We start from the raw sequence: 57671 nt of genomic DNA, 5'->3' as shown, positions 1-57671 counted from the left end.
CCATCGGCAGCGCTCTACGGCTCTGCGCGGCGGTACACGACCGGCCACACGCGGCTGAGCTGCTCGCGGAGGCTGTCCGGCACCTGGAGCGGTCTCCCGCCCGCTACGAGCACGCGATCGCCCTGGTCGACCTCGGTGAGGCGCTGGGCACCGCTCCAGCCGCCCGTACCGCCCTGGCTCAGGGACTGGAGCTGGCCACCCGCTGCGACGCCGACGGCCTGGCCGCCCGGGCCGGGGACCTCCTGCGCACGGGCGCGACGGGCTGAGGTGCGCCGACGACGCCGTGGACGCCGCGCTCCGCCGATGGGGGGCGCCTCCCACCATGAAGTGACGAAGGCGTACGGCCCCTCGGCCTGCCCACCCGCCGGACCCGGCGTCATCCGACGGCCTCGGCCTCCGGAACGGGGTCGGCCATGCCAGTGTCGAGGATCGCGGGCACCAGCGGTCGGCCGGCGGGGTGCGGCGGTGGCGGATCGCGGCGTCCCGCAGGCCATCGACCCGGACGACCCCGACCGGCTCGGCCCGGCCACCGCCGCCTCCGCCGTGTTCCGGGCCGTCGCCGCCGACCAGCCGCTCCCCGCCGCCGCCACGGCGCCCCCGGACACCGGGCAGGCCGCCGGGCCGCCGTCCGGGCCGGACCCACCGACCCCGACCGAAGCCGGGAGCCGGCTGTCCGACGGTCCGACCGGCGGGGCCGTTGGCAAGGGCGGCGTCGCGGTCAGCACCGACGACACCACCCCGTTCGGGCCGCCCGCACCCGCCCATGCCCGCAACCCGCAGATCCCGGACTCAGCGCCCTGAACCCGTCAGCGGAAGTCGTCCGCGTGGTCGGCGGCCCACTCCTCGAAGGTCCGGGCCGGGCGTCCGGTGATGCGCTGCACCTCGTCGGTGCGCTGGGGGTCGGTGCCGACCGAGGCGCCGAAGTAGCCGAGGAGCTGGAGAGCGACCTCCTTGGGGAAGCTGTCGGAGGCCATCGCGTCGGCGGCCGCCTCCACCGTGATGGTCTCGAAGCGGACCTCCCGGCCGATGGCGCGGCCGATCGCGGCGGCCTGCTCGGCCACGGTCACCGCCTCGGGCCCGGTGACGTAGGGAGCGGTGCCGAGCAGTGCACCGCTTCGGTCCAGCAGGGCGCGGGCGGAGACAGCGGCGAGGTCAGCCTCGTGGACGGGGGCGGCGACCGCCTCCGGGAACGGCCCGCGCACCACGCTCTCGGCCTTGATGCCCGGGGCCCACTGCAGCGCGTTGGTGGCGTACATGCCGCCGCGGACGAAGGTCCACTCCACCCCGGATGCCTGGATCGCGCGCTCCACCGAGGCGTGCATCCGGGAGATGAAGCCCTCGTCGTCGGCGGTGGTGTCGGTCACCGACAGCGAGGAGTTGAGGACGATCCGGCGCACCCCCGCCTTGACGGCGGCATCGACGACTTGGAGCGCCGCCTGGCTGCCGCCGGCCGCGAGGTTGAGCCAGAGCGCCTCGGCGCCTGCCAGCGCCGTCTCCAGGGACGCGGGGTCGGTCAGGTCGGCCCGGACGGTCTCGGCGGCGGCGGGCAGCCCGGCGCGCTCGGGATCGCGGGTCAGGGCGCGGACGGGCGCGCCCTCGGCGAGAAGCAGGTCGACGAGGTGGCGTCCGATGTTGCCGGTCGCTGCGCTCACAACGATCACAGGGGTGTCCTCCCGATCGGGTCGAGAGCCGGGTCTTCGACGGCCGCCGTGGCTACGGTCGGCCGGGTCCGGCGCTGTCACGCGGTGGTTGACCGCGTAGGTGGACAACGGACTCGCCGACCGGTTGTTTCCGGCCATGGACGGAGAGGGGCGGTTTTCGGCCACGGCGAGGGGTGCCGCGGCGCTCTCTCCCGCGGGCGGAGACGGGGCGGGTTCAGGCGGAGTGGTGTCGGGTCGCGCCGAAGCCGGTCTCGTGGTCCCAGACGTGGGTGCAGGCCGGGCACTGCAGGTGGAGGAGGCTGCCGGTGTTGGAGAGGAGATAGCGCCAATGCTCGCCGCAGGTGAGCTGCTCCCGGCACGGAGCGCAGTCGCGGGCGTCGTCACAGCTCGGGCAGGCCACCCACGCGCGGCGTCCGATGTCGGCCTGCGGATCAATGGGCAGCACGGCCGTCCTTCGGTTGTCCGAGCGGGGTGAAGGGCCGGTCGAGTCGGCGTGGTGACGGAACATGCCTGCAGAACTTAGGCAAGCCTTACCTATCTGTCAAGCATGGCTATCGGCGGCCGGCAGTCGAACCGGGGTGTCGGAGGGCAAATCCGGAATCACCGTGCGATCGGGCTGGGTGCGAGGCCCATCGCCTCGGCGAGCAGCCGGTACGAGTCGAGCAGCGCCGCCCGGTCGTAGGCGTGGGTCGTGACCAGGAACTCGTCGGCTCCGGCGCGCGCCATCAGGGTGCCGAGGGCGACCGCGGCCTCCTGCGGCGTGCCGGCCACGTGCCCGTGGAGTGCCTGCTCGTAGGCGGCGCGCTCCCGAGGGCTCATCTCCCGGGCCAGGACCTCCGGCTCCGGGGTGAGCGGCGGGAACTCCCCGTGGGTACGGGCGTACGCGCTCGACCAGGCCTCGGAGACCAGCAGTTTCCTGGCCTCGGCGGCCGTCCCGGCGACCGCCACGTTGCCCGACAGCACGACGTACGGCTCCGCGCCCTGCGCGGACGGACGGAACCGGGTCCGGTAGCGGTCGACGGCGGCCAGCATCTCGTCCTCCCCGCGGAGCGCGCCGATGACCAGCGGAAGCCCGGCGTCGGCGGCGATGTCGGCACCGGCGCCGGTGGCCAGGACGAAGGCCGGGACCCGCAGGCCCTCGGCCGGCCGGGCGTGGACGTCGGGGTGGACGCCCTGCGATCCGTCGAAATAGCCCAGCAGCTCGGCCAGTTGGCCCGCGAAGGCGTCGGCGGCGTCCTTGCCCCGGCCCAGCGCCCGCCGGACGCCGTCGGTGAACCCCACCGAACGGCCGAGGCCCATGTCGATCCGCCCGGGGAAGAGCGAGGAGAGCACCCCGAACTGCTCGGCCACCACCATCGGTCGGTGGTTGGGGAGCATCACACCGCCGGTGCCGACCCGGATCCGGCTCGTCCGCGCCGCCACCGCGGCGGCCAGTACCGTGGGCGCGGAGCCGGCCACCCCGGGCACGCCATGGTGCTCCGACACCCAGAACCGGTGGTAGCCCAGCCGCTCCGCCAACTGTGCGAAGGCCACCGTGTCCCGCAGCGCCTGCGAAGCGTCCTGCCCCTGTCTGGTGCGGGAGCGGTCCAGCACTGAGAGTCGGGTCGCAGGCGTCGCAGTAGTCACACCGACGCCAACCTCCGTCGGCACCGGCCGCATTCCCGGCCGCCTCGGCGGCGGCCTCAGCCTCCAGCGGACGTGCCGTCACCCGGCGCGCGAGCGGGGCGGCGGGAGGCTTTCACTTCCCGGACTTCTTGGGCGTCGCCGGCTGCTGCGGTGACGCGGGCTGCTTCGGCGCCGCCGGCTGCTTCGGCGCCGCCGGCTTCTCCGGTTCCGCCTGCTCCTCCGGGTCCGCCGGCAGGACGTCGATCCGGCCCATCTGCCCGTGCGAGGAGTGCACCAGGTGGTGGCAGTGGTAGACGTACTCGCCGGAGTAGTCGCCCCAGGTCATGGCGATCCGGACGGTCTCGCCGGGGTAGATGGGGATGGTGTCCTTCAGACCCGCCTCGGCGGGGCCGGGCGGCCGGCCGTCGCGGTCCAGCAACCGGAACTGCACCAGGTGGACGTGGAACGAGTGCGGGGCGTGGAAGACCCCGGCCGGTTTGCGGTTGGGCCAGTTGTGGATCGTCCAGATCTCGCTGGTGCCGAGCGTGGTCTCGACGTCCACCCGGTCCGGGTCGTACTTGCGTCCGTTGATCCTGGTGTCGGGGAAGGTCTGCATGAAGAACTCCCGCTCCACCATGCCCTTCGGTACCGGCGGCAGGGTGGCCAGCACACCGGGAACCCGGCTCGGGTCGTCGGCCTTGCGGGTGATGTCGAAGCGCAGCACCTCCGGCCGTTCGGACTCCAGCGCGGCCGTGTTCTCCAGCACCACCGAGGAGCCGATCGCGTAGCGGGAGAAGTCGACGACGATCTCGGCCCGTTCCGCACCAGCCAGCGTCAGTTCGTCCCGCGGGACGGGAGCGGCGAGCAGGCCGCCGTCGGAGGCGATCTGGATGAAGTGGGCGCCGTCGGCGAAGCGCAGTGAGATGTGGCGGTTGGGAGCCACGTTGTAGACGCGCAGGCGGTACTTGCGGGCCGCCACCGCGAAGTGCGGCCGCTCCTTGCCGTTGACCAGCATGTGCGGGCACTCGTACGGCGAGACGTACCGCAGGGTGCCGTCGGCCTCGATCCGCGCGTCCCGGAACAGCAGCGGGATGTCGAACTCGCCGTTGGGCAGCGGCAGACTGCTCTCGTGCGGGTCGCTGAGCAGATAGGCACCGTGCAGGCCGCGGTAGACGTTCTCGGCCTCCTTGCCGTGCGCGTGGTCGTGGTACCAGAGGGAGGCGGCCACCTGGTTGTTGGGGTAGCGGTACTCGCGGGACTCCCCGGGATCGATCAGGGCCATCGGCAGGCCGTCGTACCTTGAAGGAACGTTTCCGCCGTGCAGATGGACCGAGGTGGACACGTCCAGGGCGTTGGTCTGCTGGACCACCACCTCGCGTCCCCGCAGCGCCCGGATGGTCGGGCCGGGGAAGCAGCCGCCGTAGGAGTAGACCGTGGTCTGCAGCCCCTTGACGATCTCCACCTGGGTCTCGGCCATCCGGAGCTGGTACAGCTCCGAGGACGCCGTCACCGAGGTCGGGCGAAGGACCGGAGGGATGGGCATGGCATGGGCGAACGGAGCGGAACGGGCGAGCTCCTCGTCCTCCGGCCACAGCTCGGCCGGCCCCGCCGGCGCCTCGGGCGGGGCCTCGTGCACGGGCTTCGCCTTAGGGGGGTCGATCATGCGGCCCCAGGGGAACATGGCCGCCGCGCCGCTGATGGTGGCGGCCGTCAGGATGTGGCGTCGATTCAGCATGCCCCGTGTGCCTCTCCGTCCGAGTCCCGGCGGTTGGTGAACCGCCGGGCGGGTGGCCGGTCGCGGAAGCCGAGTCAGAAAACACCCGATCGCTGACCGTGGTTCTCTTGACTCGCTCCGTCACCGCCTGTCGGCCCAGTATCAGCGGGCGCCGCAGCGCGTGCACCACGGCGACGGCGGGGGAGTGCGCCGCATCCGGAGGGAGACGGCGTGAAAGCCGGGTGAACCCGGCCGCCTCGGGCGCCGGGCGCGGCGCGAATCCGGTCACGAGGCGTCAGAACGCGATCGGGTGCCGCTGAGCCGGCCGGGTGACGCGGCGTCCGTCCGGCGCGCCGGGCGGGTTCCGGGACGGGGTGTCAAGTGTCGGCAGCCGTGACCGGCCAGCCGCGGACGGCGATGGTGATGGTCCGTTTGGCGTCCGGCCGTCGCCCGGCCACCACGTTCCAGTCGATGGTCTGCGGCTGTGCCGTGCCCCGGCCGCCGGTGTGCCCTGTCTCGTGGAGCCCTCTGCGGGGCTGCTCGCGAGCCGGTCTTCCGGCAGGGGTGCGGCTGCCCGGCGAGCTCGTCCGGCCCGGAGGATGTTGCCCTACCGATCTCGGGTTTTATAGTGAAAAATGTTGACACAAACGATAGTTGACGAGATATCAGGCGCTGGGCGGAGGTGGGCGATGGTGTCCGGGGAGAGGGGACCACCGGCCGGAGACGGAGTGCCAGGAGTGCCGCTCATCGTGCCTGTGGCTCCCCGGGACCGGCCTGCTCGGGCTCTGCCCGGGGCGTGGTCCGCCGCCCTGCGGCAGGCTCGGCCGGCGCTAGTGATGATCCGCTCTGCCGGCGCGTCCCCGGCGGAGTGCACCGCTTCGGCGGCAGGCCGCGGTATGCGGACGCGGCCCCGGGCCAGCGAGGCGGCCGCAGCGACCAGGGACATCGCGATGGCCAGCCAGAACACCACGATCAGGCCCTGGTGGAAGGGCTCGGAGATCAGCTGGGGGAAGTACTCACGGCCGGTCAGGGTCTGCGCGCCGGCCGCGGGAAGCTGTCCGAGCACCTGCGGGCCGAGCAGTTGCCGGAGCGGGGTGTAGCCGAGGGACACGGCGAAGAGGATGCCCACCGGCGGCAGCGAGGCGCTGGTACGGGCGTCCGCGGCGGGCACGCCCTTCGCGGTGAGCCCGGCGCTGAGCGTGTGCGGCAGCGACCCGGCCAGCCCCGCGGCCATCGAGATTCGGCCGTCCGCCGCGCCACCGTCCGATGCCCTGGACGGCCGGAGTGTTCGCCCTGCACTGTGGCCTGAGCCGCCGACGGTCGGTGGCGCGAACACTCTTTGGGGGTCGAATGACCGTTCATCATCTGGACTGCGCCGGTATGTGCCCGTTCGGGGGCCGGTTCCTACTGGGCACCGGCGGCCCGCTGACCGGGCGGATGGTGACCCACTGCCTGCTGGTGGAGAGCGCCGACGGCCTGGTCCTGGTCGACACGGGCTTCGGGACCGAGGACGTGGCGGACCCGGCGCGGCTGGGGAGGAGGTTCCGGCTGGTGAGCCGGCCGCGGCTCACGCTCGCCCGTACGGCCCTGCACCAGATCCGCACGCTCGGCTACCGCCCGGAGGACGTACGTCACATCGTGCTCACCCACCTGGACCTCGACCACGCGGGCGGGCTGGCGGACTTCCCGCACGCCGAGGTGCACGTACTCGCGGACGAGCTGCGGGCCGCCCGGACCCTCGCCACCCGGGGCGAACGGGACCGCTACCGTCCGGCCCAGTGGGCGCACGGCCCGAAGTGGGTCGAGCACCAGGCCGACGGCGAGTCGTGGTGCGGCTTCGAGGCGGTCGGGCCGCTGACCGGTTCGGTGCCGGAGATCCTGCTGGTACCGCTGCCGGGGCACACCAGGGGCCACTGCGGCGTCGCGGTGAAACGCGGCGGCGGCTGGCTGTTGCACTGCGGCGACAGCTACTTCTGGCACGAGGAACTCGATCCGGCCGACCCGCGCTGCCCGCCCGGGCTGGCGGCCTTCGAACGACAGGTCGCCTTCGACGACCGGGCGCGCCGCAACAACCAGGAGCGCCTGCGCGAGCTGCGCCGCACACACGGCGGCGAGATCGAGCTGTTCTGCTCCCACGACGCCGTGGAGTTCGTCCGCGCTCGCGGTACCGGTCCGGTCCGGTAGCCGGGCCGACGGCCAGATCGGGCCCTCGGCTCGCGGAGGATCCCGCGGCCGGCGTCGCGTCGTCCCGCTCCACTCAGGGCCGGGTGCCCGCTCAGGTGCGGCGCGGCGGCTGTCGCGGGGGCAGGGCTAGGGACGGGCGGCGGTCCGCTCGACGCCGGGCTCGGCGGCCGGCTGCGGCCGCGACCCGGCGCGGGCCCGGCCGGCCTCGGCGGCCAGCAGGGCGAACCACACCCCGGCGGTGACGAGGTGGATGCGCTGTGCCAGGCCGTGGCCGCCCGGGTGGCCGAGGAACGGGCCGGTCGTGGCGATCGCGGCCGCCATCGAGACGGGCAACAGCCAAGGCGCCCAGCGGCGCACCAGGGTGAGGGACGGCACCGAGTACCGGGCAGCGGCGATGAACAGCGCCATCGAGGCGAACAGGACGAGGTGGACCAGGCCGCTGGTGGTGGTGTGCCAGGGGTTTCCCTCCGGGCAGCCGTGCTCGATCGAGGGCGCGCAGCGCATCGGCAGCAGCACGTCGGCCACCGAGAACACCCCGAGCGCGGCCAGGCAGGCGCACCCGGCCGCGGCCAGCCGCCCGGGGAACAGCCCCCGGGCGAGCACCGCGCCGCCGGTGATCAGCCCCGCGCAGACCACCTCGACCAGGCTGAACAGGACCCGGTAGGGCTGGTCCGCCGCGAACAGCTCGCTGACGTAGGAGTCGCGCTGGTCCAGCCCGGTCGGCAGGAAGAACTGCAGGACCCAGTCGTTGTAGACCATCGACGCCACTGCCAGCGTCCCGGCGGCCGCGATGCGGCGCACCCCCGCCGACAGCGGTCGGGCCGGGGGCCGTGCTGCGACCGAAGCGGGCACCGCTGTCTCCCTTGACGTATCACCTGGACGGACTTCGCCGACCACCGGAGCCGGGCGGCTCACACCGGCCGGCCGCCGCTCCGCCACCGTACGGGACGGTGCGGTTCCGGTGATCCGTGCCCGCCGCCGTGTACGGGCGTGTCCCGCACCGCCATGCTTCACCCGAACCGGTGACCCGGCCAGGACCTGCGGTGTGCCTGTCGGCCGAGGTGAGCGGAGGCGGTTCCCGGCTGTGTGTGGCGCGCTCCCGGCGAAGTCAATGCCCGTCCGGGCGGTGCCCTGCGGCCGCCGGGCCGACGGCGGTCGAGGACGGGGCCGGGGAGTGGGGGAGGCGGTAGGCGCCGGCGCGCGCGGCGGCCGCGGCGGCCGCGGCCGCCTGGTCCGCGGCGGCGGGATCGATCGGCTCACCGCTGGCGAGGAGGCGGTGGTAGAGCGGGGCGGAGACGGCGCGGATGACCTCGTGGGGATCGGTGCCCTCGGGGAGTTCGCCCCGTTCGATCGCCCGGGTCACGCAGGGCGCCCATTCGGCGATCCGGGTGCGGTAGAAGCGGTGCAGGGCCTGGGCGGTGTCCGGGTCGCAGGTGGCGGCCGCGATGACGGCCTTGAACAGCGGGCCCTGGCGGGGGTCGGTGAGGGTGCGCTGGACGAGGTGGGCGTTGGCCCGCAGGTCTCCCAAGAGCGAGCCGCTCTCGGTCCGCGGCAGCGACTGCTCGGCCATGTCCACCAGCAGATCGGCGACCAGTGCGGTGGTGGTGCCCCAACGGCGGTAGACGGTGGTGCGGCCGACTTCGGCGCGGCGGGCGATGTCGCCGAGGTCCAGGTAGGCGAAGCCGTGCTCGGCGAGCGCGTCCCCGGCCGCCTGCAGTACGGCGGCGCGTACGCGCGCGGTGCGTCCACCGGGGCGGGCCCGCCCCGGCTCCTGGGCTTCGGCAGCGCCTTCTGTCGCCATAACGGGACTCCTGTTCCATTAGATGGCCAAGCCTGTTAGATTGGAGCCATCTTAACGGAACTTCAGTCCCGTTAGTGGGGCTGTGGCGGTGAGAGGACCAGCCATGGAGTACAGGCAGTTGGGGGCATCCGGTCTCAAGGTCCCCGCGTTGAGTCTCGGTACGGGCACTTTCGGCGGCCAGGGGCCGCTCTTCGGCTCCTGGGGCACCACGGACGCCAAGGAGGCACGCCGGCTGCTGGACATCAGCCTGGAGGCCGGGCTCACCATGTTCGACTCCGCTGACGTCTACTCCGACGGCGCGTCGGAGGAGGTGCTCGGCCAGGCCGTCAACGGGCGTCGGGACCAGGTGCTCATCTCGACCAAGGCGGGCCTGCCGCTGGGGGACGGGCCGGGCGAAGCGGGCACTTCCCGAGCACGCCTGATCAAGGCCGTCGAGGAGGCGCTGCGCCGGCTCGGCACGGACTACATCGATCTCTTCCAGCTGCACGCCTTCGACGCCGCGACCCCGGTCGAGGAGGTACTGGGCACGCTGGGCGATCTCGTACGGGCGGGCAAGATCCGCTACACCGGGGTGTCCAACTTCTCCGGCTGGGAGCTGATGAAGTCGCTGGCGGCGGCCGAGCGGCTGGGTACTCCCCGCTATGTCGCGCACCAGGTCTACTACTCGCTGGTCGGCCGGGACTACGAGTGGGAACTGATGCCGCTCGCGGCCGACCAGGGGGTCGGCGCCGTGGTCTGGAGCCCGCTGGGCTGGGGCCGGCTCACCGGGAGGATCCGGCGCGGCAGGCCGTTGCCGGAGGGCAGCCGGCTGCACGACACCGCCGACTACGGCCCGCCGGTCGAGGAGGAGCAGCTCCACCGTGTGGTCGACGCCCTGGAGGAGATCGCGCAGGAGACCGGCCGGGCCGTCCCGCAGATCGCGATCAACTGGCTGCTGCGGCGCCCGACGGTTTCCTCCGTCATCATCGGCGCCCGCAACGAGGAGCAGCTGCGGCAGAACCTCGGCGCCGTGGGCTGGAGCCTGACGGACGACCAGGTCGCCCGGCTGGACGCGGCGAGCAGCCGCACCGCGCCGTACCCCTACTTCCCCTACCGGCGGCAGGAAGGCTTCGCCCGGCTGAACCCGCCGATGGCCGGCTGAACCCGCCGATGGCCGGCTGAACCCGCCGGAGCGACGCCCGGGCCCCAGCGAGCCGCCGTGCGGGCGCCGGCGTCCAGCGGACCGGTCGACGTCCGCGCGGTCGGCCCGCGACGAGGGTGCTCCCCGGGCCCTGCCGGGGGAGCACCCCTGCGTGCGGCGTCACTGGAGATCCTCGAGGTCGTCCTGGTCGTAGGAGGTGTCCTCGTCGGTCGGGGCGCTGCGCCGGGATTCCTGGCGGTGCTGCCGGAGCTGGCGTTCCTGCTCCTGTACGGACTGGGTCTCCTCGGTGAGGTCGTCCATGTAGTGCGTCTCGCCGTACGGGTCGCGTTCTCTGTCGGCCATGTCTTCCCTCCTCGGTCGAGCTGGGGTCGAGCTGGGGTCGAGGGGGCGGACGTCGGGCGGACGTCCCCAGAACAGCGTGGCACTCACCCGGATGGCCCGCACATCGGTGGACGGACACCTCGGGGCACCGGCCGGACGGCAGGGTGCGGTGAAGGTCCCGCGCCGGCCCGGGAGCGGCTCACACGCCGGCGGAGTGCAGCTGGGTCTGGGCCTGGCCCAGGCCACGGGTGACCAGTGCCTCGACGGTGTCGGCGCAGCGGTCGAGGAGCGCCGGCAGTTCCGTCCGCTCGCTCTGGGAGAACTCCTTCATCACGAACGTCCCTATCGTCTGGCCCTTCGGCGGACGCCCGATGCCGAAGCGGAGCCGGGTGTAGTCGCGGGTCCCCAGGGCGTTGCCCACCGAACGCGCCCCGTTGTGCCCGCCGGGACCGCCCCCGCGCTTCAGCCGGATGACGCCGAACGGGAAGTCCAGGTCGTCCTGCACCACGACCAGCCGCTCGGTCGGAACGCCGTACGTCCGCAGCGCGGTGACGACGGGGTTGCCCGACAGGTTGATGAACCACTGAGGCTTTGCCAGGACCACGAGCCGGCCGTCGACCTCGATCTCCGCGGCGCCGTAACGGGCCTTGCGCAGCCGGAACTTGGCGCCGTAGCGCTCGGCGAGCCGGTCGACAGCCAGGAACCCGGCGTTGTGCCGGGTGCCGGTGAACCACGGCCCGGGATTGCCCAGGCCCACCACCAGCCAGCGCTCGTCAGACCTCATCGACTCAGAACCTCCGCGTATCGGTACCACGCCGGTCACGGTTCGGCCGGCGCGGACGGTATTCTGCGCCATCGGCCTGACAGACCGTCTCCCGGATGGCCCCAGGAGGGCAGGAGCAGCAGCGCCCCCGCGACGGTACGAGTTCCGCGCCCCGGGGTCCCAACTCCCGGGGAACCACCTGCCGGTCGGCCGCCGATGGCCGGAAGGACACTGACCGACGCCGGGTGCGGGGCAGCAGAATGCCCGAGTGGGCCCGGCCGAGTCCGAGCGGTGCGGGCGCAGGCCGACGGCAAGCGGGAGGTCTGGGGGCGATGGCACTCACCATCGGTGTGGACATAGGCGCCAGCAAGATCGCGGCTGGGGTGGTCGACGAGGCGGGGCGGATCCTCGGCCGGGTGAGGGTGGCCACCCCTCGGGAGCCGGACCGGGTCGAGTCCGCCGTCTGCGACGTCGTCGAGGCGGTGCGCGGTGACCATCCGGTGGCGGGCGTGGGACTGGGAGCCGCCGGATTCGTCGACGAGAAGCGCGCCACGGTGCTGTTCGCCAAGCACATCGGCTGGGAGTCCGAACCGCTCGGGGCCGTGGTCGAGAAGGTGCTCGACCTGCCGGTCACGGTGGAGAACGACGCCAACGCCGCTGCCTGGGGCGAGGCGCGGTTCGGGGCCGGACGGGGCCGTGACCCGGTGGTGTGCGTCACCGTCGGCACCGGGATCGGGGGCGGTCTGGTGGTCAACGGCGGTCTGTACCGCGGCCGTTACGGTGTCGCGGCGGAGTTCGGCCATCTGCCGGTGGTCCCCGGTGGGCTGGTCTGCGGCTGCGGCAGCCGGGGGTGTTGGGAGATGTACGGTTCGGGGACCGCGCTGGTACGGGAGGCGAGGGCCCTGGTGGCCGCCGGCACCCCGGAGGCCGCGCCGCTGCTGCGGCGGGCGGGCGGCACCGTCGACGGACTGACCGGCCCGCTGCTCACCCGGGCGGCCGGGGAGGGGGACCAGGCGGCACTCGGCCTCCTCGCCGGGCTCGGCCACTGGTTGGGGGTGGGTCTCGCCGCGCTGGCCGCCGTCCTCGATCCCGCCTGCATCGTCATCGGCGGCGGTGTGGGTGCGGCGGGCGAGCTGCTGCTCGGCCCCGTCCGGGAGTCCTTCCGCGAGCACCTCACCGGGCGCGGCCACCGGCCAGAGGCGGCCGTCCGGCCGGCGGCGCTGGGCAACGACGCCGGTCTGGTCGGGGTGGCCGACCTGGCCAGGCGGCCCCTGGGATGAGGTCCGCGCGGTCGCGCCGCGCTCGGGAGACACCGTGGTGAGGCCCGGGTGGCCGGCCGGGGAGGGGAGTGGCTGGCCGTGCTCCCGTCAGGACCCGTCGGGCGACCGGCCGGTGAACTCGTCGAGCGCCAGCACGGCCGCGCCGATCGCGCCGGCGTCGTTCCCGAAACGAGCGGGCACCATGGGCACCCCGGGACGGTCACCGGGGGAGTACAGCCAGCTGGTGAACGCGGCACGGGCCGGCCCGAGCAGGAGCTCGCCGGCCGAGATCGGGCCGCCGCCCACGACCAGTACCGACGGGTCCAGCATGTTGGCCAGCGAGGCGAGTCCGCGGCCGGTGAGCGTGCCCACCCGGGCGAGGATTTCGACGGCCTGCGAGTCGCCCTCCTCGGCCGCCCGGGTGACCGCCTCTCCCGCGCCGGCGCTCCCCCGGCCGATCAGCCTGGCCAGTGCCGAGCCGGGACGGGCCGCGGCGGCCTCGCGGCCGAGCCTGGCGATGGCGCGGCCCGACGCGGAGACTCCCCAGCACCCGTGCTCGCCGCACTCGCACCGGGGGCCCTGCGGATCGACGATGAGATGGCTGACCTCGGCCGCGTAGCCGTGGGATCCCCGCAGCAGCCGCCCTCCGACGATCATGCCGCAGCCCAGCCCGGTGCCGATCGTCACCAGCACCATGTGGTCGTGGCCGCGGCCGGCACCTAGTCGGTACTCGGCCCAGGCGGCCGCGTTCGCGTCGTTGTCGGTGCGGACCGGCAGCCCGACCGAGTCCGCGATCATCCCCCGCAGCGGGGCCCGGGCGAACTCCAGGCCGGGGGCGAAGACCAGTGCTCCGGTGCGGGCGTCGACCATGCCGGGCAGGCCGGCCCCCACCGCTACGACCCGGTCGCCGCGGACCTGCTTCACCAGGCCGGCGAGGGTGTCGACGAGGTCCTCGGCGCTACCGCGCGGAGTGTCGCAGCGGGCCCGGGCCAGTACCGTGCCGTCCCGGGCGACCCGCAGCGCCGCGATCTTGGTGGCGCCGACGTCGATGCCCACGGCCTCCGTCGGGGCGGCTCCTGCCGGTGGCGGGGTTGATGTCGTCATTGCGCCTCCGTCGTCACTGTGCCTTCGGCAGAGTCACCCGCAGGTCCGGCGGCCCGCCGGCGGTACGGACGTCGAAGCCGCTCGGCCGGCGCACCGCGGACAGGTCGCACGGCTGGTCCGAGGTGAGCACGTCATCGCCCGCCCGAACCCGGACCGGCACTCCCGAGTCGGTCCTCTCGTCCAATCCTTTCACATAGCAGGCCCGCAGCCGGCCGTGCGAGATCCGGACGACCGCGCAGCCGCCGGACACCAGGTCGGCGGTGACGGGCCGTCCACGGAACTCGGTGCGGGCCCGCCGCACCTCGTCGGACCGGTTGAACAGGAACACGAAGCAATCCTCGGGATCCGCCGCCGAACTCCGGAACTCCAGCCACCCGCCGGTCCCCGGACGTACCGTCACCTCACCCGCACGGGTCAGCCACTTTGCCACCGCCGCCCCGACGGGCCGATCGTGCGGCGCGACCACACGGACCTTCGGCGACCGTTCACCGCTCGCCGTCAACCGTCCCACCGCGTCGGCCAGTTCGGTGCATGGCGTCAACATCTCGTCCAGACGAGGGAGTTCACCCAGCAGCAGGAGGGATCCTCCGTCGTCCGCGAATCGGGCCAGCCGTCCTTGCAGCGCCCGCCCCATGAAGAAGCCGGAGGACACCACTAGCGGCCCGTCCCCGGGGCCGGGCGCCCACTCCCCGGTCAACTCGGCCAGCCGGAAGGGCAGGTTGTGCGCCAGGCAGTGGGCGACGAACGGGACCAGGGTCTCCCCGGCCGGCGCGGGCAGCGGGCGCCCGGCCCAGGTGGCGGGCCCGCCCTTCTCGGACGCCCAGGCACCGACCGCCGCGTACGGCGGGTGGAGCCCCCAGGTGATGCCCGGCTCCGGCAGGGAGCGGACCAGGGCGGCCCCCTGCCCGGCGAGGAAGTGGGTCAGCACGCGCAGCGCGGCGAAGGCCGGGCCGGGAGTGCCGTCCACCCGGATCGGTGCCGCCTCCCCGTACGGCGGGTCGAGTTGCGCCGGATCGCCGGCCGCCTGTGCCAGGTAGCCGCGGTCCACTGCGAGGTGCTCGCCCCAGCCGGCGGTGGCGCAGGCCGGATAGACGTCGATGCCGGTCGCTCCGCAGGCGACGCCGAGCAGGGCGTGGTGGATCGGGACCACCGGGAAGGCGCAGCCCGGGTCCACCCGGCCCAGCCCCCAGTTCTCCTCGATGTTCGGGCCGCGCCCCTGCTTGGCCGCCAGGACGTAGTTGACCAGGGCTTCGTCGTCCGACAGCACGTTCCCCGCCCAGCTGGTGTAGGCGCGGGGCAGCGCGGTGGGCCGCCCGGGCCGGTTCCTGGCCAGCCAGGCGTCGTACCGGCCGGTCGGGCGGGCGGGGGCGCGGTCGGCCCGGGCCGGGGGCGAGGAGGTGGTGAACACCGGGACGGCCGGCCCGAGTTCGACCGCGAGCGTCCGCATCCCCTCGGCGAGCGCCTCGGCCGACCACTCGCCCCAGCGCAGCATGGACCGCAGCCGGTCGGTGGAGAGCGGACCGTCGTCCGGTCCGGGTGCCTCGACCCCGGGCGCGAAGGCGCCGAAGCGGCGCAACCCCGCCGGTGAGTAGTCGAGGGCGTCGATCGCCAGGGCGGTCTCGCCGTAGTGCCCCTCGTTGCCGATCTGCACCGCGACCACCGGGCCCGCCGGGTGGAGGAACGGCTGCAGGACCCGCCCGACGGCGCGCAGCCAGGATCTGGCGTCGGCGAGGAAGACCGGGTCCGAAGCCGAGGGCAGGGCGAGCCGCTGGGAGAGCAGCGGCTCGCCGTCGGCCGAGAGCGCGGCCTGGCGGCCGGGGGTGGCGGTGGGGCTGAGCCGGTCGGGCAGCCCGCCGAAGGGCAGTTCGGCGTGGACGAACGGGCCCGGTTTCGGCACCGCGAGCAGCCCGGTGGCGGCGACCAGCTCCAGGAAGCCGACCAGGTCGCGGTTGCCGTCCCCGGCGAACCGGAAGTGCCGGCCGCCGCCGTCGGCGACCTCGTGGTGCCGCCAGGGCACGTAGCAGGTGACCGCCTCGATCCCGGCCGCGCGGATGGCCCGCAGCTTGGCCGCCCACCGTTCGGGAGCATCCCGGTAGTACGGGTACTCGCCGGCGATCAGGAACCGCGGACCGCCGTCGAGCCAGAGGGCCCCGCCCACCATGGCGGCCCGGGCCGCGCCCGGTTCGCCCGTCACGGCGCCATCCGCTCGTCCGAGGCCAGCAGCACCTTGAGCGCACCGTATCCGGTGGGCGGGTCGCCCGGGTCGCCCGGGTCGCCCGGGTCGCCCGGGTCGCCCGGGTCGCCCGGGTCGCCCGCCGGCTGCGGTCCGGCGGGTGCGGCGGCCAGCAGGGCCAGGGCCTCGGCGTACCGGTCCAGCGGGAGCACGTGGGTGACCAGGGAGTCGAGCGGCAGGTCGGCCGCCAGGTCGAGCGCGAGCTCGAAGTCGGCCGGCCGGTACGGTCCGGCACCCACCAACCGGATGCCCCGGGTCACCAGGTACCGCAACGGTACCTCGGCGACGGCCGTCTCCCGTTCGCCCATCACCACCACGGTGCCCGCCGCTGCCAGCGTGCTCAGGACGCCGTTCGGCAGGGTGCCGGTGGTGTCGATGACGGTGTCTGGGGCGGGAGTGCCCGGGCCGGTCTCCTCCGTGGCCAGTACCCGGACCTGGCGCGGCAGCAGGGATTCGGCCAGTTCCAGGCGGAGCGGGTCGCGGTCGGTCAGTGCCACCCTGGCGCCGCGCCTGGCGAGGACCAGCGCGCACAGTGCGCCGATCGGGCCGGCGCCGATCACCAGGATCCGGTCGTCCGGGCGCGGCCCGGCCGCGGCCAGGTTGTTCAGTACGCAGGCCAGCGGTTCCACCAGAGCGGCGCGCCGGTAGGACATCGATGCCGGCAGGCGGTGCACGAAACGCTCGGGCAGGACGACGTACTCGGCCATCGTCCCGTCGCGGTCGACCCCGATCTCCCGGCCGTCCTTGGCCTCGCAGTGGGCCGGCAGCCCCCGTCGACAGGTGCGGCACTGCCAGCAGTAGGAGGTCGGGTTGATCACCACCCGGTCGCCGGGCACGAGCGAGGTGACCGCGGCCCCGACCGCGGCCACCTCGCCGGCCGCCTCGTGCCCGAGGATCACACCGGGCTTGGCGGGGAAGCCGCCGAGCACGATCAGCCGGTCCGTCCCGCAGACTCCGGTGACCGCGACCTTGACCAGGACCTCGTCGGCCGCGGGCACCGGCACCGGGCGGTCCTGGAGGGCCACCCGGCCCGCCTTCTCGAACGTGAGCGCTTTCATCCGGCTCCTCCCCTCTTCCCCCAGGGCGGGCCCGCGTGGTGTCATCGCATCGCGCGACCACATGACCGGCTCAATGCCCTTGATGGGAGCTGTTTATGACGATTCATCAGGTCACTGCATGAGGATCCTGCTGCTCGGTGCTTCGGGGTTCGTGGGCGGCGGTCTGTGGACCGCCCTGGCCGACCGGCACGAGGTGGTCGGCACCTTCGCCACCCGCCGGGTTCCCGGGCTGGTGCCGCTCGACCTGCGGGACGAGCGGGCCCTCGCCCTGCTGGCGGGCGAGGGCGGGTTCGATCTCGTCGTCCACGCGGCCGGACTGGTGCCGCTGGAAGCGGCGGAGAGCGATCCCGTGCTGGCCCACGCGCTGAACGTCCGGCCGGTCGAGGTGCTGCTGGACTCGCTGCGGGGCTCGGCGGCCAAACTGCTCCTCCTCTCCAGTGACAACGTCTTCGACGGCACCCGGCCGCGGTACACCGAGGACGACCCCAGGTCCCCGGTGAACGTCTACGGCCGGACCAAGGCGGCCGCCGAGGACCTGCTGCTCGCGGACGGCACCCACCTGGTGGTGCGCATTCCGCTGGTCTTCGGACGCAGTCCCTGGGCGGACACCTTCCTGGCGCGGATGGCCGGGCCGAGGACCGCCGCCCAGACGGATCTGGTCTGCGCGCCGCTGTACCTGCCGAGCCTCGCCCCGGCGCTGACCCGGCTCTGGGACCGCACCGGGGTGGTGCACTACGGCGGCAGGGAGGTGGTGACCAGGTTCGAGCTGATGTCGCGGGTCCAGCGGGCGCTCGGCCTGCCCACGCGGGTGGTGCCGGTGCGCGACCGGGAGATCCATCCCGACTGCCGGCGTCCGCCCCGGCTGGTGCTCAGGAGCGCCCGGCACTCCCTGGAGGGGCCGGACCTGGACAGCGCACTCGCCCACCTGGCGGCGGACGCGACCGGCTGACGGGCGCGCCGGACGGGTGCCGTGGTCGGCGCGGCACCCGTCATCCGCCCGGCAGGTGGTCGGCCACCAGCGCGAGGTGGCGATCCGCGTCCAGCTCGCCGGGCCGGCCGAGCTGCACGTCCAGATCGTTGATCAGCAGAGCGCCGAGGAGGTAGTGGCCGAGGGCGAGTTCCGTCGGCGTGGAGTTCGCACCCCGCACGTCGGGCTTGGGTTTCGGGTCCGAGAGCCGGCACGGGGCCTCCGCCAGTACGTGGAGATCGTGGAGCAGCAGCAGCCGTTCCAGCCAGTGCGGATCGTCCTCGAACAGCTCGGCCAGCCCGTCGGTGGCCCTCAGGAACGGCAGGAACCGGTGGATCGCCGCGCGGTACCCCGGGAACACCTGCTGCCGGAAGCCCACCTCGTACTCCCCGCGTCCCGAGCGGCGCACCGAGAAGCCGAGTCTCAGTCCCGGGTCCCACACGCTGAGGCTGAACAGGGTCTTCGCCAGGTCGTAGACCGGGTCCCAGGGGTCGGTGGCGCCGCGCGGGTCGATGATCCGGAACTCGGCATCCGTACCCGGGAGTTCGCGGAGCAGCAGATTGCGCGTGTTGGCGTCCCCGTGCGCGGGGAGCATCAGCCGGACCGGCGCCATCCGGGCGAGCCGATCCGAGTGACGGGCCGTCAGTCGATCCAGCACCAGCCGCGGGGCGTCGCACGGTACGCCGTTGACGACGAACCGGTCGGCGTCGAGCAACTCGGCGGGCAGCGCCCCGCGCAGCACGGGCAGCCGGCGCAGGAAGCGCCCCACCGTGATCGCGGCCAGGTGGCCGGCCGGGGCCGGGACGGCGTGAACGGCGTAACCGTCGAGGACCAGGGCCCGGACGACCGCCGTGTACCGGCGGAAGAAGGTCTCCGCTCCGTCGGACGGACCGCGCAGCGGGGCCGCGAGATCCTCGGAGGCGTAGTAGGGCGTGGTGCAGGCCGACCAGGTGTCGCCGTCGAGGGCGTGCACGATCGGGAGGTAGTGCGCGGCCAGCCGTGGCGCGCCGGCCCGGATCAGCTCGATCTGGCGCAGCTTGTGCCGGAACGAGGTCAGGTCGTGGCCGTCCACGACGCCGTCCCCGGCCACCAGGACCTTGACCACCAGGGCCTCCCCGGACGCCGTGCCGGCCCGGTACACCCGGGCGGGGGAGCCGCCGTCGAGGATCTCGTCGCCGACGCTCAGACCGAGTGCGCCGGCGACGGCCGCCAGGGCGCTCTCGTCGGTCCACCCGCCGGCCGGGGGACCGAAGGGTAGGTCGATGTGCTGGACGTCGGTGTACCGGACGTCGGTCAACGGCGTTGCCTCCTCGTCCCGGGGCGGGACGGCGGGAACCTCCGCCCCGGTCGTGCTGTGGCGTCCCTGCGGACGCTCCGGCGGACGGGCCCCGGAGCGTCCTCGGTCCGGCTACCAGCGGATGGACTCGATCAGCGCGGCGTGCAGCTTCGCCGTGCAGGCGGCGATGCACGAGCGCTGGTTGGCCGGGCCGATGTCCAGCAGCAGGGTGTCGCGCAGCGAGCCGCCGTAGGCGTCGGTGATGGTGACCCCGGCCCGCTCCGCCAGGAAGACCGAAGCCGCGATGTCGTACGGGAACAGGTGCAGGATGCTGCCGTGGCCGACCCGGCGGAACTCGGACTCGGTCTCGGGGCGGTCGCGGAGCAGCCGGTTGCCGATGTCGACGTAGGCGTCCATCTGGCCGGTGATGATCCGGGAGATGGAGAAGGACGCGCTGTTGAACACGTACACGCCGCCCCGGTTGGCCGAGGCGTCGACCAGGTGGCCGTAGGCGCCGAGCATCAGGTGTGCCGGGTGGCCGTTGAACTCCAGCGACCAGAACATCCGCTCGAGGTCCTCGGTGGCCGACAGCCGGGGCACCGGGGTGCGGAAGCCGCCGGTCTCGATCCCGCTGCCGTGGACGTCGGCGTACAGCCAGTTGCCCGTCTTCAGCTCCTGGAGCACGGCGTACTCGATGTCGCCGATGGTGGGCGACTCGGTGAAGCGGGCCGCGGCGATGGAGACGCAGGCCATCTCCAGGTCGGCGGCGGCGCCCCTGGTGCCGTCGATGGGGTCGATGACCAGCACGTGCCGGGGCCGTGAGCCGATGGTGCGCAGGCCCTCGCTCTCGGTGTAGACCGCGACGGGTGCGCCCTGCTCACGCAGGTAGTCCCAGGCGGCCCGTTCGGCGAGGACGTCGACGGGGAACTCGGCGTCGCCGCCCATCGCGGTGCCCGCGACGTAGCGGCTGCCGACGCTCTCCCGGCCGCTGTTGACGGCCGCCCGGATCCGCCGGGACAGGCCCTGCACCAGCGCCCTCATGCGACCGAGAGGAACAGTCGCTCCAGCAGGTCACACATCTCGTCCGCCTCCCGCATAGTCATGATCAGTGCCGGTCGAACCTTCAGCACGTTGCCGTGCCCGTACAGCGACGTCCGCAGCAACAGTCCCTGCTCCAGGCCGAGTTCGGCCAGGTGGTTGGTCAGCCTGGCGTCCGGGCGTCCGGTGCGGTCCACGATGTCGATGCCGATCATCAGGCCCACACCGCGCACCTCCTGCACGAACGGCACCTTGGCGGCCAGTTCGCGCAGCCGGGCCGTCACGTGCGCGCCCACCGCCCGGACGTTCTCCAGGAACCCGGGACGGCCGATCACCTCGATGGTCTTCACGGCCGCGGCGGCGGCCAGTACGTTGCCGCCGAAGGTGGAGTTGATGTGGTGCCCCGCCACGCCGGTCAGCCGGTCCTCGGTGAGGATGCCGGCGATCGGCATGCCCGAGCCGCCGAGTCCCTTCCCGAACGTCATCATGTGCGGGGCGACCCCGAAGTGGTCGGCGGCGAACATCTGCCCGGTGCGGCCGAACCCGGTCTGGATCTCGTCGAAGACCAGGATGATCCCGCGCTCCTCGCACAGGTCCTTGAGCGCTTGGAGGTAGCCGTCCGGCGGCACCACGTTGCCGCCGTTGCCGCTGATCGGCTCCAGCACCACGCAGGCCACCCGGCCGGTGCTGGCGTAGTCGATGAAGTCGTTGATCCGCTCGACGCAGAGCAGGCCGCAGGTGGCCCGCTCCTGCTTGTAGAAGCAGCGCAGGCAGTGCGGGTCGGGGACGTGCACGACGCCGGGCAGCATCGACGGGAAGGGGGTCCGGCGGAAGGCCGCGCCCGAGGCGCCGATCATCGCCAGCGTCTGGCCGAGGTGGCCGCGGAAGAGCGTGACCACGTCGGACTTCCCGGTGTGCGCCTGGGCGATCTTGACGGCCCCCTCGTTGGCGTCGGAGCCGCTGGCCGACTTCAGGTGCACCCGGGTGAGGTTCGGCGGAGAGACCTCGGCCAGCTTCGCCACCAGGTCGTTCAGCGGGCCGGTCTGGAACTTGGAGGTGACGTGGATCAGATTGGCGGCCTGCTCGCGAACCGTCTCTACGATCTCGGGGTGGGCGTAGCCGAGGCTCAGGTTGAACGTCCCGGCGGAGCAGTCGAGATAGCGCCGTCCGTCGTCGGAGTAGAGGTAGACGCCCTCACCGGCGACCACCCGGAGCTTGTCCGGCAGGTAGTAGTAGTGGTCCAGGACGTTCCCCACGTCCTGCGCGGACACGGGAGTAGGGCGGGCGACCGGTGATTCGGGGTCGGCATGCGTCATGAGCTCTGCCTCCGGCAGGTCGGCGGTTTCGCGGGGACGGGCACACTCACCGGGTGAGCGGCAGCGGACCGGTGCGGTCCGGCCGGGCGGGGCCCTGGGGGAGCGGTCCGAGGAGCGCGGGCAGGTCGAGCTGCTCGAAGGAGTCGCAGCGCAGATCGGCCTCGCCCAGATCGAGCCCGGCGGTCATCGGGTTGGGCACCGCGACGCACCGGATCCCGGCCCGCTTCGCGGCACGCAGGCCGCTCGGCGTGTCCTCGAAGGCCACCGCCTGCTCGGCGGGTACCCCCAGCACGTCGAGGGCCTCGACGTACAGGTCCGGCTCCGGCTTCGCGCGGGAGAGGTCACCGTCGGCGCACCGCACCGTGCTCCACCCCTCCCATAAGCCGCACTGCCGCGCGTACCGGGCGATCCAGTTCCGGGTCGAGTTGCTGACGATGGCCCGGGAGACGCCCAGCGCGTCGATCGTCCGCAGGACGGAGTGCACCCCGGGCCGGCCGCGCAGTCTGCCGAGCAGTTCGCGCTCCCGGCGGCGGACCCGGTCCTGCAGGGCCCGCCGGTCCACCGGCCTTCCGGTGAACTGTTCCAGCTGCGCCCACAGATCGAACCCGATCGTTCCGACGACCGAGGACCACAGCTCCGCGGAGAGCCGTCCGCCGAATTCCAGGAAGATCTCGGCGTGGGCGCGGAAGATGTCCGGCTCCGGATCCCACAGCGTCCCGTCGAAGTCGAAGAGGACCGCACGGACCGTGGACGAACTGGATGATTCCGTTTCGGGTAGCACGAGGGAAGACTTCACGCGGCTCTCCGTCCAACTCGGTACGGACTGTTGGGACGTGCAGCGGTGCGGTCTGTGTGGCGCGGGTGTCCGGTCGTGCGGGATCCCCGGGGCCCGGCGACCGGCGAGTGACAGGCTAGGCAGGTGCGCCACGGGAAGGGAAGAGTGCGTAGGCGTTCGGTCGGCCCGGAACGCGTACCCGTCCCGGAACAAGGGATCGGCCCGGCGGGTGGCGATCCGGCCGAATCGCCGAGGTGTTCTTCCCGGCGGTGCGACGGGGTGTCACACTCGGGCGACGACGTGTCCGATCACGTCCGGTGCCCGAGCAGACGTGTGCTTTTCCCGCGCCCGGTTCTCCCGGGTCCAGTACGGGAGTCGACGAACTGATGGACGAGGACGCTCTTCTGTGCGATACGCCGTTGCGCCGGCCCACCGGGCCCGACCGGTTCCGGGTGGCGGTGGTGGGACATGTCGAATGGACCACCATCGCCCGGGTCGAGACGGTGCCGCTCCCCGGTGACGTGATCCACGCGGATCCGCTCTGGCAGGGCCCGGCGGGCGGTGGCGCGGTGGCCGCCGTGGGGCTGGCGGAACTCGCAGGCGGCTGCACCTTCTTCACCGCCCTGGGCGACGACGACGCCGGGCACAGCTCGCGTACCGAGCTGGAACGGCGGGGCGTACGGGTGCTGGCCGCACCCCGCCAGGGGCGGACCCGCGAGGCGGTGAGCATGGTCGACGGCTCCGGGGAACGCACCACCGTCACCCTCGGCGAACGGCTGGAGCCGGCCGGGGGTGACGCGTTGGACTGGCGGGAACTGGCCGGTTTCGACGCGGTGTTCTTCACCGCCGGAGACACCGCCGTGCTGCGGGCGGCCCGGCAGGCGGCGGTCCTGGTGGTGACCTCGCGGGAGCTCGCGACGGTGTCGCGGTCGGGGGTGGTGGTCGACGCCATGGTCGGCAGCGCGCACGACCCGGCCGAGCGCTACGACCACACGCTGCTGGCGGAACCGCCTGAACTGCTGGTCAGCACCGAGGGTGTCCGGGGCGGGCGGTTCGTCCGCCGCGGTGAACCCGCTCGGCGCTACCCGGCGATCGAGGCCCCCGGGCCGGTGGTGGACACCTACGGCGTCGGCGACAACTTCGCCGCCGCGCTGACGTTCGCGCTCGGCTCCGGCTCGCGGACCTGGGAGGCGCTGGAGTTCGCGGCCCGCCGCAGTGCGTCCTGCGTCGCGCGACGCGGGCCGTTCGAGGCCACTGCCCTGGCCGGCGCCGGGCAGCGGGGGGCGGGCACGTGACGGCGACCCTGCTGCTGTGGGACATCGACGGCACCCTGATCTCCAGCGTCCCCGGGTGCGCCGAGATCTACCCGCGCGCCTTCGAACGGCTCACCGGCCGCCCCGCGGTCCACCAGGTGGACATCTCGGGTCGGACCGAACGGGACATCATGGACGAGTTGTTCCGCCGGAACGGACTCGGACCGGCCCCGCGGCACCGGTTGGCCGAGGTGCTGGTCCAGGAGCTCCGCCACAAGGCCGCAGAACTCGAAGCCGTCGGACGGGTCCTGCCCGGTGCCCGCGAAACCCTCACCGCGCTGGGCATGCGCGAGGGCGTCGTCCAGTCCGTGCTGACCGGGAACCTGCGCGCGAACGCCGCCCTGAAGCTCGGCGTCTTCGGACTCGACGAGCTGGTGGACCAGGAGGTCGGCGCCTACGGGGACGACGCGGTCGAACGGGCCGCCCTGGTCGCCGTCGCCCGGCGCCGTGCCGCGGCCGTCCACGGCCGCGTCTTCGACGCCGGCAACACCGTCCTGATCGGCGACACCGTACGGGACGTGGCAGCGGGCCGGGACGGCGGGGCCCGCGTGGTCGCCGTCGCCTCGGGGACGACCGGCGCGGCCGAACTGCGGGCGGCGGGAGCGGAGTCCGTCCTGCCCGATCTGCGGGACACCCCGGCGGTGATCCGCGCGGTATGGCCCGGCGGCGGCGCAGTATGACTCCATGTCGGAAGCGCAGAAGTTGAACGAGGCCGAGAAAGCCGAGAGGCCACCCGGAGCCGGGACGGTCTCGGTCGTGATCCCCGCGCGCAACGCCGCGGCGACCATCGCCTCGCAACTCGCGGCGCTGTGGCGGCAGACCTACCCGGGACCGTGGGAGGTCGTCGTGGTCGACAACGGTTCGCACGACGGCACCGGCGAGGTACTCCGGTCCTGGCAGCTCAGGATGCCGCAGCTGAAGGTGGTCAGCGCTCCGGCGAGCGGCGGCGCGAACCACGCGCGCAACATCGGGTGCCGGCACGCGAGGGGCGAACTGGTGCTCTGCTGCGACGCGGACGACCTCGTCGCCCCCGACTGGATGACCGCCATGGTGGAGACCCTGCGGACCAGTCCGGCCGTCGGCGGCTCGATGGAGCGCCGCATGCTCAACGGCTCCGTGGCACTCGCCGCGCGCCCGCCGCGCGGGGCCGACCGGCTGCTCGACACCTTCGGCTTCCTGCCCTATCCACTGGGCGCCAACTGCGGGTTCCACAAGGAGCTGTGGAGACGACTCGGCGGATTCGACGAAAGCTACCGCTACGGCTCCGACGACGTGGAGTTCTTCTGGCGGGCGCAACTGGCCGGATACCGCCTGGACTTCGCGCCGGACGCCGTCGTGCACTACCGGCTCCGCGCCGAACCGCGCGCCATCGTCCACCAGCAGTACCGCTACGGCAGATCGCACGCCAAGCTCTACCGGGACTTCGGCCCGCACGGGATGCCCCGCTCCCGGCCCGCCGAGGCCGCCAGGGCGTGGTGGGGCCTGCTGCTCCACGCACGGGACCTGGCCGCCTCACCGGAGAGCCGCGGCGCCTGGCTCGCCGTCCTGGCGCTCCGCGCCGGCCGGATCGCCGGGACGCTCCGACACCGGCGGCGCTACCTCTGAGAACGGCAGGCCCGACCGATCCGCGGTCACCGCGCCGCCTGAGGAGTACGCGGGCGGTGGTGACGAGGTCGAGCTCTGCCGACGAGCCGAACTCTCCTCGTACACGCTGGTGTTCGCACCGGAGGCGGTGAGGCGGTGCCGGGTGCGCGAACACCTCCGGTCAGTAGCCCGCCAGGGAGTCGGTTACGGCTGGGGCGATGCCCGGCTGATCCGCGACTTCCGTGCCCACGCCCTGCCACCGGCGGCGGCCCGGGAGGCGCTCCACAGCCGGTACCGGCTGGCGCAACGGCTTCCTGAAGTCATTTCACCGGAGGATTACGGGAGTTGGCGGCACGAGGCGGCCTGGGGCGCGGCCGCCTGGTGGGCAGTGTCCGGTACCGCGTGCCCGGTCCGTCGAAGCGGACCAAGCCCAGGTCGACCCGGTTCTGGCTCAGCTTGTGTCGTGTGATGACGCGCGGTGATCAGCGGGCGGTTTGAAGGCACTGCGCGTCCCCGAGTCAGAACGGCGGATCTTCGGTGTAGCCGCCTGTCCAGGAAGCTCGTTCGGCCACGTGTCCCCATGCCTCCAGCGCCTCCAGAACGCGACCCCCGAGTGCGGCACCCTGGTGGCCCGTTCGTACGTCCACCCGGCACTGCCGCCCGACGAGGTCCGGGTGCTGCTCACCGGTGCCGACGCGGGCCGCCATCGCGACCGTCTGATGGCCCACCAGGGGTGGGAGCTCATCGGCACGGCTGACACCGCGCTGCCGGACCGGGGGCCGATACCGTTCCCCGAGTCCGCGCTGGCCGAGCACCCCGGCCGGGCGGAGGCGGTGCTGCACTTCGTCGAGCGCTTCGAACGGGAGACGGCCGGCTGGCAGCGGTACCTGAAGCACGATCTCGACGCGGTCTTCCGGGAGCTCGCCAAGGCCGAACCCGCGCTGCTGCGCTGCTTCCTGGACGGGCTGGCCGACCGGTGCCTCGAAAACCGTGAGAGCGCGGCCGCGGTCGCGTACTTCGCCCGGGCCCGGGCCGCTGAGCGCAGCCTCACCGAGCCGTGCGACCAGGACTGGCTGGCCGACCGCTACGCGGCGTTCGACGCGGTCGGCGCGCTGACGGACACCGCGCTGCGGGCCCGGATCAAGGAGGTCAATGCCCGGGACATCCGGCGGACGGCGCGGACTGCCGGCCTCGACCCGGAGCGCGAACTGGCGCGAGTGGTGCACCGGTTGCTGCCTGCCCGGAGCCACTGCTGCCGTCGCACTGGCAGCCGTCCGGCTCGGGCCTGCCCGCGCTGGCCGACCTGCGGCTGCTGCTCTCCGGCGGCCTGACCGAGCTGGCCGCCCACCTCGCGGGGGACTCCACCCGAAGCCCCGGCTGGGAGCAGGACCCGCGCCGCAGCGTGCCCGAGCTGGTGGCCGAGTGCGCCGAGGTCTGCGGACTGCCGGTGGACGCGGCTGCGCTCTACCTGATGCTGCTGGCCCTGCCCGACCCGACCGACCGCCGGGTGAAGCAGTGGACGAGTTGGTCCGCAGCGGCGCTGAGGAAGGCAGGGGAGAGCCTGGCGGCGACCGGCCTGGTGCTGCGGACCACCCGGGCGCGGGCCGGACGGCAGCTCTTCGTCCCCGGAGCCTGGGCGGAGCTCAAGGCACCCCGGCTTCCGCTGGAGGCAGCCAAGCTTGCCCTGCTGCCGTACCCCGCCGAGCGCGCCTCCGCGGCCCACGCGGCGGTGGTGCCCACCCGGCCGCTGCCGACCCTGTTCACCGAAGCCTGGGGGAAGGCGGGCCGAGAGCGCTGACGAGCCCGCCGCGGCCTCCCCACGAGCACGGGGCACAGGCGCGACCCGACGAGTGGACAGGCAACTGGAACATGCTGTTCGCGCCGCTCGCGGAAGGCGTCATGAGTCACCAGTGAGCGGCGCCGCACGCCAGGACGGCGACCGGACCGTCCTCGACGAACTGCTCCAGGTCCTGCGGCTCGGCTGCTCCTACCAGCCCGTCGCGGATGCCACCCGCTCGGGCCGAGGGGAGGGCGGGCAAAACCGGTTGCGAGTGCAGCCCAGCGCCTGAGACCGTGCGGGTTCCCGCAACTGCCACGAGGCTCGGATGACGATCTACTTCTACGGTGCCGACGAGGTCCCCTACGGTTGCTTCTCCAACTTCTCTGCGCACAGCCTGGAGCTCGACGGGCACCTATGGCCAACCTCGGAGCACTACTTCCAGGCCCAGAAGTTCATCGGCACCCGCCATGCTGATCTGATCCGCCGGGCCCGCACGCCATTGCGTGCAGCCGAGTTGGGCCGTGACCCGTCCAAACCGCTGCGGCGGGACTGGGACCGTGTCAAGGACGACGTGATGCGCCGTGCCGTGACGACCAAGTTCCGGACGCATGCCGACATCCGCGACATCCTGTTGTCCACCGCCGACGAAGAGATCGTCGAGGACACCACCACCGACCACTACTGGGGACGCGGGAGGACCGGAACCGGCAAGAACATGCTCGGCCGGATCCTGATGCGCACTCGTAGTCAACTCCGCACCGAAGTCCAAGGAAGCTGCGGTCGCTCCGGATAGCGTCTTGTGTAGTGATCGCAATGCCGTGGCCAGGAGGGTCGGAGAGCTGGTCGGGTACTGGAGGAGGGGGCGGAGGGCATCCTGGCGGAGATCCGGCCCACCGCTTAGGCGGGCACCGACTCCCGGCCCGCGCCAAGGGGACCATCCCCGCGTCCGCGGGGCCGTCCAAATCAGGGAGGTGCTCAGAAATCGCTGGTGTCGAGATCGAGATCGAACGGCTCCGGCAGGCGCACCGGAATACCGAACGGGTGCGGGCCTTCCACGCGGGTGTAGCCGAGTCGTGCGGGCTGGGAGAACAGGGTGCAGGAGTTCTCCTGTCGGTCCACCAGCAGGTAGAGCGGGGCACCGTACTGCGCGTAACGGCGGCGTTTGACGGTACGGTCGGTGTCGCTGTTGGAGGGAGAGGTGACCTCCACTACAAGTACCGTCTGGTCGGGCAGGAGTGCGCCTTCGGTCTTGGCGAGTTCGGCGGGGACGACGGCCATGTCGGGGATGTACCAGTTCTCGCTGCCGGGCAGGTCGAGGTTGCCGGAGCCGGCACGTAGGCCGAGTTCGCGCATGCGCGGGCCGATCTGCTCCCGGATCAGATCGGTGGCGTTCTCGTGCGCCCAGGACGGCGACATGGGGGTGATGACTCCCTCGACGATCTCGGCGCGGTCACCGGCGATGTGCTGTACGGCGTACTTCAGCGCACGTTCCGGATCCGGTACACGGCTGTAGTCGCCAGGCGTGGCGGGGGCAGTGCTCATCAACTCGTCTCCTCTCCTCGGCACAGCGTAGGCGGTTCGAGAAGGCGTAGGGGCCATCCCCGCGTGCGCGGGGCCGCATACGCGGCCGAACGGCAGGATCCGGCCGCCCCGAGCGGCACGCTGGGAGTGCCGTCGCTGCTGAAGATCTGTGAGGCTCTGCACGCCGACACCGCGGTGCTGATCGGGCAGCAGGCCCCGCGCCGCGCGATGGCCACGATCGACCGGCGGATGCCGTCCGCCCTCCGCCACCGTGGGCGGCCCGACGCGTGCCTGATCGCGGCCCCTTCGCACCGGGGGTCCAACGGTGAGGATCCGGCTGGTGACGAGCGCGGGGTCGTGAGCGGGGAGGGCGCGGCCGGTGCCGGGGACGATCTCGACCTGCACCCCCACTGGGAGACCCTCAGACGCGATAGGCGAACCGGCCGAGGTAGTGCAGAGAGGTACCGTGCGGATTGGTGACCACGTTGGGAGCGAAGACACAGATCGCAGCGTCGGCCAGCTCGGTTGACTCCACTTGTGGCAGCCACTGGTCAGCGTACGAGGCATCTCGAAGGAGTACCTCGGGGACAACCGGAGCGAGGTGGCCGTCGTCCTGGGCGTGGATGGCTTCGACACACATCGGTTCGAGCTCGGCAATCCCAGCCTCTCCCATGAAAACGGATGGCTCCGCATCCCCGTCCTCTGACCGCCCCTGATCGACGTAGTCGCGGATGTCTTCAAACGAGGAGAACCGGCCCCACGAGAGGAAAACGTGCACCACGCTGGCTTCATTCACCCGACGATTGTCGCCCGACACTGATGCGACTGACCCGCTTCAGCCGAGGAGTGAGCGGTTGAGTTGGCGTGTGGAGAGCTCCGCGACGGCGGCGGCGGTGAGCCGGGACACGGCAGTTACGACTCGGCCACGCCTGTTGAAGCCGGAACGACACCGAAAATCGATCTCGGGAATGAGCGCCGTGGTCCCGTCACCTGTGGGGACGGGCTGACGGGGAGCGGATGGGCGTGAGTGTCCGATGGGCAGGGTTGACTTTCCCTCGATCGATCACACGTGCTGGCAGCCTGGCCGATCGCCAGGGGAGAGCGATGGAGGTTTCCGAATGCGGGAAGATGTCATGACGGCCGGGACCGAGTTGCGGGTCTACCCTGAGCCCGCGGACGTGTTCGTCGCCGACCAGGTCGAACTGGCAGAGCACTTGCACCCGTTGATCTCGATCGATCTCGCCGGGGTGGACCCGGCCTGGCACGGCTGGATCCACCTGGTCAGCCCGCTGGAACCGGCGAGCGGCTACCTCGGCGACCACACCGAGGCCTTCCACTCGCCCCTGCAGAAGACCAACTGGCTCGGGTTCTCGATCGAGGACGACCGCTACCGCCTGCTCGGCGACCGGCGCTACTTCGTGCAAGCGACGACCCGCGAGGAGCTGCCCGACCCCTGGCCCGGGTTCCGTGCGGAACTCGACGGGCACTGCGAGTCCGAGGGACGCAGCTACCTGGCGCACCGGGACGCCTTCCGTCGTGAGGGCGTCCTGCTCATGCGTCATGACAACGGGTCCCTGCGGTCCGTTGGGCCCAACGCCATGGCACTGTTGGAGCAACTCGGCGGCGATGCGGACCCTCACGGGAACTGGGTCCGGCCCGAGCTGTTCCACATCGAGTACGACGACGACAGCGCATGGCCGGTCAGTCCGTCCGGGAACCCGTTCCGCTTCGTGGCGTCGGTGCCGGGCTGGCACTACCGCGGAACGGGCGCTGATTCAATCCTGTTGTTCTTCGAGCCCGTCGAGCGGCTCGCAGTGTTGACCTTCGACTGGAGCTGAGGCGCTGCCCAGGGGCGTGGGGAGCCACTGGCGGAGCCGCTTTCGGCAGCTGGTGCGCGCGCAGCGTGCGGGTCCGGGAGTCGGCGTGGTGGTGCGGAGGGGCGTCGTCGGTGCCGCTGACACTGCGGGTGCCGATTCATTCATCCGCGAAGTCCGGGCGGCAGCGGCAGGTCGGTACTCGTGGAGTGTGCCGCCGGGTCGATCTCGTCGGCGAACCTCCAGCCCTGTTCGCCGCCGCCGTCACGGCCTCCGGGCAGTGAGCGTTCCAGTCGGTGGGCAGGGTGGCGGAACCGAAGCGCGCACGCATGCCGGTCGACTACTCGGTTCTGCTGGCAGGACATGACGCGGCGGCAGCGGCGGCGCGGAGTCCCGGAGCGGGGCTGGACAGGACCGGTACGGCGGTCGTGGTCCGATTCGCGGCCCCTGCCATGGATGCCTGGGCGAGGACGATGACGTCCGCGCCGTCCACGGCCTCGACGGCGGCAGCGATCGCGGTCAGATAGCCGGCCTGGTCACCTCGTTCGAACTGGTCCCAAGCGCCGTCGACCACGACGGCCGTCATTGTGACCGACCGGTCGGATCGAGCGGCCTCCTCATCGATGAGGGCGACTGTCGGGACCACGGTGTCGGCCACTGCGGCGATCACGACGATGTGTGTGGTGGTCCGGTCCCCGCCGGGTGCAACGGCGACGGCGGCTGCCGCCATCGGACGGTCGACGCGCAACACGGGCACTCCCAACGCCGCGGCACGGGTTTCCGCGACGCCGCCGATCGTCGAGCAGGTGCACAACACCGCAGCGGCCCCGTCGGCGACCGTGGAGGCGAGCGCTTTGTCGATGTCCCCCGCAACGGCGTCGGGCCCGTCGGTCCGGGCCCTCGTCAGCAACTCCTCGGACACGATGTGCCGCAAGGGCAAGCCGGGGTGGTCGCGGTCGCGAAGCGCGTCGAAGACCGGGACGTGGACGGACGATGTGTGGAGCAGCGCCAGCATGTGCGCGATGCTATCGGCCGTGGTCGGGGCCCCGTCGCCGGGAGGTGAACCGGGACGCGTCAGCTGGAACCAGTAGGGCTCGGTCACCAGGCGGTCTGTGCCGGCGGGACGATGCTCAGCCGACTCCGAACCAGCCGAGGACGGTCTGGACGAGCAGGATGGTGGACATGGCGGCCACGCCGATGACCACGGTGGTGGCCGCGGTGCGGTACCTGGGGCTGTTGGCCGCCTCGCCCAGGACGGAGCGGCGGTTGGTGAGGACCAGGAGGTAGACGAGCACGACCGGGCTGATCAGGCCCTGCAGGACCTGGGTGCCGATCAGCAGCTGGATCACATCGACGGGGGTGAGAGCGACGATCGCGCCGAGGGCGATCTGGGCGGTGAACAGCCCGAGGAACAGGGGGGCGTCGCGGAAGCGGCGGGAGACGGAGCGTTCGACGCCGGCGGCCTCGCCGACGGCGTAGCTGGCGGAGAGCGGAACGACGGCGCCGGCCAGCGCGGAGGCGCCGATCAGTCCGAACGCGAACAGCAGCTCGGCGCTCGGCCCGGCGACCGGCTTGAGGGCTTCAGCGGCCTGGGCGGCGGACTCCAGGGGGCCGGTGCCGCCGATCGCGGCAGCGGTGGCGATGATGATGGTCAGGCTGATCAGGCAGGCGAACACCGCGCCGAGGACGGCGTCGGCCCGGATCAGCTTGTAGTCGGCGGGCTTGGCTCCGCGGTCGACGACACCGGCGGCGGCGTAGAACTGCATGTAGGGGCTGACGGTGGTGCCGATCAGGGCGACGGCCAGCAGGATGAAGTCCTTGCTGGGCTCGATGTGCGGCACGACGAGGTGCTCGCCGACCTGCCCCCAGTTCGGGTGACCGAGGACCATGGCGACCGGGTAGGCGAAGAAGGCCAGCGACATGACCAGGAAGATGCGCTCGGCCCACTTGTACGAGCCGAACAGCACCAGCGACCACAACAGGACGGCGGAGGGCGGGATGACCGCCCACTTGGGAACGCCGAGGAGCTCGAACGCCGCGCCGATCCCGGCGAACTCGCTGACGACCAGGCCGGTGTTGGCCAGCAGCAGGCAGAAGACGGCGAGCGCGGTCAGACGGAGGCTGAACTGCTCGCGGATCAGCGCGCCCAGACCCTTGCCGGTGTGGGCGCCGAGCCGGACCGCCATCTCCTGCACCATCACCAGGGCGACGGTGACCAGCACCATGAAGAACAGCGTCCCGTAGGTGAACTGGGAGCCGGCCGAGGCGTAGGTGGCGATGCCGGCGGCGTCGTTCCCGGCGTTCGCGGCCACCAGGCCGGGGCCGGCGACCATCGCGACGGCGGCCAGACGGCGCAGCCCTCTGCGGCGGGAAGGCGCTGCGACGGCGGGCGGCGCGGTGGCTGCCGCGGTGACGGTGTCGAGGTCGCGGGTCACTTGAGAAGCCTCCGGAAGTGCAGGCGCCCGCGCTCGGGCAGCAGGGCGTCGAGGATGTCGTCGGCCAGGATCCGGCCAAGTGGGTGCGCGTCCTGGTCGACGACGAGCAGGGAGGTGGCGCGGGCGGCGACAAGGTGGTCGGCGGCCTCGGCCAGGCGGGTGTCGGGCCGCACGGTGACCGGCGGGCCGAACTGGGCGAGCCAGGCCACCAGGTCCGCGACCACCGCGGTGTCCTCGGCCACCGCCAGGTCGAACAGCGGGATGTCGCCGATCAGGCGGTCATCGTCGTCCAGCACGGCGACTGCGTCGACCTCGGTGCGGTGCTCGGCCTGCGCGGCCAGTTCCGCGCGCACATCGGCGATCGTCTGCGAGGGACGGGCGGTGACCAGCAGGGTGGTCATCGCGCCGCCGGCGGTGCCCTCGCGGTGGGTGAGCAGGGTGCGCAGCTCGGCAGCCTCGGGGGCGGGCATGCGTGCCAACAGGGTCTCGCGCTCGCCGGGGAGCAGGTCGCGCAGGGCGTCCGCGGCCTCGTCCGGCTCCATCTCGTCCACCAGCCGGGCGGCGTGCTCGGGCGGCGCTTCGCGGAGCAGGTTCTCCAGCTCGGCCGGTTCCATCTCCTCCAGCGCGTCCGCGGCATGCTCCGGCTCCAGCCAGTCCAGCAGCTGCTGCCGTTCGTGTCGGCCGAGGTCCTCGAGGATGTCGGCGAGGTCGGCCGGACGCATGCGGTGCAGCGCGGAACGCGACGCGCGCAGCCGCACCTCGGCGGGCCCGTGCATGGCCTGCTCGCCGAACGGGGCGACGGACTGCCAGTCCAGGACGCGTTCCGGGGTGGGGCGGATCTGCCAGCGGCGGGGGCCGATGCGGCGCAGCAGGGTGGAGAGGGAGACGTCCACCCCGACCAGGACGGTGCGGTCGGCCAGCGGCGCCAGGTACAGATCGGCGGCGCGGGTGACCTGGATGCCGTCGATGTCGACGAGCTGATGGTCCATCACGTCTCGGGCGAGCAGCACCTCGCCGGGGCGGCGGGTGAAGTCACGCAGGTCCACGCGGGCGGTGCGCAGTCGCGCCTGCCCGGAGAGGACCCTGTCGATCGCGTCGGCGGCGATGAAGGCGCGTCGCCGCCCGATGCGGATGATCAGGCCGGTGACCGGCGGATAGGGCTCGGGTCCGTAGAGGCGGGCGACCACGTCGACGATGCGCCCCACCTCCTGGCCGGCCTGGTTGGCGACCGGACCGCCGATCAGCCCGGCCAGGGACACCAGCGACGTGCGGACGGCTCGTGAGGCGGTGGAGCGGCGCTCGGCGTCGACCGTGCGACCGCGCAGACGGGCCGTAGCGGACATGAACAGAGTGGTGGCAGCCACGATGAACACCCCCTTGCCTCGGTGTGACGAGGCATCAGGAGGCCCAAGGGTGCACCGCCGCCTCCTGGCCGCCGTAACGGCGCCGCACGCACGGCGGCACATCCCACCCGGACGTGAACCGGGCGGAGATGCCGTCGTGAACGGGACGGATCAGGGGAGGGGGGACCGCTTTGGGCCGCGGAAGAATGACGAGGACGACATGGGAAGGGGCCTACTATGGCCCGGACTACTGTCCATCTCGCCTCCTTCCGTTCCCGGCCGCGACCCGACGTCACGGCGGCGCGTCAAGGAGAAGCCGGTACAAGTACCCGGCGCACCCCGACTCTTCAGAGTTCCGGCACTTAACGGCGTGTCCCCGCGAGATGCGGAGAAGCCACTTGGGGGCAACCCTTGAGCCGGGCACAGACCTGCCCTGATCCGGAGTGTCTCTCGACCGATGGGATCAGTGGTCTGTGTCCGTGAAGACGCCTCACCGAACGAGGTGCCTGTTAAAACCTCCATAAGGATAGGCGCCCACCAGCCCCGCAGCCCAATCCTTGACCGGACCTTGACCCCTGGGCCGGGTGCGTTCGGGGGACCCGTGGGACATCCCGCGTCCGATGACGCGCGGGTTGGCGCGCAACCGTCGTACGGGCAAGAGTAGTTCAGCGGTCTCGCGCAGGCTCTGGGTTCGGGCCCGGGCGATTCGGGAGGGGGGAAGCGCCGCCTGGGCGGTGACGTGGCGGCGGGCGAAGTGCAGGGTGCGCACGGAAGAAGGATGGTCAAGATCGCGCCCGAGTTGCCGGGCGGTGGAACGAGGCCACGTCGAGGATCCGCGCAAACACGAAACGGACCAGCCGCGCGACCTGGTCCTCGGTGATCCGCTCCCACTCGGCGGTGGGAAGCCCCGTGGTGATGATGTCAGCGACCGGAGTGGTACGTCTCGCTGATGGCGGTTGTGGGTCGGGAATCCCATGTGGCTGTTCAGGGTGGGCGGACTGAGATACTCGGGCCGTGGATGCTGGGGTGATGGGGAGCGGTCCCACCCCGGCCGCCGCGGGCATGGAGAACCCGGCTGGCGCTGTCGGTGCGTCCGCGTACTGTGGTGCCAGCCGGAAACGGGGTGACCGGCGGGGAGGAGGGGAGCCGTTGCGCAGGGTGCCGCCGGAGATGTTCCGGTTCACGACGGGGGACAGGGCCGAGCTCTACGGCGCGATCCTGCAGGCGTTCGGTGCGGCCAACGAACGGCTGGAGACGGCACTCGGGCTGGACGAGGTCCGCACCCGCCTGCGGTCGGTGGGCTGGCTCGACGCCATCCACGACGACGACCTGCAGGACGCCCTGCGCCAGCTGCGCGCCTGGGAGCTGCTCGACGTCGTCCAGAACCACGCGGAGAACTACCGCACGGCCGAGGAGTACGAGCGCCGGAACCTCCAGTACTCGCTGACCCGGCGCGGCGAGGCCGCACTCGCAGGGGTGGAGCACGCCCTGTCCGTGCTCGCCGCGACGGGCGCGCTCCAGACCGCCGTGCTGGAGGCCGTCACCGATCGGCTCGACGAGCTGTACGTGCTGCTCGGCGACCCGGCGTCGTCGGACCGGCGGATCTTCACCACCCTGCAGGAACTGGAGGGCCACCTGGAGGCGCTGCTGGCGAACACCAAGGCGTTCAACGGCGAGCTGCAACGCCTGCTGCGCGCCGAGGGCGCGGACCTGGCGACCTTCCGCGAGGTCAAGGCCGCGACGGTGGCCTACCTCCAGGAGTTCCTCCTCAACCTCGACCAGCGCGGGCAGGCGGTGGCCGCGGCCGTGCAGCGGGTCGAGCAGCGCGGCGTGAGCCTGCTGCACGAACGAGCGCTTCACGGTGCCGAGTTGCCGCCGCTCGCCGACGGCGATCCCGCGCCGGCCTGGCTTGAGCGGCGCCGGGCGCGCTGGGAGGGTCTGCAGGCCTGGTTCCTACCGGCAGACGGCTCGCGACCCCGCGTGGAGCAGCTGCACGACGTGGCGCGGCGCGCCATCGTGACGCTCCTTCAGGTCCTCGACCGGATCACCGAGTCGCGTCGGCGGTCCTCCAGCGTCGCGCAGGACTTCCGCGAACTGGCTCGCTGGTTCGCCGCCGCGCCCACCGAGGAGGACCTGCACCGCCTGTGGTCGGCCGCCTTCGGCCTCGGACCGGCTCGCCACGCCCACCTCGCCCATCCTGACCCCGAGTTGGTGCCCTCCTCGTACGGCTGGGCCGAAGCCCCTCCGGTCAGGGTGTCCGCCCTGCTGCGCACCAGCGGACGCACCGAGCGGTTCACCCGTACGGGCAAGGTGCGCGACATCGGCGGGATCAAGGCGGCCCGCGCGGAGCGGGCCCGGAAGGAGCGGGCCGAACTCGAAGCGGCCTGGGACGTCCTGGGCACGGACGGCCCTGTCCGGCTCTCGGGCTTCGGCATGCTCGACCACGCCGTCTTCGAGCGGCTGCTCGATCTCCTCGGCAGGGCGCTGGCAGTACGGCCGGACGGCAGCGGTGCGCGCCGGGCGGTCACCTCGGACGGCCGCGTCGAGATCGTCCTGCGACCAGTCCCCGACGGTGGGCGAGCCGTCCTGCGGACGTCTCACGGACGGCTGGAGGGACCTGACTACCTGGTGGAGATCCGCAGCCCCGGCAGCAGCCGGGCGTGGGTTCGAGAGGAGACCGGATGAGTACCCTCGCCAACCAGCTGGTCCTGGCCGAGCGGGAGGACGTCGCCCGAGGCATCAGACTGCTCCTCGGCCGACCGCTGATCACCGAGCGCGGCGACCCGTCCGGCTTCGAGCTGATCCGCCGCAGGCAGGACCCGCTGACGAAGTGGTTCGACTACCACTGCGGCTGGCAGCTGGTGCTGGAGCCGCGCCTGGGGTACGCGCGGCTGCTCAAGATCCGGACCGTCCTCGACGCTTCCCGCCCCGCCCGCCGACTGCGCTCGGGCAAGGCGCCGTTCGACCGCCGCCGCTACACCCTGCTGTGTGTCGTCGCGGCCGAGCTGCTGCCGATCCCGGTGACGACCGTCGGTCTGCTCGCCGACCGCATCGTCCAGGCCTGCGCCACCGACGAGGCACTGCCGCCTTTCGATACGGCGAGCAAGCCCGAACGCATGGCCTTCGTGGACGTCATCAAGCTACTGGAGTCCCACGGCGCGCTACTCACCGTGGACGGCGTCACGGACAGCTTCGTCGATTCGGCGGACGCCAAGGTGCTCTACCGGGTGGACGCCACGGTGCTGATGCGCCTGCTCGCCGCACCCGTCGGGCCGTCCCGGCTGGCCGTACCGGCCGAAGAGGTACCTCTGCGCTTCGAGGAACTCCTGCGGGAGACGGTGCGGGAGCAGCGGTACGGCGGTGCCGACGCATCCGAGGCGCAGCGAAACCTCCGACTGCGGCACTCGGTACTGCGCCGGCTGTTCGACGACCCGGTGCTCCACCACGACGAGCTCTCCGCCGACGAACTGGCCTACCTCACCTCCCCGACGGGCCGTCAGATCGTCCGACGCGCGGCCGAGCAGGGCGGCTTCCTGCTGGAGGAGCGCGCCGACGGGCTGCTGCTCGTCGACCCGGACGGGATCGCCACGGACAGCCGGTTCCCCGACGACTCCGCCAGCGCCCGCGTCGCCGCCCTGCTCCTGCTGGAACCGTTGACGGCTGCTCCGGGCGGGCTGACGCCGGAACAGCTCACTGCCGAGGCGCACGACCTGCTGCGCCGCTTCCCGCAGTGGGCGAAGAGCTACCAGTCGGAGGACGGAGCCCAGCGGCTGACTGCCGACGCCATCCGCGTCCTGACCGACTTCGGTCTGGCCCGCCGAGTCGGCGACCGTACGGTCCCCCGGCCTGCGGCCTTCCGCTATCGCGCCACCGCTGCCGACAGCCCCGCATCATGACCAGGGAGGATCCCTTCTGATGACCGTGACGGAACTCCCGCCGCCGTCCGCATCCCGAACCGTGGACGCCGGCCCGGCGCGGTGGCAGCCGGCCAGGGCCGGCATCCTCAACGTCTGGCGCTACTACGACGAGACCTTCACCTTCCACCAGGGCCGCCTGCTGCTGAGGGGCCAGAACGGCACCGGCAAGTCCAAGGCGCTCGAGGTGCTGCTGCCGTTCCTGCTCGACGCCAGCCTGCGCCCCAACCGGCTGTCCACCTTCGGCGGCTCCGAGCGCACCATGCACTGGAACCTGATGGGTGAGGGTGCGTCAGGCAGGACCCGGGTCGGCTACGTCTGGCTGGAGTTCGTCCACACCCGCGACGGTCATCCCGCCTGGTTCAGCTGCGGCGCCAGGCTCCAGGCCAGCGTGCACACCAGCGGTGTCACCGCCGACTTCTTCACCACCACCGCACGGATCGACCGCCCCGGCGGCCTCGCCCTGGTCAACGACGCCGGCCAGCCGCTCACCCGCGCCGCCCTGGCCGAGGCCCTGCGGGGCCAGGGCGAGCTCCACGCATCGTCGGCCGACTATCGCAGCGCGGTCCGGACCACGCTCTTCCCCGGCCTGAGCGAGCAGCGGTACGACGCCCTGATCACCGCTCTGCTCCAGCTCCGCACCCCGAAGCTCTCCGAGCGTCTGGACCCGTCGCTGCTCTCCTCGCTGCTCTCCCGGGCGCTGCCCCCGCTCGGCCAGGGCGAGATCACCGAACTCGCCGAAGGCTTCGAACGCCTGGACCGCCAGCGCGAGCACCTGAAGACCCTGGACGAGGAGGTCGCCGCAGCCACCGCCCTGGCCGCCCAGCAGCGCGGCTATGCCCAGCGCGTCCTACGCGCCGCGGCGGGCGCGCAGATCTCCGCGACCACAGAGATGGACAACCTCACCCGCATCGCCCGCACGAGCGAGGAGGAGCACGCCGAAGCCCTGCGCGAGCGCGAGCGGAGCACCCTGGGGAAGGCAGAGCTCGAACACACGGCGCAGGAGATCGAGGGCGCCATCGAGGGGCTGCTCGACTCGGAGGTCTACCGGCAGGGCCAGGAACTCGACCAGCTCCGCCGCCGCAGCGACCACGCCGGCCAGACCGCCGACCGCCTGCGTGCCGCCGCCGACCGCAAGATCGGCACGGCCGGCGAGGACGCCGGCCGTGCCGATGAGGCCCGGCTGCGCTCCGAGCGGCGCGCCGAGCACACCCGCGCGGCCCGGGAGGACACCAGGGGCGCGGCGCGGCGTGCGGCCATGGAGTCCCTCTGCACCGAGGTGCAGGCCATGCTCGACAATGCGCCGAGCCCAGCCGCGGACGCGGGGGAGCAGGGGCGTGGCGCACGTCGTCTGTTGCGCGGTGCGGTGGCGTCCCGGCACGGCCAGATCGCCCAGGTGCGCGCCGCCATCGAGCGCCACGAGCGGTCCGTCGCGGACCGCACGGCAGCTGAGGACCACCTCGACAAGGCCCGCGGCCGGCTGACTGCGGCGATCACGTGCCGCGACCTGAACGCCCGCGACTACGAGACCGCGGTCGACGTCCACGCCGACCGGCTGCGCCAGTGGGCGACGGCCGACTGCACCGAACTGCGCATCGACGACACGGAGGAACTCGTCTCCCGCGCCGCCGCCGAGGCCGACGTCCTGGCCCTGGTCGAGGCCGCCGCCCGCGCTGCCGAGAGCGACATCACCGCCGACGAGACCACCGCTCGCGCGACCCGGGACAGCGCCCGCGCCAGGCGTGACCGGATCGCGGAGGAGCTGGAGCGCACCGCCGCTGCGGCCGATCTCCCGCCCGTCCCGCCGCACACCCGCACGGCTGACCGGTCGGCCATGGCAGGAGGGCCGCTGTGGAGCCTGCTGGCCTTCCAACCGGGCGTGCCACCCGCAGACCAGGCCGGCATCGAAGCGGCCCTGGAAGCGGCGGGGCTGCTCGACGCCTGGATGACCCCCGACGGCGGCATCACCGTCCCTGGCCACGACACGCTCGCCGACCCGGCATCAGCCACCCCTGCACCGGGCCCGTCGTTGCTCGACGTCCTGCGCCCGGAGTCGGACGGCCCGGTGCCGGTCAGCCGGGTACGGCAGCTGCTCGCGGGCATCGCCTACGGGCCCAGGCTCCCCGCAGCCCACCCGGCTGCCGTCGGGGCGGACGGCAGCTGGCGCCTCGCGGCCGCGACCGGCAGCTGGGCCAAGCCGGAGTCCAGCCACATCGGCGCCGCGGCCCGGGAACGCGCCAGGCAGCGCCGGATCGCCGAGCTCACGGCCCGGTTGGCCGAGGCCAACGCTGCTGCCGCCGCGCTCGACGCGGAGCTCCGTGTCCTCGCCGACCGCCGGTTGCGCCTCGGCGCCGACCTCGAGTCCCGACCGCACCACCGCGAGGTGGACCAGGCCAAGCGCGCCTGGGAGCGTTCGGAGTCCGAGGTGGGCGCCCGAGAGGACGCCGTACGCGAGGTCGTCGAGCACCTCGCTCGGCAGGAAGACGCGGTCGCCGTCGCGCTGCGCGCGCTCGCGGTCGCCTCCGCCGAGCACGCCCTGCCGACCGAGCGCACCGCCCTGGACACCACCACCGCCGCGGTCGACGCGTTGCGCGAACAGGCCGACGTCTGGCTGGACTCCCACCTCGCGTGGGTGGCGACCCGACAAGCCTGGGAGGCCGCCCGCGCCCATGCCGAGGCGTCCCGCGCCGTGGCCGAGGAGAGCGCAGCCGAGGCCGAGCAGGCCGAGGCCGCCGCCCGAGGACTCCGATCTGCGCTCGAAGCGGTCGAGAGCACCGTCGGCGAGGACTACCGTCAGGTGGCCGCCCGCATCAGCGACCTGCGGCAATCACTCGGCCGGACCCGCCGCGAGATCGACTCCGGCACCCGGGAACTCATCGCCCTGGAAGGCCGAATCGGTTCACTGAGCGCGACCATGGCCCAGGACGCGGACCGCCGGGACCAGGCCGTGGCCGCCCGCAACGAAGCCGCCCAGCGCTTCCGGCGGCTGTGCGTCCTCGGCTTCCCCGAGGACGCCGGCATCGCTCTCGCCCTCACCGCCGAGGACGGCACCCGCGCCACCCTCGAAGCGGCCCGGGAGACCGCTGCCAAGTGGCCGAACCTGCCGCACAGCACCAGGAACCTCGGCGATTCGCTCAACCGCCTGTCGGAAGCCGTCCACCGAGCCCGCCAGAGCCTCAGCACCCGCGCCGACCTCGAACTCGAAGCCGACGAGGACACCCACGTCTTCACGGCTTCCGTCGACGGCGTCCGGACCGGCGCGACCGGGCTCCTCGCCACGCTCATCAGCGACCGGGACCGCAGCCAGGACGACATCACCGCCGCCGAACGGAACCTCTTCGACCAGACCCTCACCGGTGACACCCGCCGTCACCTCGCCTCCCGCATCCGCCAGGCCGGTGAGCTGGTGGAGCGGATGAACGGCCACCTCGAACGTGTCCGCACCGCGTCCAAGATGGCCGTGCGCCTGGTCTGGCAGATCCACCCCGATCTGCCCGCCGGCACCAGGACGGCCCGTGAACTCCTGCTCAAGGACCCGGCCAGGATCACCGAGGCCGACCGCGAGGCCCTGCACGCCTTCTTCCGCGGTCGCATCGAGGAAGCCAAGACCCGTAATACCGCCGCCACTTGGGAGGAGCAACTCGCCGAGGTCCTCGATTACACGGCCTGGCACCAGTTCGTCGTCAAGCTGGACCGCGCCAACGGCGCCGGCTGGCAGCTGCTCACCAAGAAGCTCCACGGCGCGCTCTCCGGCGGCGAGAAGGCCATCGCCCTCCACCTCCCGCTCTTCGCCGCGGTGGCCGCGCACTACGAGGCGGTCCCGGAATCCCCGAGGCTGATCCTCCTCGACGAGGTCTTCGTCGGTGTCGACACCATCAACCGCGGCCAGGTCTTCGCCCTGCTCGCGGCGCTCGACCTCGACCTGGTACTCACCTCCGACCACGAGTGGTGCACCTACCGCGAGCTCTCCGGGATCGCCGTCCATCAGCTGATCACCGGCGCCGACGGCGACGACGCCGTCACCAGCGCCCGCTTCACCTGGACGGGCACCGACCTGCTGCCCGACGACGCCGCTACGGGAGAGCCGGAATGACGAGCCGTCACACTCTGGACCTCCCCGGACTCCTGCCCCTCTGGCATGCCGTGCACGACCGCCTGTCCAGCGGCCGGCCGGTCAGCCGTGTGCGGGTCGGGCCACTCGACGACGCCGGCCGGGAGGCTCTCGCCGACCTCCTCGGCCTCGACCGGCTACCCAGCGCCGAACCGACGATACGACTCGCCCAGCTCGAGGCCGCCGTGGCGGACGCCTGCGGTCGGCCCGTGCGGGACGTGGTGACCGCCATCCTCGGCCCGATCCGTGATCGGGCCGCCGAGCGTGAACGCGACTCGATCCAACGCACCGCCCTGTGGGACTGGCTGGTCGGTCACGAGGTGGTCACCACCCAGCCTGCCCTCACCGAGTGGGTCACCCACCTGCGGACCAACGGCCTCGTCGACGGCTCGCCCGACCGGACCCGTAGCCTGCTGGCCTCCGCGCTGACCGTCCTCGCCGCACTCCCGTCCGACGGGGAACCGCTCCCGGTCCTCGCCGCCCGAGTCCTCGACGGTGACTCCCACGCCCTCGACGACGGGACGCGGTTGTCCTCCCTCGTCCTGCGCGCCCTGGCGGTGCTGTACGGCACCGACATGCCGGACAGCGCCCAGGGGCGGCGCGCGCTCTGGGGCAGGGCCGGCGTGGCCGACGACGAACTCTCCAGCACCGTGCTCGCCGCCGGCCTTCGACTGGGCGGCGACGGCCCGGTCGCCCGGATCGCCCGCATCAGTGCCGACGCCGGACACGCCGTCAGCCTCACCCTCGCCCAACTCCGCTCACCCGGCGAACTCGGCCGGTCCGCAGGGCCGGTGCACATCGCCGAGAACCCCAGCGTGCTCGCCCTCGCCATCCGGCGCTTCGGCGCCAGTTGCCCGCCCCTCGTCTGCACCTCCGGCTGGCCCAACACCGCCGTGATCCACCTGCTGCGCCAACTCGCCGCATGCGGCGCCTCCCTGCACTACCACGGTGACTTCGACGGCGAGGGCATCCGTATCGCCGCCCACGTCCTGGCCAAGACCGGTGCCGTTCCCTGGCGCATGGCAGCCGAGGACTACCGCTCCGCCGTGCCCCGGATCCCCGCAGGACCCGATCCCGGGCGCCTCACTCCCGCACCCTGGGACCCGGCACTCAGCGACGCGATGGCCGAACTGCGCACCGCCGTGGTCGAGGAAGTGATCGCCGACGTACTCCTCGACGACTTGGCCGGCCGGTGTCCCGGCTCCACCGCGTGCATGACGTCGACGCCACCGCTGCCGTAGTCGACGACGGAGCCGTCCGAGGACCGTGCGGACCAATTGCTGGCCCCGCCCGCTACACCGTCCCCGACCTCTCACCCATGACCTGACGCTGACCAAGCCGAACCAGCACACCGGTGCTGTCCAGGCATCTCGACGGCCGCCGGACAGATCATGTCCGGTTTATATCAAGTCAGTTACCGAGCAAGGCTTTTAGCCATTCGTTACGTACTTCCCCTTCACTTCGCACGGCCCGAACCGGAAAGCTTCCGACTGCTCACCGAGGCGCGCGAAACCCGCGTCCGGCTACCCGGGGAGGAACACCGCACCGTGTCCAACAGGCATCGCCGACGGCTGCTGATCAGCGCCGTCACGCTCACCGCGCTCGGGCTCACCGCCAACCAGGCCCTCGCAGCGCCCGCGCCCAAGCCCCGTCCCTGGCAGGCCCGCCACCTTGCGGACGTCGCCCGCCAGCACGCCGCCAAGACCGGATCGCCCGGCCACCTCAGCTCCATGCTCACCGCCAAGGACGGCGGCGATGACGGCGGCGCCGACGAGGCCTTCAACTCGATGGAATCCACGGCGCAGTTCACCGAGGCTCGTACCGCGCCCGGTGTGGTCGCGCCCGGCGCGTACGGCGCCGCGTGGGCGCAGCTGCAGTCGATGGCCCACACCCCGGGCAGCTGGAGCCAGGTCACCAACAAGCCGTACAACTCTGACGATCCGCGTTACCGCGACGTCAACTCCAATTCCAGCGGCGGCGCGGGCGATGTCACCGGTCGCATCACCGGCATCGCGGCTGACGACGAGGGCTACGTCTACGCCGGCGGCGCCAACGGTGGCGTCTTCCGCTCCCGCACCGGTGGCGGTCACTGGCAGGCCATCTCCGACAAACTGCCCTCGCTGTCCACCGGCGCGCTGAGCCTCGACGGCGCCGGGCGGCTCTGGTACGCCACCGGCGAGTCCAACACCGGCGCCACCTCCTTCGTCGGCACCGGCGTGTACGTCCTCGCCGATCCGAAGCACGGCGAGTTCGAGCCGCGTATGCGGGTCGGCGGCGCCGAGCTGGAGTCCACCACGATCCACGCCCTGCGCTTCGGTGGGGACCGGGTGTGGGCGGCGACCAGCCGCGGCGTGTGGAGCCACTCGACGAGTGATCTGTCCGGGCCGTGGACGCTGGAGTTCGCGCCGAACCCGGACTACCTGCCCGGCGGTGCCAAGGCGTCCGACCCGAGCGCGCCGTACAAGAACATCGCCAACGACATCGCGATCGATCCGAGGGACCCGACCAAGGTCGTTCTCGCGGTCGGTTGGCGCGGTGGCGACACCTACAACGGCTTCTACAGCAAGGCCGCCGACGGCACCTGGCAGCGCGTCGCCTCGCTGGGCGACCTGCCGACCGACGCCGCGAACGTCGGCAATGTGACCTTCGCCCGCTCGGCGGACGGCTCGCGCTACTACGCGATCGACCAGTCCCCGGACGTCATGGCACACAACCCGGACACCGGGCTGAAGGGCGTCTACGTCTCCAAGTCCGGCTCACCGTCGGGTCCGTGGACGCTGATCGCGGACAAGGACAAGTTGAGGAACTCCGGCTCCGCGCTCCAGGGCGACGGCTACCAGCCCGGTATCCAGTCCTGGTACAACCAGTTCCTCCAGGTCGACCCGAACAATGCTGACCACGTCTACGCCGGACTCGAGGAGGTCTTCGAGACCAAGAACGGCGGCAGCAGCTGGATCACCCCAGGCCCGTACTGGAACTTCAACTTCCCGTGCTGGAGCATCGACCCGGCCAAGCAGACCGGGGACTGCTCGCCGACCGTCCACTCCGACCAGCACGCCGTCGCCATCGGCAGCTACCACGGCCAGAGTTCGGTCTACGTCGGCAACGACGGCGGCATCTACAGCCGCCCGCTGAACGGTGCGGTGGACTCCGGCGGCCACGCCAAGGACTGGAAGTCCCTCAACGACGGCACCATCAACACCCTCCAGTACTACTCGGTCGGCATCGGCAAGGACCCGTCCGGTCACGGCGTGGCCGTCAGCGGCGGTCTGCAGGACAACGGCGAGTCCATCCTGCGCGCCGGCGACAAGGTGATGGGATCCGACTTCGGCGGCGACGGAGCCGACACCATCGTCGACCCGAACAACGGCTGCAACATCGCCGAGGAGTACGTCTACCTCGACATGTGGGTCACCCAGAACTGCGCCGTCAACAACGGCGCCTGGTCCACCGACCCCACCAAGGCCACCTCCTACGAGGTCGCCCCGCCGGACAAGGCCGCCAGCGCCGCCCGCTTCATCGCGCCGATCACCACGGACGCCAAGAACACCAACACCTGGGTGGCCGGCGGTCAGCACGTCTGGGTGCAGGACAAGGGCTTCGCCATCCGCAGCGGCTCCGAGTGGACCAGTGCCTACGACCTCGGTGTCGGCCACGTGGCCACCGCCGTCGCCGCCTCCGGTGGAACGGTCTACGCCGGTTGGTGCGGCCCCTGCAACAACCAGGGCTTCACCCGCGGCATCGCGGTCGGCAACGCCGACGGCACCGGCTGGCACCAGCTCAACCTGCCCGTCGACGGCACCCTGCCCAACCGGTACGTGTCCAGCTTCGCGGTCGACGCGGCCAACGCCCAGCACGTCTTCGTCGCCTTCAGCGGCTTCTCCCGGTCCTGGACCGAGGGCCCCGGCGCAGGCATCGGTCACCTCTTCGAGAGCCACGACGGCGGCGCAACCTGGGCCGACGTCTCGGCCAACCTCCCCGACGTACCCGCCGACTCCATCCGCCTGCTGCCGAACGGCGGCCTGGCGCTCGGCACCGACCTGGCCGCGTTCTACCGCGCACCCGGTGACACCAACTTCAAGGTGCTGGGCCGCAACCTGCCCACCACCACCGTCATGCAACTCAAGACCGGCCCCGACGGCAAGCTCTACGCCGCCACTCACGGCCGCGGCATCTGGTCCATCGACCTGGCCCGCCTCGGCCGCGACCACCGGGACGAGCAGGACGACTGAGTCCCGACCGTCACCGACCAGTGCCCGGCTCGACGACCGATCGAGCCGGGCACCCGCACATCCGGGCAACCGGCGGGAACCGAACCAGCCCTGTTACCGTCCAGCATCCGGCTGGTCGGGCCGACCGTCCGTGGCGGTCAGGTCGGCTGTGCGATGCGGCAGTGCGTCAGTTGTAGATCATTCCAGACGTAGGCTCTTAGCTGAGCACAGGGCAAGAGAGGAAGACATGGGCCAGAAGATCATCAGGTTCTCGGACCTGACCGGCAAGCACGCGGAGAATGACGGCGACCTGGTGCGCATCGTGGTCCGTCAGCACCCTGACCTGGAAGACGACCCGGTCGAGATCGAGGCGCTTGCCGGCGAGTTGACCGCGGTGAAGCAGCTGGCACTCGACGTGGTGACGATCGAGCTGCACCACCCGGACGCGGACCAGCCGGAGACAGTCGTCATGGAGGCCGAGGCGTTCAACCGGCTGGCCTCGGCAGCCCCGATGGCCGAGGTGCTGCGTGGCGCCAAGCGGGTCACTCGGTCCATCCCGAGTCAGGCCGTGGCGCCGGCCGGTGCCAGGGAGCGGGTCAACTACGCGAGCCTGGAGCACGCGGGCAGGCCGCACAAGGGCCGCACCACGGATGCCGAGAAGCAGCTCGTCCAGCAGCACCTGGAGGAGATCAACGAGCGGCTGGCCGACGAGGGCATCCGGACGATAGACCTGGGCAACGCGGAGCACGTGGCCCGGTACGGTCTGGAGGCTCTGGCGCAGGAGCGCGGCGCCACGATCGCCTGATCGAGCCCCGGCAGCGGGCCGACACGACGCCGGATGTACCGGCCAGCAGTCATGGCCATCCCCGTCACACCGGCGCTGCCGCCGGGACGACCGGGTGCAGGTACAGGTCGCCGGCGACCGCGCACACCACGGCGAGGCGAGCGTCCTCACCCGGGGCTGCGCGAGGTCGTCGGCGTGCCATCCGGGCGGGAGTCCGGGCAGGCCGCCGAGGGCGTCGATGTCTGGGTGTTCCAGCGGCAGGGCCTCGCGGCCCGAACCCAAGGTCATCGCGCCGCTGCACACCGCTTCGAAGGCGGGGCTGACGATGCTGACCACCCAGTACGCCAAGACTCTTTCAGACCGTTGACAGCCCGTTGCCGGGAGGCCAGGAGCCACGGTCGCGGAGGTGGTCGAACTCTTCGACCTCGGCGGCGAGGACGTCGAAGTGGGGGAGCGGGGCCCAGAGGCTGCGCTCGCCGATGACGTAGAGGCGGCGCTTGGCGCGGCTGGCGGCGACGTTGAGCAGGTGCGGGGTGCGGGCGGCCCAGCTGCGGGCACCGGGGCGCCCGCCGCCGAGGACGAGGATGACGACGTCGGCTTCCTTGCCCTGGGCCTTGTGGACGGTGGCGCAGCGTTCGTCGAGGAGGGCGGGCGTCCAGCCGTCGCGTTCGCGGCAGGCCTTCTTGCACTCGGTGACGAGGGCGCGGAAGGGGGCGATGATGCGCAGGCGTTCGAGGTCGATGCCGTGTTGGGTGAGGCGGTCGAGGACGAAGGTGAAGGCGCGGCGGTCGCGTTCGCCCCAGGGGGCGTCGGGCGGGCGGTTGGGGTCGTCGGTGTTGAGGGCCCGGGTCGAACAGGCGCCCCGCCGCCCAGCCACACGCGGAGACCACCGACGTGTCCTCGACCGGGCGCCCCCGGTCGTCCAGGACGAGCGCGAACATCGCGCTCTGCCCCGCCAGCACCAACTCCTCCTGCGGCACCCCCGGATCCGGTTCCGTGTCCTCGGGCAGCACCGCGATCATCGCCTGGCGCAACAACTACAGGTCGAACACCCCGCCGTACACCTCATGGCGCCACATCTTCCCGTACGGCGCCCGGTGAGCTGCCGTCAGCGGATTGTCCTGCGCCCACGGCAGCGGCGGCGGCGCCTGGCCCGCCGCAGGCGTCAGGTCCACGACGTACTCGTCCGCCGTGCCGGACCGGGCGCGCCGTCGACGCGGCACCGCCGGGATGGTCGGAGGGCTGAACAGCTCGATGGCCCGCCAGCACTCCAGCAGAGCCTCCCGGCGCCGGCCCTGCCCATGTCCGGTCCGCACCCACTGCCGCCGTGTCGAACGCGCGGCACGCGGCCGCCTCGTGTGCCGATCAACTGCCCGCCGAATCTACCGGACCACAACGGCACAAGCCGAGTGCCCAACTCACATCCCTCGCCGCCCGCCGAAGCAGCCAGCCAACCACGGCGTCCAGCCAGTTGGGGACCCGATGTCAGTGCGGTGCGTCAGCCGCGACCGATTCAACATACCGTCAGGGAAGGCGCCGTGTCGCCGCAGCGGCGACCAGGCGGCCACCAGCCGGACCTGCTCCCCATCATCGCGGGCACCGACGGCGCGCCGCACAACGTGTACGTGGAGGGCCCGATCGGTAGGACGCGACCTGCCGCCCGCGGAGGTCCTGGCGGCGGTGGCCTCCCGCGCCACCCGCACACCGCTGGTCGACGCACCGTCACCGACCGTACCGAGCCCGGTCCGCACGCCGACCTGGTCGCCGCCGCCGACGACCCGCTGCAAGGCGCCCCTGCCCTGCCGAGCTGCGTCTCGTGCTCTCTCGCGGCAGGAGGTCGCTCCACGGCCCGGCCGGCGCACCGGGCGTTACCGCTTGACAGGGTGCGTAATACTGTAACGCGCACGATCCGAGACGCCGTCGGAGCGGGCAGCGCCGCCTGGTCTCGCAGGCCCGGCGGGTTCCTCTCCCCGCAACTCGGAGCACGACATGCACCCCTTCCTCGACCACCCGGGGCCGCTCGCCTTCGCGCACCGGGGCGGTCACCTCGGCCATCCCGAGAACTCGCTCGCAGCCTTCGAGGCTGCCGTCGCCCTCGGGTACCGCTACCTCGAGACGGACGTGCACGCCACCCGCGACGGTGTGCTCGTGGCCTTCCACGACTCCCGCCTCGACCGGGTCACGGACCGCACCGGGGCGGTGGCCGAACTGCCCTGGGACACCGTCAGGCAGGCCCGGATCGGTGGCACCGAGCCCGTGCCGCTGCTGGAGGACCTGCTCGGCGCGTTCCCCGGGGCCCGCTTCAACGTCGACGTCAAGGCGGCGCCGGCCGTCGGGCCGCTGGTCGAGGCGATCCGCCGGACCAACGCCTGGGACCGGGTCTGCGTCGGCGGCTTCTCCGACAGCCGCCTCGCCGCCGTCCGCGCCGCCGCCGGCCCCCGGCTGGCCACCTCGCTCGGCCCGCGCGAGGTGGCCCGGCTGCGGCTGCTCTCGCTGGCCGGGCCGCTGCTGCGGGGGCGCCGGGCGCCATTCGCCGGAGTGTGCGCGCAGGTGCCGGAGCGGCACCGGGGCGTGCGGGTCGTCGACCGGGCCTTCGTCCGCGCCGCCCACCGCCTCGGCCTGCAGGTGCACGTCTGGACTGTGGACGATCCCACACGGATCAGGGCTCTCCTCGACCTCGGTGTGGATGGCATCATGGCCGATCGCATCGACGTCCTGCGGGATGTCCTCGGCGAGCACGGCTGCTGGACCGACGGCAGCGCCGGCTCCAGCTCAGCGATAGGAGCCTGATGAACACCACGGCCCACCTGCCGGACCACCTGGCGGCCGCCACCGACGACCGCACCCTGCGCAGGATGCAGTTCGGCTGGTACATCAACGACTGGGCCAACGCCGCGTTCTCGGCCACCGTCCTGACGGTGTTCCTCGGGCCGTACCTGACCTCCGTCGCCAAGAACGCCGCCGACGCGGCCGGCGACGTGCACCCGCTCGGCCTCTCGATCCGCGCGGGGTCGTTCTTCCCGTACACGGTCTCGTTCTCCGTGCTGGTATCGGTTGCGGTGATGCTGCTGACCGGTACGGTCGCGGACCGCACCGGGCGGCACAAGGAGCTGATGTGCGGCTTCGCCTACGTCGGTGCGATCGCCACGATGGGGATGTTCTTCCTCGGCGGCGACCGCTACCTGCTCGGCGGCGCGCTGCTGGTGGTCGCCAACATCGCGTACGCGGTGTCGGTCGCGCTCTCCTACGCCTACCTTCCGGGCCTGGCCGCCCCCGACGAGCGCGACGCGGTCTCCTCCAAGGGCTGGGCCTACGGCTACGCGGGCGGCGGACTGCTGCTGATCGCCAACCTGGCGCTGTTCGAGGGCCACGACGCGCTCGGCCTGTCCTCCGGCACCGCCGTGCGGATCTGCCTGGCCTCGGCCGGCCTGTGGTGGGCGCTGTTCACGATCGTCCCGATGCTGCGGCTGCCCTCCCGGGCCGGTCTGGCCCCCGACCGTGCCATAGCCGTGCCCGACCGGCCCGCCGCCGGCAGTCTGCGCGAACTCGCCCGCACCCTGCGCGGCATGCGCGAGTACCCGCTCACGCTGCTCTACCTGGGCGCCTTCCTCTGCTACAACGACGGCATCCAGACCGTCGTCTCCCAGGCCTCGCTCTACGGTAGCGAGGAGCTCGGCATGGACCAGACCACGCTGGTCGCCGCCGTGCTCCTGGTCCAGATCGTGGCGATCGCCGGCGCACTGCTCCTCGGGCGGATCGCCCGCCGGTACGGCGCCAAGCGGACTGTCCTCGGTTCCCTGGTCGGCTGGGTGGTCACCCTCGCCCTCGGGTACCTCATGCCCGACCACCAGCCCGCCTGGTTCTTCGCCCTGGCCTGCATGATCGGCCTGGTGCTCGGCGGCAGCCAGGCGCTCTCCCGCTCGCTGTTCTCGCACCTCATCCCGGCCGGCCGGGAGGCCGAGTACTTCAGCGTCTACAAGATCAGCGACCGCGGCACCAGCTGGATGGGCCCGCTGGTCTTCGGCCTCGCGTACCAGATCACCGGCAGCTACCGTTCGGCGATCATCTCCCTGCTGGTGTTCTTCGTGATCGGCTTCGCCGTGCTGGCGAAGGTCCCCGTCCGCCGCGCCATCGAGGCCGTCGGCAACCCCGTTCCCGAGCGGCTGTGACGGTCCGGCCCGCGGCGGCAAGCGCCTGACCGGACGGTCGTAGGGGTGCTGCCGGGTCCGGGAGAGCAGCGACGTCCGTCCGGTTGCCGCGTGCGCCTTGCAGTAGGACGAAGGCGCACGGAGTCTCCCCGGACAGGAGCCCCGGACTCGGCCGACCTTCGGCGTGCACCACTGCACCGTGCCCGCCTGCATCAACTGGTCGGGCTGCGCCGTCTTCCCCCGGACGTGACCCCCGACGGTCACTCTCGTGACCAGTACTTCCCCGGCACGCCGTAGCACCCACCATGCCGCTGACGCCATGCTGCTGGCCTGTCATTTCGGCGCGTGCGAGTGTCAGGTGACGGCGTCGGGAGCGGCCGCGGTGGCGCGCACCAAAGCCCCGCCCGGCCCTGCTCCGGGTACCGGCTGCTCCATGACGCCGACTCCGCCCGCGCGTTTGAAGACGAACGCCCTCCTGGTCAGCCGACCGTCCAACCGAAGAGCGCCAATAGCGCCGCGTAGCCGAATGCGACCGCCAGGACGCCCAGCAGGTGAGTGCGTCCCGGGGCCGTCGGTCCGGGGACCAGCCAGAACCGCAGGATCCGGTTGATCAGCGGCATCACCGCCCAGGTGAGGATGCTGACGCTCAGCACGTTGCTGATGAACAGCGCCAGGTAGCCCGGGACGTTGGCGGCCTGCAGCGCCCTGCCGACCGTCAGGTTGAGCACCATGACGGTCGGATAGAGCCCCAGGACCACGCACATGGCCTGCTTCCAGTTGGGCGGGATGTCGATCGTTGCGGTAGTGCGACCGAAGTGGAACCATCCGCTGAACGCTGAAGCGATCTGCCGTACGTCGAAGGAGGCGTAGGCGTCGCGGCCCTCATCGAGGAGCCTTCTCCTCGCGGCGGACGTGAGCCAGTTCTCCAGGTGTTCCTGGGTGTCGAAGCGCACGACTGATACCCAGTTCTCCTGGACTCCCGGCACCGGTCGGAAGAGTTCGCCCCCCATGTAGCCGGGAGACTTCTCCTGCACCTTCTGCAGCTTCGCCTGCCAGTGCACGAACTGCGGCTCGCGGCCGGGGGTGACGCGATGGGAGATCACGGCCGTCACGGCCTCTTGTGCCGGTGGCTCGCCGGCCAGCACCTCCTGGGTCAGCGGACCCTCGAACAGGGGGCGCCCCTCCTCCAGCATCCGCCTGCGCTCGGGGGAATCGAGCCAGGCCGTGAGCTGGTCGAGGCGACCGAAACGGAAGACGACCACCCATTCGCCCTCCGCGCTCTCCCCGGGCGGATAGACCTCCGTGCCGCCGAAACCCTCGAAGCCTCGCGCCAGCGCGGTCATCCGGTCCTGCCAGTGCTGGTAGTCGACCTCGCAGCCCTTGCGCACCTTCTGCGAGAGGACCACGGTGGCGCTGTCGTCCCGTCGGCTTGCAGAAGCATTCACCCGGACTACGCTAGCCAAAAGGAATCAATCGGGTAAAACATGACACTCACCCACGCGCTGGGCCAATGGGAGGTCATGCCATGGACAACCACAAGGCCTTCCTGGAGGAAGCCGTACGGCTGGCCATCGAATCCGTCGAGAACGGCTGGGGTGGCCCCTTCGGCGCCGTCCTCACCCGGGACGGGGAGATCATCGCGCGTGGCCAGAACCGGGTCCTGCTCACCGGGGACCCCACCGCGCACGCCGAGGTGGAGACCATCCGAAAGGCCAGCCAGATCCTCAACCCGGAGTCGCCCTCAATTCCCGAGGACCATCAGGACGAGTCGACCCTCGAGTACATCCCCCGACCGGAAGGATCCACCGACCCCGTGCCGGAGCGCGCCCGGATGCTCAAGGGGTGCTCCATCTACATCAGCGGCGCACCGTGCCCCATGTGCATGAGCGCCATCTACTGGGCACGGATCGATCACGTCTACTTCTGCCGCGACCTGGAGGACACCCGGAAGATCGGGTTCGATGACCTCTTCCAGTACGAGGACTTCCAGAAGCCCTACGACCAGCGACGGATCCACATCGAGCAGCTCCACCCCGAGCTCGGGGTGCCCGCCTACCAGGCGTGGACGGACAAGCCGGACCACCATCCGTACTAGCCCTGGCCCGGCTTCGGCCGGCTCGCTGACTCGAAGTCAGCTGGCGTGACGGGCAAGCCTGCATCGGCGGGGCTTTGCCAGATCCGGACGCCGCCGGGCCGGGCCCGGCGGGTTCAGTGGCCGTGGCTGCCGCGCGTCCTCCCACCCGCTGCGGCGCGCCCGGCACGGGTTCGTGGAGGGCGGAGGATGCCGGCGCCTGAGGCCCACCAGGAGGTCGGCATGAGTGAGCACGGCGAGTCCTCAGGCATCGAGGGCGTGCTCGTGCGCCGGGGCGACGCGGGCTACGAGACCACCTGGGCGAGCGAACTGTGGAACGACCTCAAACCGGAGCGGTACCCGGACGTGATCGTCCGGGCCGCCAGCGAGCGGGACGTTCCACAAGCCCTCAAGCTGGCCCGGTCCCGCGGTCTGCGGGTCGCGGTTCGCGCCGGCGGACACAACTGGTGGGGCTCACCCCTGCGGGACGGCGGCATGCTCCTCGACCTCTCCGGACTCCGCCGGTGGGAGATCGATGACAACTCGGCTACGGCGACCGTGCAGCCCGGTGCCGTCGGCAGTGAGTTCGCCGCGGAGCTCGCCCGGCGCGATCTCGCCTTCCCGGCAGGGCACTGTCCCTCCGTCGCCCTGGGCGGCTACCTGCTCAGCGGCGGCCTCGGCTGGAACTCCGGTCTGTGGGGACCGGGCTGCGCGAGCGTCCAGGAGATCACGGCGGTGACGGCCGCCGGTGAGGCGGTCAGATGCACCGAGGACGAGCATCCGGGCCTGTTCTGGGCTGCGCGGGGCGCGGGGCCCGGCTTCTTCGCCGTCGTCACCGGCTTCCGCCTCCGCCTGTACCCGCGCCCGGCGGCACTCGCCACCACCTCGTACGTCTTCCCGCTGGCGGCAGTCGAACCCGTGGCCCGCTGGGCCGTCGAGACGGCGCGTGAACTGTCGGCGAACGTCGAACTGTCCTTCCTCCTGGCCGCCGCGGACCCGTCCCTGACGGTGGATCGGCCGCATGCCAAGGTGGTCACCGTCGCCGCCACCGCATTCGCAACCTCGCGCCCCGAGGCCGTCCGCGCCCTCCGGCCGTTGCACAGCTGCCCGCTCGCCGAGCGCCCGCTGTCCCGGCAGCTCGACGAGCCGACATCCCTTGCCGCTCTCTACGATGCCGCCAGAGAGCTGTGGCCCGAGCGGCGCCGGTACGCCGCTGACACTCTGTGGTCGCAGGAGGACTACGCTTCGCTGCTCGCGAAGTTGGGCGACGCGCTCACCACTGCCCCCTCCGCGAAGTCCATCATCCTGGCGCCCGTCTCACCGGTCTCGCAGGAGGGCGAGCTGCTACGGAACATGGCCTTCTCCGTGCTCGGCGAGAGCTACGTCGTGCCCTACGCGATCTGGGACGACCCGGCGCGTGATGACGTCAACATCGCCTGGCTGCGCGAAGCGATGCACACCCTCCAGCCGCTCGGAACCGGGCACTACATCGCGGAAGCGGACCTGACCGCCGACCCTTCCCGCGCCCAGCGGTCGTTCACGGCGCCCGATTGGGAACGTCTGCGATCGCTGCGAGCCGAGTACGACCCGCAGGGCCTCTTCTTCTCCTATCCGGACGGCTCGTAGAACAGGTCGCGGCCGTGGGTGCGGGTGGCGAGGAGCCGGCCGGCTTCGAGTCGGATCCATGCCACCTTGTCGATCACCACGCTCATCGGGCGGCGGTGGGGGTTGTGGCCGCGCGGCGCTCGCCGCCGTTGCGCTGCTGCCAGAACCGGTAGACCTCCACCGCGTCCTCGCGCGGCTCGTAGCGCATCGGCAGGCGGCGCTCGTCCCAGTTCTTGGCGAACTCCTCGTAGAAGGTGCCCAGTTCGAAGTACCTGCGGTCGTCGACGTAGTGGGGCTCGTAGGCGTCGCGGGTGGTGAGGAAGACGACCTCGTCCGGTGAGCAGTAGTACAGCGAGCCCAGGCACATCGGGCAGGGGTGGGCCAGGACGTAGATGGTGGTGCCGGTCAGGTGCTCGGTGCCCAGCTTCACGCAGGCTTCGCGGATGGCGAGGATCTCCGCGTGCGCGGTGGGGTCGTTGGTCTGGGCGACCCTGTTCGGGCTCTCGGCCAGGGTCTCGCCGTCCTTGACGATTACGGTCGCGAACGGGCGGCCGCCCTCGGCGACGTTCTGGCGGGCGAGGTCGATGGTGCGCTGGATGAAGTCCATGGTGGTCTCCTCGGAGGGATGGGGAGGGGGTGAGGCTGTGGTGGGGCGAGCCGACTGCGGCCCGCCCCACCGGGGGCGCGGGTCAGAAGGGCTTGGTCGGCAGGTACTTGCCGTCCAGGGTGATGACGGCGCGCTCGCCGCCCTCGGGGTCGGCGACCTTCTTCACGTCGAGCTTGAAGTTGATCGCCGAGATGATGCCGTCTCCGAACCGCTCGTGGACCAGGGCCTTGAGGGTGGTGCCGTAGACCTGGAGCATCTCGTAGAAGCGGTAGATGGTCGGGTCGGTGGGGATGCCGCCGGGGGTCGAGCCCCGGGTGGGGACGGTCTGCAGCAGCATCACCGCGTCCTCGTCCAGGCCCAGCAGCTCGGCGACCGCCTTCGTGGAGCTCTCCGGTAGAGGGTGCTGTCCGAGGACGGCGGCGGTGGTGAAGGCGACCGACAGACCGGCGGCGTCGGCGATCTGCTGCCAGGAGAGGTTCTTGCGCATCTTGGCCTCGACGGCGGCGGCGGCCAGCGCCTGGCGGGCGGAGGAGTCGAACTGGGCGTGCACCATGGGGGATTCCTTTCACTGTGTGCCCCTTCGCGGATCGTGCGCGAAGCGGGCGGGTTCAGGGGTGGTGGTCCCGGGTCGCGCCGGCAGGGCCGACTCGGGAAGCTGAGGTCAGGCCGCGAGTGGGGCGGTGGAGCCGGTGGTCTGGAGTTCCTCGATTCGCCCGGTGGCGATGTCGAAGACCCAGCCGCGCAGCGTGACCTTCCGCTCGGCCAGGGCGCGGGCGACCGACGGGTGGGTGGCCAGGTTCGCGAGCTGGGCCAGCACGTTCTGCCGCACCAGGGCCGGCACGTCCCCGGCGGTGGCGGTACGGGCCAGGGAGGCGTCGGCGAGGCGCAGCCAGTCGGCGACCGCCGGAGCGTCACTCAGGTCGTGACCGTGGGCGAGGGCGGTCATCGCGCCGCAGGCGGAGTGCCCGCAGACGACGATGTCCGTCACGCCGAGTGCGGCGACGGCGTACTCGATGCTCGCCGCGACACCGTCGGCACCGGGGGTGTAGGCGGGGACGAGGTTGCCGGCGGTGCGGATGACGAACAGGTCGCCGGGCTCGCACCCGGTGATCAGCTCGGGGACGACGCGGGCGTCGGAGCAGCCGATGAAGAGCGTGTGGGGCGTGTGGTGGGCGGCCAGATGGGCGAAGAGCTCCTTCTTGGCCGGGAAGACGTCCTGTCGGAAACGCGCGACGCCCTTGGCGAGGTCATGCATGGGGTCACTCTCTTTCGTGGCGGCCCGATCTGTGGGGCCTGGCGAGATCCACCTTGCATGACCTCGATCTATAGTGTCCAAGACATACTGGCCATGGATGCTATTGGTTTCATCTATAGTTCTTTTTGCGGCGGGTCGTCCGCGACGGCGCCCTCACTGCGGTCACGAGTTGCAGGGCGCCAGCCTGCCTGGCGGTCTGTTCGGCCCTCCGCCGGCTTCGAGCATGCACATCTCCGGGCGGGGTGGCAGCGTGGAGGAGTCACGACCCGGATGCGCGGGGACGGGCTGGATGTACGGAGTGGGCGGCCATGCCCTTACGGGCACAGAACTGAGCGGACCGGGGAAACACCGGCCCACTGGGGGTGGACTGCGCTCGCGGCTGAGGGTGCGCAGTGTCGCCGGGCAGGTGTTCCTGTGGCTGCTGGTCGTCGTGGTGCTGCTGGTAGCCGCGGCGTTGACGGCACTCCTCCTGCAGGCCCGGAGCTCCGCCACGAGTGATGCCGAGCACCGCACACGCGCCGCGGCCATTACCTTGGCGCAGACCCCCACGGTGGTGACCGCTCTGGACAGTGCCCATCCGACCGCGGTGCTGCAGCCGCTGGCCCTGGACATCATGAAGAATGGCAGCTTCGACTACGTCGTGATCGCCAGCCCCGAGGGGATCCGCTACACGTCCGACAACCCCGCGCTGATCGGGAAGCACCTCATCGGCCCGTACCAGCCGGCCCTCAAGGGGCCGATCACCATCAGCTTCACCGCGCCCATCGGACAGGTCGTGGAAAGCAGTGCGCCGGTCACCAGGCCGGACGGTTCGGTCGCCGGCCTGGTCCAGGTCGGCTACACCGTCGCGCACACGGCCAGTGCGGTGAGCCGGCAGCTGCCGGTTCTGCTGGGTGGCGCGGCGGCCGCGCTCGCCGTGGGCACGGGTGGGGCGGCGCTGGTGCGGCGGCGGCTGCGCC

General features: G+C 72.1%; 51 protein-coding genes, 1 pseudogene and 1 riboswitch (1 of these 53 running past the window's edge). Of the genes and pseudogenes, 25 read left to right on the top strand and 27 right to left on the bottom strand.

Annotated elements, in window-relative coordinates; translation table 11 throughout:
* Both ABD369_RS29205 and ABD369_RS29200 read left to right on the top strand, forming a co-directional pair.
* Positions 1–266: the 3' portion of an ATP-binding protein gene (locus ABD369_RS29205; protein WP_344639562.1), read on the top strand. It extends 2491 nt beyond the left edge of the window; 266 of the gene's 2757 nt are visible here — the last part of the coding sequence; its start codon lies beyond the left edge, outside the window; it ends in the stop codon at positions 264–266.
* A gap of 199 nt (positions 267–465) precedes the next feature.
* Positions 466–801, top strand: a complete 336-nt coding sequence (locus ABD369_RS29200) for a hypothetical protein (protein ID WP_344639561.1) — start codon at positions 466–468, stop codon at positions 799–801.
* A 5-nt stretch (positions 802–806) separates the two neighbouring features.
* On the opposite strand, the gene ABD369_RS29195 is transcribed toward ABD369_RS29200, so the two are convergent.
* The 5 genes from ABD369_RS29195 to ABD369_RS29175 form a co-directional block, all read right to left on the bottom strand.
* Positions 807–1661, bottom strand: a complete 855-nt coding sequence (locus tag ABD369_RS29195) for an SDR family oxidoreductase (protein ID WP_344639560.1) — start codon at positions 1659–1661, stop codon at positions 807–809.
* A gap of 214 nt (positions 1662–1875) precedes the next feature.
* Complete coding sequence (locus ABD369_RS29190) at positions 1876–2106, bottom strand: hypothetical protein (protein ID WP_344639559.1); 231 nt, start codon at positions 2104–2106, stop codon at positions 1876–1878.
* Between the two features lie 155 nt (positions 2107–2261).
* Complete coding sequence (locus ABD369_RS29185; protein ID WP_344639558.1) at positions 2262–3287, bottom strand: LLM class flavin-dependent oxidoreductase; 1026 nt, start codon at positions 3285–3287, stop codon at positions 2262–2264.
* A 112-nt stretch (positions 3288–3399) separates the two neighbouring features.
* Positions 3400–5001 (bottom strand): multicopper oxidase family protein, encoded by a 1602-nt coding sequence (locus tag ABD369_RS29180; RefSeq protein WP_344639557.1) that lies wholly within the window; start codon positions 4999–5001, stop codon positions 3400–3402.
* Positions 5002–5587: 586 nt separating this feature from the next.
* The gene (locus tag ABD369_RS29175; RefSeq protein WP_344639556.1) at positions 5588–6214 is read right to left on the bottom strand and encodes a hypothetical protein; all 627 of its coding nucleotides are present in this window, start codon (positions 6212–6214) and stop codon (positions 5588–5590) included.
* Between the two features lie 116 nt (positions 6215–6330).
* On the opposite strand from ABD369_RS29175, the gene ABD369_RS29170 reads away from it, so the two are divergent.
* On the top strand, positions 6331–7164 hold the full coding sequence (locus tag ABD369_RS29170; RefSeq protein WP_344639555.1) for an MBL fold metallo-hydrolase: 834 nt from the start codon (positions 6331–6333) through the stop codon (positions 7162–7164).
* Between the two features lie 126 nt (positions 7165–7290).
* Here ABD369_RS29170 and ABD369_RS29165 read toward each other — a convergent pair whose 3' ends face one another.
* Together ABD369_RS29165 and ABD369_RS29160 are read right to left on the bottom strand one after the other, a co-directional pair.
* Positions 7291–8016, bottom strand: coding sequence for a DUF998 domain-containing protein (locus ABD369_RS29165; protein ID WP_344639554.1), 726 nt, complete (start codon positions 8014–8016; stop codon positions 7291–7293).
* A gap of 256 nt (positions 8017–8272) precedes the next feature.
* Complete coding sequence (locus ABD369_RS29160; RefSeq protein ID WP_344639553.1) at positions 8273–8965, bottom strand: TetR/AcrR family transcriptional regulator; 693 nt, start codon at positions 8963–8965, stop codon at positions 8273–8275.
* A 103-nt stretch (positions 8966–9068) separates the two neighbouring features.
* Between ABD369_RS29160 and ABD369_RS29155 the strand changes: the two genes are divergently transcribed.
* Positions 9069–10106: an aldo/keto reductase gene (locus ABD369_RS29155; protein ID WP_344639552.1), complete on the top strand. Its 1038-nt coding sequence runs from the start codon at positions 9069–9071 to the stop codon at positions 10104–10106.
* A 159-nt stretch (positions 10107–10265) separates the two neighbouring features.
* Here the strand turns inward: ABD369_RS29155 and ABD369_RS29150 are convergent, their stop codons facing one another.
* Complete coding sequence (locus ABD369_RS29150) at positions 10266–10448, bottom strand: hypothetical protein (RefSeq protein WP_344639551.1); 183 nt, start codon at positions 10446–10448, stop codon at positions 10266–10268.
* Positions 10449–10626: 178 nt separating this feature from the next.
* Positions 10627–11211 (bottom strand): aminoacyl-tRNA hydrolase, encoded by a 585-nt coding sequence (gene pth, locus ABD369_RS29145; RefSeq protein WP_344639550.1) that lies wholly within the window; start codon positions 11209–11211, stop codon positions 10627–10629.
* 311 nt (positions 11212–11522) lie between these two features.
* On the opposite strand from pth, the gene ABD369_RS29140 reads away from it, so the two are divergent.
* Positions 11523–12470, top strand: coding sequence for an ROK family glucokinase (locus ABD369_RS29140; RefSeq protein WP_344639549.1), 948 nt, complete (start codon positions 11523–11525; stop codon positions 12468–12470).
* An 87-nt stretch (positions 12471–12557) separates the two neighbouring features.
* On the opposite strand, the gene ABD369_RS29135 is transcribed toward ABD369_RS29140, so the two are convergent.
* Genes ABD369_RS29135 through ABD369_RS29125 form a run of 3 tightly spaced genes read right to left on the bottom strand, consistent with a single transcriptional unit; the run spans position 12558 to position 16844 of the window.
* Positions 12558–13553, bottom strand: coding sequence for an ROK family protein (locus tag ABD369_RS29135; protein ID WP_344639548.1), 996 nt, complete (start codon positions 13551–13553; stop codon positions 12558–12560).
* A gap of 13 nt (positions 13554–13566) precedes the next feature.
* The gene (locus tag ABD369_RS29130; RefSeq protein ID WP_344639547.1) at positions 13567–15747 is read right to left on the bottom strand and encodes a beta-galactosidase; all 2181 of its coding nucleotides are present in this window, start codon (positions 15745–15747) and stop codon (positions 13567–13569) included.
* Positions 15744–16844: a zinc-dependent alcohol dehydrogenase gene (locus ABD369_RS29125; RefSeq protein ID WP_344639546.1), complete on the bottom strand. Its 1101-nt coding sequence runs from the start codon at positions 16842–16844 to the stop codon at positions 15744–15746. Before ABD369_RS29125 ends, ABD369_RS29130 begins: the two co-directional genes overlap by 4 nt.
* 118 nt (positions 16845–16962) lie before the next feature.
* On the opposite strand from ABD369_RS29125, the gene ABD369_RS29120 reads away from it, so the two are divergent.
* Positions 16963–17793 carry an SDR family oxidoreductase gene (locus ABD369_RS29120; RefSeq protein ID WP_344639545.1) on the top strand — a complete coding sequence of 277 codons (831 nt, stop codon included), beginning with the start codon at positions 16963–16965 and terminating at the stop codon, positions 17791–17793.
* A gap of 40 nt (positions 17794–17833) precedes the next feature.
* On the opposite strand, the gene ABD369_RS29115 is transcribed toward ABD369_RS29120, so the two are convergent.
* The 4 genes from ABD369_RS29115 to ABD369_RS29100 all read right to left on the bottom strand — a co-directional run bounded on the left by ABD369_RS29115 (position 17834) and on the right by ABD369_RS29100 (position 22237).
* Entirely contained in the window at positions 17834–19108 is a 1275-nt protein-coding gene (locus ABD369_RS29115; RefSeq protein ID WP_344639544.1) for a phosphotransferase family protein, read from the bottom strand.
* Positions 19109–19219: 111 nt separating this feature from the next.
* On the bottom strand, positions 19220–20128 hold the full coding sequence (locus ABD369_RS29110) for an inositol monophosphatase family protein (protein ID WP_344639543.1): 909 nt from the start codon (positions 20126–20128) through the stop codon (positions 19220–19222).
* On the bottom strand, positions 20125–21396 hold the full coding sequence (locus ABD369_RS29105) for an aspartate aminotransferase family protein (RefSeq protein ID WP_344639542.1): 1272 nt from the start codon (positions 21394–21396) through the stop codon (positions 20125–20127). The genes ABD369_RS29110 and ABD369_RS29105 overlap by 4 nt, the downstream gene beginning before the upstream one ends.
* 91 nt (positions 21397–21487) lie before the next feature.
* Positions 21488–22237, bottom strand: a complete 750-nt coding sequence (locus ABD369_RS29100; protein ID WP_344639541.1) for an HAD family hydrolase — start codon at positions 22235–22237, stop codon at positions 21488–21490.
* A gap of 365 nt (positions 22238–22602) precedes the next feature.
* On the opposite strand from ABD369_RS29100, the gene ABD369_RS29095 reads away from it, so the two are divergent.
* From ABD369_RS29095 to ybiA, 7 genes are all read left to right on the top strand, one after another.
* The gene (locus ABD369_RS29095) at positions 22603–23511 is read left to right on the top strand and encodes a PfkB family carbohydrate kinase (RefSeq protein WP_344639540.1); all 909 of its coding nucleotides are present in this window, start codon (positions 22603–22605) and stop codon (positions 23509–23511) included.
* A complete protein-coding gene (locus tag ABD369_RS29090) occupies positions 23508–24209 on the top strand; it encodes an HAD family hydrolase (protein WP_344639539.1) in 702 nt (233 codons plus the stop codon). The genes ABD369_RS29095 and ABD369_RS29090 overlap by 4 nt, the downstream gene beginning before the upstream one ends.
* Before the next feature lie 4 nt (positions 24210–24213).
* On the top strand, positions 24214–25134 hold the full coding sequence (locus ABD369_RS29085) for a glycosyltransferase family 2 protein (protein WP_344639538.1): 921 nt from the start codon (positions 24214–24216) through the stop codon (positions 25132–25134).
* A gap of 551 nt (positions 25135–25685) precedes the next feature.
* Positions 25686–26444, top strand: coding sequence for a hypothetical protein (locus ABD369_RS29080; RefSeq protein ID WP_344639537.1), 759 nt, complete (start codon positions 25686–25688; stop codon positions 26442–26444).
* Between the two features lie 71 nt (positions 26445–26515).
* A complete protein-coding gene (locus ABD369_RS29075; protein WP_344639536.1) occupies positions 26516–26911 on the top strand; it encodes a hypothetical protein in 396 nt (131 codons plus the stop codon).
* 112 nt (positions 26912–27023) lie between these two features.
* Positions 27024–27182, top strand: coding sequence for a hypothetical protein (locus ABD369_RS29070; RefSeq protein ID WP_344639535.1), 159 nt, complete (start codon positions 27024–27026; stop codon positions 27180–27182).
* A 36-nt stretch (positions 27183–27218) separates the two neighbouring features.
* Positions 27219–27686, top strand: a complete 468-nt coding sequence (gene ybiA, locus ABD369_RS29065; protein ID WP_344639534.1) for a riboflavin biosynthesis intermediates N-glycosidase — start codon at positions 27219–27221, stop codon at positions 27684–27686.
* A gap of 182 nt (positions 27687–27868) precedes the next feature.
* Here the strand turns inward: ybiA and ABD369_RS29060 are convergent, their stop codons facing one another.
* Both ABD369_RS29060 and ABD369_RS29055 read right to left on the bottom strand, forming a co-directional pair.
* The gene (locus tag ABD369_RS29060; RefSeq protein ID WP_344639533.1) at positions 27869–28435 is read right to left on the bottom strand and encodes a Uma2 family endonuclease; all 567 of its coding nucleotides are present in this window, start codon (positions 28433–28435) and stop codon (positions 27869–27871) included.
* A gap of 400 nt (positions 28436–28835) precedes the next feature.
* Positions 28836–29210, bottom strand: coding sequence for a hypothetical protein (locus ABD369_RS29055; RefSeq protein ID WP_344639532.1), 375 nt, complete (start codon positions 29208–29210; stop codon positions 28836–28838).
* Between the two features lie 322 nt (positions 29211–29532).
* On the opposite strand from ABD369_RS29055, the gene ABD369_RS29050 reads away from it, so the two are divergent.
* On the top strand, positions 29533–30252 hold the full coding sequence (locus ABD369_RS29050) for a hypothetical protein (protein WP_344639531.1): 720 nt from the start codon (positions 29533–29535) through the stop codon (positions 30250–30252).
* A 316-nt stretch (positions 30253–30568) separates the two neighbouring features.
* On the opposite strand, the gene ABD369_RS29045 is transcribed toward ABD369_RS29050, so the two are convergent.
* From ABD369_RS29045 to ABD369_RS29035, 3 genes are all read right to left on the bottom strand, one after another.
* Positions 30569–31243 (bottom strand): arylsulfatase, encoded by a 675-nt coding sequence (locus ABD369_RS29045; RefSeq protein WP_344639612.1) that lies wholly within the window; start codon positions 31241–31243, stop codon positions 30569–30571.
* Between the two features lie 115 nt (positions 31244–31358).
* A complete protein-coding gene (locus ABD369_RS29040) occupies positions 31359–32663 on the bottom strand; it encodes an NRAMP family divalent metal transporter (RefSeq protein WP_344639530.1) in 1305 nt (434 codons plus the stop codon).
* Positions 32660–34027 carry a magnesium transporter MgtE N-terminal domain-containing protein gene (locus tag ABD369_RS29035; protein ID WP_344639529.1) on the bottom strand — a complete coding sequence of 456 codons (1368 nt, stop codon included), beginning with the start codon at positions 34025–34027 and terminating at the stop codon, positions 32660–32662. The genes ABD369_RS29040 and ABD369_RS29035 overlap by 4 nt, the downstream gene beginning before the upstream one ends.
* A 310-nt stretch (positions 34028–34337) precedes the next feature.
* Positions 34338–34515, bottom strand: a riboswitch (M-box (ykoK) riboswitch).
* Between the two features lie 640 nt (positions 34516–35155).
* On the opposite strand from ABD369_RS29035, the gene ABD369_RS29030 reads away from it, so the two are divergent.
* The 6 genes from ABD369_RS29030 (at position 35156) to ABD369_RS29005 (ending at position 47047) form a co-directional block, all read left to right on the top strand.
* Positions 35156–36691 (top strand): TIGR02677 family protein, encoded by a 1536-nt coding sequence (locus tag ABD369_RS29030; RefSeq protein WP_425557806.1) that lies wholly within the window; start codon positions 35156–35158, stop codon positions 36689–36691.
* Positions 36688–37902 carry a TIGR02678 family protein gene (locus tag ABD369_RS29025; RefSeq protein WP_344639528.1) on the top strand — a complete coding sequence of 405 codons (1215 nt, stop codon included), beginning with the start codon at positions 36688–36690 and terminating at the stop codon, positions 37900–37902. Before ABD369_RS29030 ends, ABD369_RS29025 begins: the two co-directional genes overlap by 4 nt.
* A gap of 19 nt (positions 37903–37921) precedes the next feature.
* On the top strand, positions 37922–42013 hold the full coding sequence (locus ABD369_RS29020) for a TIGR02680 family protein (RefSeq protein WP_344639527.1): 4092 nt from the start codon (positions 37922–37924) through the stop codon (positions 42011–42013).
* Positions 42010–43272, top strand: a complete 1263-nt coding sequence (locus tag ABD369_RS29015) for a TIGR02679 family protein (RefSeq protein ID WP_344639526.1) — start codon at positions 42010–42012, stop codon at positions 43270–43272. The genes ABD369_RS29020 and ABD369_RS29015 overlap by 4 nt, the downstream gene beginning before the upstream one ends.
* 306 nt (positions 43273–43578) lie before the next feature.
* Positions 43579–46263, top strand: coding sequence for a ligand-binding sensor domain-containing protein (locus tag ABD369_RS29010; RefSeq protein WP_344639525.1), 2685 nt, complete (start codon positions 43579–43581; stop codon positions 46261–46263).
* A 226-nt stretch (positions 46264–46489) separates the two neighbouring features.
* Positions 46490–47047 carry a hypothetical protein gene (locus ABD369_RS29005; protein ID WP_344639524.1) on the top strand — a complete coding sequence of 186 codons (558 nt, stop codon included), beginning with the start codon at positions 46490–46492 and terminating at the stop codon, positions 47045–47047.
* A gap of 334 nt (positions 47048–47381) precedes the next feature.
* On the opposite strand, the gene ABD369_RS29000 is transcribed toward ABD369_RS29005, so the two are convergent.
* Together ABD369_RS29000 and ABD369_RS28995 are read right to left on the bottom strand one after the other, a co-directional pair.
* Entirely contained in the window at positions 47382–47903 is a 522-nt protein-coding gene (locus ABD369_RS29000; protein WP_344639523.1) for an AAA domain-containing protein, read from the bottom strand.
* 160 nt (positions 47904–48063) lie between these two features.
* On the bottom strand, positions 48064–48342 hold the full coding sequence (locus ABD369_RS28995) for a hypothetical protein (RefSeq protein ID WP_344639522.1): 279 nt from the start codon (positions 48340–48342) through the stop codon (positions 48064–48066).
* A gap of 673 nt (positions 48343–49015) precedes the next feature.
* On the opposite strand from ABD369_RS28995, the gene ABD369_RS28990 reads away from it, so the two are divergent.
* Together ABD369_RS28990 and ABD369_RS28985 are read left to right on the top strand one after the other, a co-directional pair.
* Entirely contained in the window at positions 49016–49816 is an 801-nt protein-coding gene (locus tag ABD369_RS28990; protein WP_344639521.1) for a glycerophosphodiester phosphodiesterase family protein, read from the top strand.
* The gene (locus tag ABD369_RS28985) at positions 49816–51195 is read left to right on the top strand and encodes an MFS transporter (protein WP_344639520.1); all 1380 of its coding nucleotides are present in this window, start codon (positions 49816–49818) and stop codon (positions 51193–51195) included. Before ABD369_RS28990 ends, ABD369_RS28985 begins: the two co-directional genes overlap by 1 nt.
* A 458-nt stretch (positions 51196–51653) precedes the next feature.
* On the opposite strand, the gene ABD369_RS28980 is transcribed toward ABD369_RS28985, so the two are convergent.
* Positions 51654–52619 (bottom strand): antibiotic biosynthesis monooxygenase, encoded by a 966-nt coding sequence (locus ABD369_RS28980; RefSeq protein ID WP_344639519.1) that lies wholly within the window; start codon positions 52617–52619, stop codon positions 51654–51656.
* A gap of 80 nt (positions 52620–52699) precedes the next feature.
* On the opposite strand from ABD369_RS28980, the gene ABD369_RS28975 reads away from it, so the two are divergent.
* Both ABD369_RS28975 and ABD369_RS28970 read left to right on the top strand, forming a co-directional pair.
* On the top strand, positions 52700–53269 hold the full coding sequence (locus ABD369_RS28975) for a nucleoside deaminase (protein WP_344639518.1): 570 nt from the start codon (positions 52700–52702) through the stop codon (positions 53267–53269).
* 219 nt (positions 53270–53488) lie between these two features.
* Positions 53489–54871, top strand: a complete 1383-nt coding sequence (locus ABD369_RS28970; RefSeq protein ID WP_344639517.1) for an FAD-binding oxidoreductase — start codon at positions 53489–53491, stop codon at positions 54869–54871.
* An 82-nt stretch (positions 54872–54953) separates the two neighbouring features.
* Here ABD369_RS28970 and ABD369_RS28965 read toward each other — a convergent pair whose 3' ends face one another.
* The 3 genes from ABD369_RS28965 to ABD369_RS28955 all read right to left on the bottom strand — a co-directional run bounded on the left by ABD369_RS28965 (position 54954) and on the right by ABD369_RS28955 (position 56712).
* Complete coding sequence (locus tag ABD369_RS28965) at positions 54954–55457, bottom strand: nucleoside deaminase (RefSeq protein WP_344639516.1); 504 nt, start codon at positions 55455–55457, stop codon at positions 54954–54956.
* Positions 55458–55539: 82 nt separating this feature from the next.
* The gene (cynS, locus tag ABD369_RS28960) at positions 55540–56010 is read right to left on the bottom strand and encodes a cyanase (RefSeq protein WP_344639515.1); all 471 of its coding nucleotides are present in this window, start codon (positions 56008–56010) and stop codon (positions 55540–55542) included.
* Positions 56011–56118: 108 nt separating this feature from the next.
* Complete coding sequence (locus tag ABD369_RS28955; RefSeq protein WP_344639514.1) at positions 56119–56712, bottom strand: carbonic anhydrase; 594 nt, start codon at positions 56710–56712, stop codon at positions 56119–56121.
* 385 nt (positions 56713–57097) lie between these two features.
* Here ABD369_RS28955 and ABD369_RS28950 point away from each other — a divergent pair.
* Positions 57098–57671 (top strand): annotated as a pseudogene (locus tag ABD369_RS28950) (histidine kinase); the annotation flags it as partial.

The organism is Kitasatospora cystarginea, from assembly GCF_039533515.1.
GTDB lineage: Bacteria > Actinomycetota > Actinomycetes > Streptomycetales > Streptomycetaceae > Kitasatospora > Kitasatospora cystarginea.
The sequence above is the reverse complement of the archived record's forward strand: the minus strand, read 5'-3'. Positions and strand labels throughout refer to the sequence as shown.

Bases quoted from the DNA above. Each gene is read 5' to 3' on its own strand.
- ABD369_RS28975 (WP_344639518.1), top strand. From the start codon at position 52,700: ATGGACAACCACAAGGCCTTCCTGGAGGAAGCCGTACGGCTGGCCATC.
- ABD369_RS29135 (WP_344639548.1), bottom strand. From the start codon at position 13,553: ATGACGACATCAACCCCGCCACCGGCAGGAGCCGCCCCGACGGAGGCC.
- pth (WP_344639550.1), bottom strand. From the start codon at position 11,211: ATGAGGTCTGACGAGCGCTGGCTGGTGGTGGGCCTGGGCAATCCCGGG.
- ABD369_RS29050 (WP_344639531.1), top strand. From the start codon at position 29,533: ATGCGGGAAGATGTCATGACGGCCGGGACCGAGTTGCGGGTCTACCCT.
- ABD369_RS29095 (WP_344639540.1), top strand. From the start codon at position 22,603: ATGGACGAGGACGCTCTTCTGTGCGATACGCCGTTGCGCCGGCCCACC.
- ABD369_RS29120 (WP_344639545.1), top strand. From the start codon at position 16,963: ATGAGGATCCTGCTGCTCGGTGCTTCGGGGTTCGTGGGCGGCGGTCTG.
- ABD369_RS28990 (WP_344639521.1), top strand. From the start codon at position 49,016: ATGCACCCCTTCCTCGACCACCCGGGGCCGCTCGCCTTCGCGCACCGG.
- ABD369_RS29125 (WP_344639546.1), bottom strand. From the start codon at position 16,844: ATGAAAGCGCTCACGTTCGAGAAGGCGGGCCGGGTGGCCCTCCAGGAC.
- cynS (WP_344639515.1), bottom strand. From the start codon at position 56,010: ATGGTGCACGCCCAGTTCGACTCCTCCGCCCGCCAGGCGCTGGCCGCC.
- ABD369_RS29140 (WP_344639549.1), top strand. From the start codon at position 11,523: ATGGCACTCACCATCGGTGTGGACATAGGCGCCAGCAAGATCGCGGCT.
- ABD369_RS28955 (WP_344639514.1), bottom strand. From the start codon at position 56,712: ATGCATGACCTCGCCAAGGGCGTCGCGCGTTTCCGACAGGACGTCTTC.
- ABD369_RS29045 (WP_344639612.1), bottom strand. From the start codon at position 31,243: ATGCTGGCGCTGCTCCACACATCGTCCGTCCACGTCCCGGTCTTCGAC.
- ABD369_RS29160 (WP_344639553.1), bottom strand. From the start codon at position 8,965: ATGGCGACAGAAGGCGCTGCCGAAGCCCAGGAGCCGGGGCGGGCCCGC.
- ABD369_RS29085 (WP_344639538.1), top strand. From the start codon at position 24,214: ATGTCGGAAGCGCAGAAGTTGAACGAGGCCGAGAAAGCCGAGAGGCCA.
- ABD369_RS28965 (WP_344639516.1), bottom strand. From the start codon at position 55,457: ATGGACTTCATCCAGCGCACCATCGACCTCGCCCGCCAGAACGTCGCC.
- ABD369_RS29175 (WP_344639556.1), bottom strand. From the start codon at position 6,214: ATGGCCGCGGGGCTGGCCGGGTCGCTGCCGCACACGCTCAGCGCCGGG.
- ABD369_RS28985 (WP_344639520.1), top strand. From the start codon at position 49,816: ATGAACACCACGGCCCACCTGCCGGACCACCTGGCGGCCGCCACCGAC.
- ABD369_RS29060 (WP_344639533.1), bottom strand. From the start codon at position 28,435: ATGAGCACTGCCCCCGCCACGCCTGGCGACTACAGCCGTGTACCGGAT.
- ABD369_RS29150 (WP_344639551.1), bottom strand. From the start codon at position 10,448: ATGGCCGACAGAGAACGCGACCCGTACGGCGAGACGCACTACATGGAC.
- ABD369_RS29180 (WP_344639557.1), bottom strand. From the start codon at position 5,001: ATGCTGAATCGACGCCACATCCTGACGGCCGCCACCATCAGCGGCGCG.
- ABD369_RS29025 (WP_344639528.1), top strand. From the start codon at position 36,688: ATGAGTACCCTCGCCAACCAGCTGGTCCTGGCCGAGCGGGAGGACGTC.
- ABD369_RS29005 (WP_344639524.1), top strand. From the start codon at position 46,490: ATGGGCCAGAAGATCATCAGGTTCTCGGACCTGACCGGCAAGCACGCG.
- ABD369_RS29020 (WP_344639527.1), top strand. From the start codon at position 37,922: ATGACCGTGACGGAACTCCCGCCGCCGTCCGCATCCCGAACCGTGGAC.
- ABD369_RS29110 (WP_344639543.1), bottom strand. From the start codon at position 20,128: ATGAGGGCGCTGGTGCAGGGCCTGTCCCGGCGGATCCGGGCGGCCGTC.
- ABD369_RS28970 (WP_344639517.1), top strand. From the start codon at position 53,489: ATGAGTGAGCACGGCGAGTCCTCAGGCATCGAGGGCGTGCTCGTGCGC.
- ABD369_RS29170 (WP_344639555.1), top strand. From the start codon at position 6,331: ATGACCGTTCATCATCTGGACTGCGCCGGTATGTGCCCGTTCGGGGGC.
- ABD369_RS29015 (WP_344639526.1), top strand. From the start codon at position 42,010: ATGACGAGCCGTCACACTCTGGACCTCCCCGGACTCCTGCCCCTCTGG.
- ABD369_RS29155 (WP_344639552.1), top strand. From the start codon at position 9,069: ATGGAGTACAGGCAGTTGGGGGCATCCGGTCTCAAGGTCCCCGCGTTG.
- ybiA (WP_344639534.1), top strand. From the start codon at position 27,219: ATGACGATCTACTTCTACGGTGCCGACGAGGTCCCCTACGGTTGCTTC.